Source organism: Streptomyces sp. NPDC023481 (genome assembly GCF_055560195.1).
Window position 1 is genome coordinate 110,987 of sequence record NZ_JBVHJE010000001.1, and the last position, 54,592, is coordinate 165,578.

Sequence of the window (54,592 nt, forward strand, 5' to 3'; positions counted from 1 at the left end):
CGTGATCCCCCCGCTCGGGCAGCAGAGAGGCGAACCGGGGCGAGAACACGTACACACCGGCGTTGATCTCGAACGTCGACGGCGGCGCCTCGATGAAGTCGGTGATGTGCCCGAACCCGTCGGTCTTCACCGCGCCCCACGGGATGCGCGGCCGGGCCAGCGCCAGGGTGGCCACCGCGTCCCGCTCGGTGTGGAAGTCGGCCATGTCACGCAGCGAGAACCGGGTCCAGATGTCCCCGTTGGTGGCGTACCAGGGCCGGTCGGGGTGCGGCAGACGCGCCGCTGCGTACCGCAGACCACCACCGCGGCCGAGCGGCTCGCTCTCCACGACGGTGGTGACGGACACGGGCAGGTCGGCCGAGTCCAGCCACTTCTGCAGGACGTCGGCGAGGTGGCCGCAGGAGACCACCACGTCCGTCACGCCCTCCTCGGCGAGCCAGGTGAGCTGGTGGCCGATGATCGGAGTGCCCGTGCCGGGGATCTCGACCATCGGCTTGGGCCGGTCGTCGGTGTACGGACGCAACCGTGAGCCCTGGCCACCGGCCAGGACCACGGCTTGAGTGGGGCGCGACGCGGCGTTCGGATGGGTCATGCCCGCACTGTACGTGGCCCCCCACGGCCACGCGGAGACGGCAACGCGCTCCTTGACCGGCCGTTACCTACTCAAGGAGCGCCGTTGCCGAAGTGAGGGAGGCCGCGTCGCCGGGTTCCCACCGGGACTCAGCTGTGCGCGGCCAGGACGCCCGAGGCGAAGGCCGTGTCGCACACCGGGCGGGCGTACGACTGGGCGCGCGAGGCGCCGTAGATGCGCACCGCCGCCTGGCCGAGGGCGCGGGCGATGGAGGAGCAGTGCCGGGCCAGCGACGGACGGCCGTTGACGGCCTGCTGGAGGTGGGTGAGGACCACCCCCGGGTTCTTGTTCTGCAGCTCGGTCATCAACTGGTCGCGGAGCACGTCCTGCGGGGCGCGGGAGACCGTCCTGGCGGAGATCGCCGCCGCCGAGACGTCGGAGGCGGCCAGCACCGAGCTGGAGGGACTCCCCGTCCAGTTGACCCGGGTGACCGCGAGGGTCCCGGAGAGCACCAGGACGACGGGCAGGACGAGGGCGAGAGTGCGGCCGATCCGGCGGGCAGGGCCGCCCCGGTGGCCGCTTCGCGTCTGAGGGGTGGTGGAGTGCTTCACGCGTGTGAGGGTAGCGCCCGGTAATGACGCGCGGACATTCCGTCACTCTTACGGGGGATGAGAACGCGCCCCTTTCTGGGTAACGGATTGACGTCCGCCGCCCTGGAGGGCCACGGCACCGCGACCGTGCGGGGCCGCACGGGAAGGGCCCCGCACGCAGAGCGCGCGGGGCCCTTGCCGATGCCGGGGACCGTCAGTCGGACAGCCGCTCGCCGGTGGAGGTGGAGAAGACGTGGGTCTCGCCCGGCCGCGGCACGACGTGCAGCGTGGCGCCCTTCTCCGGCACGGCACGGCTGTTGACGCGGACGACCAGGTCCTTCGTCTCGCCGCCGACCTCGACGGTGCCGTAGACGTAACCGTCGGCGCCGGTCTCCTCGACCACGTTCACCGAGACGGCGAGACCGGCCGGGGCGTCCGCGCTGTCCTTCGACAGGGTCGCGGCGGCACCGCCGCCCAGCTCGACCACGTCGAAGTGCTCGGGACGCACGCCGACGGTCACCGTACGGTCACCCTTGTCGGCGGCTGCCTTCAGGGCCTCCCGGTTGACGGGGACGACGCTGTTGCCGAACTTCACGCCGCCGTCGGCGATCGGCACCTCGATCAGGTTCATGGCGGGGGAGCCGATGAAGCCGGCGACGAAGAGGTTCGCGGGCTTGTCGTACATGTTCCGCGGCGAGTCCACCTGCTGGAGGAGACCGTCCTTGAGCACGGCCACCCGGTCGCCCATCGTCATGGCCTCGACCTGGTCGTGGGTGACGTAGACGGTGGTGATGCCGAGCCGGCGCTGGAGCGAGGCGATCTGGGTCCGCGTGGACACACGGAGCTTGGCGTCCAGGTTGGACAGCGGCTCGTCCATCAGGAACACCTGCGGCTCACGCACGATCGCGCGGCCCATGGCGACACGCTGGCGCTGACCGCCGGAGAGCGCCTTCGGCTTGCGGTCCAGGTACTCGGTGAGGTCGAGGATCTTCGCGGCCTCCTCGACCTTCTGCCGGATCTCCGCCTTGTTGACGCCGGCGATCTTGAGCGCGAAGCCCATGTTGTCGGCGACCGTCATGTGCGGGTAGAGGGCGTAGTTCTGGAACACCATGGCGATGTCCCGGTCCTTGGGCGGCAGGTGCGTGACGTCGCGGTCACCGATGCGGATCGCGCCGCCGTTGACGTCTTCCAGGCCCGCGAGCATCCGCAGCGAGGTGGACTTGCCGCAACCCGACGGTCCGACCAGGACGAGGAACTCGCCGTCCTCGATCGCGATGTCGAGAGCGTCGACGGCGGGCTTGGTGGAACCCGGGTAGATCCGGGTCGCCTTGTCGAACGTGACTGTGGCCATGGTGATGGGCCCCCTTCTACCGGCAGGAACGTGCCGGACGATCCGTTGTAGGAAGGTGGTTGGTGTAGTCCACCGCGGTGGACTGGGTCAGGACGGTACCCGGCCCCCACCGGCCGTGTCAGCACTTCGGCCCCGGTGAACTTCGCGGAAGTTCTCGAGCGGGGCGGAGCACCGCACGGATGACGGTGCTCGAGGGCTTCCCGTCGGGGACCTTCCGTAGGGTGAACGGATGACGCACTGGAGCCTCGACCGGTATGGCGACGCGATCCTCGACGAGACCGAACGGTTGCGCACGCTCCTGAGGGGCGCCGACCTCGCCGCGCCCGTCCCCACCTGCCCCGCCTGGAACCTCGGCTCGTTGGTGCGGCACGTCGGCGGCGTGTTCCGGTGGGTGGAGACCGTCGTGCGGACCCGGGCCACGGCCGAGGTGCCGCACGATCTCGTCGACGACGTCTTCCGCTACGACGACCGCGACCCTGAAATCCTCGGCGGCTGGCTGGCCGACGGGGCACGGGAGCTGACGGAGGCGTTCGCGGACGCCGGCGAGGACGTGCGCGTATGGACGCCGATGCCGGACCAGCCGGTGGCGTTCTGGGCGCGGCACGCGCTGTTCGAGACCGTGGTGCACCGCGCCGACGCCGCCTGGACCGTCGGCGCGGCCCGCACCCTGGACCCGGCCGTCGCCCGGCACGGACTCGACGTGTGGATGGGCTTCGGGCTGCTGCCCGAGGCGTACGAGGGCGGTGACGGGGACGTCCCGCTGCTCGGCGAGGGGCGCAGTCTGTGTTTCACACCGACCGACCGCTCCGGGCCGGGCTGGTTCGTCGGCCTCGGCCCCGAGGGGCCCCGCTGGGAGCACGGCGACGGGCCGGCGGCGGTGAACGTGCGCGGCCCGCTCGCCGACCTGCTGCTGCTCATGTACGGCCGGCCCGTCCACGACCGTCTGGAGATCCGGGGGGAGCGCCCCCTGCTCGACCTGTGGCTGCGGCGGACCGGGTTCTGGCTGAACTGACCGGTTCGTCGCGCTCGGCCCGCAGAGTGTTCCGGTCGCGGGGAGTGCGGAACTTCGTGGCTTGGGGAATCCGGCTCTGTGTACAGTGGTGCCGCCCCGCGTACGGCGTCGTGGTACGCGGTGCCTCCTTAGCTCAGCTGGTAGAGCGCCGCTCTTGTAAAGCGAAGGTCGTCGGTTCGAATCCGACAGGGGGCTCTGACGCTGAACAGCGTGAACGCCCCGGCCGAAGATCGGTCCGGGGCGTTCGGCATCCACGGGTGACATCAACCGGGGCGGTCACTCACGATCGACCGGTCGGCGCCGGCGTGGAGTCCGGAGCAGAGCAGGTCGAATGCCTGGGCTGCCGCTGTGGTGATGCTGTCGCGGACGTCGGCGGGTGGTTCGCCGGACAGGATGCGTCGCCGCAGTTCGCGCAGGACGGCCCGGTGTGTGCCGGCGAGGGCCCCTGCGAGGAGCGTGAGCATCGGGTGGTCGCCCTGGCCCCGTCCGGCGGAGGTGTGCGGCGGGTGTTCGGTTAGGGCGGTGGCCAGCAGGGCCTCGGCGCGTTCGCTGATCTCGCGTTCGCGTGCCCGCAGTGCGGCGCTGTCGTGGACGACCTGCCAGAACCGGGGCGCGTCGGAGTGGAACCCGAGTGCGGGGTCTTCGCGCCGCAGGGCGGTCAGCAGGTCGTCGCGGATGGTCTCCACCGGGCAGGCGCCGGGTACACGGTCGCGTACCAGTGTGGCGAGGTGGCCCTCTACTTCTGCCTGGCGATCGAAGAAGAGGTCTTCCTTGGTGGGGAAGTAGTTGAACACGGTGTTGGTGGAGACGCCTGCGTGTCGTGCCACCTCGGCGACCGTGACCTGGTCGAAGCCGTGCTCAAGGAAGAGGGGCAGGGCCGCGTCGGCGATCGCCGTACGGGTCTGCTGCTTCTTGGTCTCTCGAAGGCCCATGCCCAGATGATAGTGTCACCACAAATTTGCAGTGACTCCAAGATTTCTGGGGTGGGGTACGGCATGACCTTGCACTTCGGTATCTATCCCGGCGGCATCCTGGGCGGCGACCAGGGCATCGTCCACCCGGTCCGCCCGGACGTGCCGGACCGCATCACCGAGGCGCTCGACACGCTCCAGGGCGAGACGGCCGGCCTGTCGGTGCGGGCCTACCGCTCGTTCGCCGCGACCGTGACGCCGCTGGAGCCGCCCACGCCCGCGGATCCCGCGAGGTATCTCCAGCGGGGCCGCAAGCTGGACCTTGTACTGCAGTTCCGTGAGCCGTCCGGCGAGTTGGAGGGGTGGCCGGAGTTCGTTCGCGACGCCGTCCGCGCCGGTGGGCCGCATCTGGCATCCGTCCAGATCTGCGAAGAGCCCAACGCCGACCTGCCCGTGGTCGACGGCAGCATTCCCAACGTGGTGAACGCGCTCGTCGCGGGGGTGGTCGCGGCCAAGCAGGAGGCGCGGACCCTGGGCCGCGGTGTGGCGGTCGGTTTCAACGCCGTGCCGACCTTCGATCCGGCCGACACCTTCTGGTCCAGGCTCGGTGCCCTGGCCGACGACCGCTTCCGGCAGAGCCTGGACTACGTCGGTCTGGATTTCTTCCCGGACGTGTTCCGTCCCCTCGCCGCCGAGCAGTTGGCCGAAGCGGTCACCGCGGTCCTCACCGCGTTCCGGCGCACCGATCTGCAGAGGGCCGGCATCCCCGGCAGCGTCGCGATCCGCGTCTGCGAGAACGGCTGGCCCACCGGCCCGGGCCGCAGCGAGCAACGACAGGCGGCGGTCCTCGAAACGGTCGTACGGACCGTGGCGGCCCTCTCGGCCCCACTGAACATCGACGGATACTCGTTCTTCGCCCTGCGAGACGCCGACAGCACCGCCGAGGGGCTCTTCCACCGCTTCGGCCTGCTGCACGACGACTACACCCCCAAGCCGGCCTTCGACACGTACCGACGCCTCATCAACGAACTGGGCGGTCCACCGGTCGCGCCGCACTGATCACCAGTCCCGCCGGTCGGTGGGGCCGGTGGTGAGCCGGTGGAGGGTCGGCGAGGAGTCGCAGTGTTCAGCTCATCTCTGCTCGGGCTGATCGTGGAACGAGACCAGGAGATCGCGCCCGCAGACTCCCCTGTCATGCTGGGGAGGCGACTTCGTCGGCCCGGTGTCAGTGCTGCCTGCTCTACTGGAGCCCAGGACCCGGTGAACGACGGAGACCGACATGGGTGTGCTGTACGACTACTTTCACGCGATCGACCACACCACGGCGGTGAACCAGGCCGTCGGACCTGACGGCGACTGGCTCCGCGGGACGTCGCTGGAGGAGACGGGCGCGGACTGGATCGACGCGAAGGGCCTGGACCCGAACGTCGTCCTGGGCCGGCTGGTCGCCTACGCCGAGGGCATACCCTTCGCCGATCAGCGGGACACGCCGGAACTGGTCTGGCCCGAACCGCCGTACCCTCAGGGCGGTCCCACCGCCCCCGACTCCCCCTGGGACACAGGCCTGGTCCTCCAGCAACTCCCCGATCGCTGGCGGGACGTCCTCGCCGCCCTCCCCGAGGACGCCGTCCCGATGGTGGCGGCACAGTGGTACGAGATCGAGGAGGCCGACTTCGCGGACTACCTCGACGCCAAGGACACGGTCGCCACGTTCAAAGCCCTGGCGTTCCGGGCGCGGACGGTAGGCGCCCACCTCTACTGCCGATGCTGCCTGTGAACCCGCACGTCGGATGGAATGTCCCACCTGGGCTTTTCATCTCAGTAGGTGGGCGATCTCCAGGTGGTGCGGGGGCGGCAGCCGGCCGGCCCGGGTGGTCCAGAGGGCGTTCTGGAGCAGGCGGGCCAGGGTCCAGGCGCGGGCTCGGGCGCGGTCCAGGGTGAGGACGTCCGTCATCGCGTCGAAGCGCCAGCGGGTCTCGGCGGGGTCGTGGCGGTTGGCCAGGGCGGGCCAGAGTTCGAAGCCGGGGTCGCCGGCCAGGGGCTTGGGGTCGATGGCGAGCCAGTCGGCGCGGTCGGCGGCGAGGACGTTCTCGGCGTGCAGGTCCCAGTGGAGCAGCCGGTCGCCGGGCTCGGCGACGACCTCGCGGAGGGCGGACGCGCAGTCGGCGACGGTCCGGCGGACCTCGGGGTCCGGGATGCGGGTCAGGGCCCAGGGCGTCCGTTCCAGCATGGCCTCGGCGATGTCGCCCAGGCGGCGCAGCCCGGGCGGGGCGGGGACGGAGGTGAGGCGGGCCAGCAGCCGGGCGATGACCAGGACGGCCTCGCGGGTGTCGGCGTGGGCCGGCATTCTGGACTCGGCCAGGCGTTCCAGGAGCAGGGTGCCGGTGGCCGGGTCGTGGTCCAGCAGCCGTACCGCCCCCTGGCCGTCCCAGACCCGCAGCGCGACCGGTTCGCCCTCGTTCTCCTCGTCCGGGAGCTGGAGCTTGAGGACCGCGCGGTGGCCGTCGGCGCGGACCACCGGCAGGACCAGGGCGCTGACGCCGTGCATCGACGGCCCGTCGAGGGTGAGCCGCCAGCGGTGCAGGAAGTGGGCGGCGAGGTCCGGCAGCGCGGCGACGAACGCCCGCCCCGCCGCGCCGTTGTACGTCTCCTGTGCCTCGGCCAGCGCCCCGGGAATGTCGATCACGCGGCGGACGATACCGACGTGCGTGAATCGGGTCATGCGAATCGTCCGGGGTCTGCGCGCGGTGTGGGCGTACGTCCGCGCTGCTCCCGGCACGTATGTGTGGCTGACCGTCCTGTTCGTCACGACGGTGGCGTTGCACCACATGTCGCCGGGGTTCGAGGAGCACTTCCTGCGGCGCCGGTCCACGAACATCCACGAGCTGTCCCGCAATCCGGTGCGGGCGCTGGTGGCCAGCGCGATGTGGATCGAGAGCGGGTACTGGATGCCGTACGCCTTCCTGTACACGGTGTTCCACGCGTCGGCCGAGCGCTGGCTGGGTACGGTCCGTTGGCTGGTGGTGTGCGTGCTGGCGCACGTGCTGGCCTCGCTGATCAGCGAGGGGGTGCTGCTGGAGGCGATCCGCCGGGGCGTGGCCCCGCACTCGGCGGTGAACACTTTGGACATCGGGGTGAGTTACGCGTTGGCCGGGGTGGTGGCGGTGTTCACCTACCGGCTCGCGGCGCCCTGGCGGTACGGGTACCTGCTGGCGGTGCTGGTCGTGTTCGGGCTGCCGCTGGCCGCCGGGCCGACCTTCACCGAGTTCGGTCACGCCGTCGCGGTGCTGATCGGTCTCGCCTGCTATCCGCTGGTCAGGGGGCGGGGAAAAGCACGGAATCCGAAGGAGACAGTGGCCGGGCTCAGGGGTTAACGTCCCGGCCATGAGCAGCTCGGTGAGCAGTGTCGTGAACGGCGGCGTCTCCTTCTGGTACGCGGACGACGGTCTTCCGGTGGTGCGGGAGCCGCTGTCCGGGGACGCGTCCGCCGACGTCGTGATCGTGGGCGGCGGGTACACGGGCCTGTGGACGGCGTACTACCTGAAGAAGGCCGCGCCCTTCCTGCGCATCACCGTGCTGGAGCAGAAGTTCTGCGGGTACGGAGCCTCGGGCCGCAACGGCGGCTGGCTGTACAACGGGATCGCGGGCCGGGACCGGTACGCGAGGCTGCACGGCCACGAGGCCGCCGTACGGCTCCAGCGGGCGATGAACGACACCGTGGCCGAGGTGGTCGCGGTCGCCGAGGCGGAGGGCATCGACGCCGACGTGCACCGGGGCGGTGTCCTGGAGGTGGCCACCACCCCGGCGCAGCTGGCCCGGCTGAAGGCGTTCCACGCGCACGAGCTGTCGTACGGCGAGAAGGACCGGGAGCTGTTCGGCGCGCGGGAGACCGCCGAGCGGATCCGGATCGCGGACGCGGTCGGCTCGGCCTGGACCCCGCACGGGGCCCGGCTGCACCCGGTGAAGCTGGTCAAGGGGCTCGCGGCGGCCGTGGAGGCGCTGGGCGTCACGATCCACGAGTCGACGCCGGTGACGGAGATCCGCCCCCGGCACGCGGTGACCCCCTACGGGACGGTCCGGGCGTCGTACGTGCTGCGCTGCACCGAGGGCTTCACGGCCTCGCTCAGGGGGCAGCGGCGGACCTGGCTGCCGATGAACTCCTCGATGATCGCGACCGAGCCGCTGACCGAGGAGCAGTGGGCGGCGATCGGCTGGGCGGGCCGGGAGACGCTGGGGGACATGGCGCACGCGTACATGTACGCCCAGCGCACGGCGGACGGGCGGATCGCGCTGGGCGGGCGCGGGGTGCCGTACCGGTTCGGTTCGCGTACCGACAACGACGGCCGGACGCAGGCGGCGACCGTGGAGGCGCTGCGGGAGATCCTGACCCGGTTCTTCCCGTCGCTGGCCGGGGTGCGGGTGGCGCACGCCTGGTCGGGGGTGCTGGGTGTGCCGCGCGACTGGTGTGCCACGGTGACGCTCGACCGGGCCACGGGGCTCGGCTGGGCCGGCGGCTATGTCGGCTCCGGTGTGGCCACCGCCAACCTGGCCGCCCGGACCCTGCGGGACCTGGTCCAGCAGGACTCCGGGCAGGGCGGCCGGACGGAGCTGACGGATCTGCCCTGGGTGAACCACAAGGTCCGCAAGTGGGAGCCGGAGCCGTTGCGCTGGCTGGGCGTGCAGGGCATGTACGCCACCTATCGCGCCGCCGACCGGCGCGAGCGCCTGCGGCCCGGCGCGGAGTCGTCACGGCTGGCGAAGGCGGCCGACCGGGTGGCGGGACGGCACTGAGGCCGGGCCCGGGGGCCGGTTACCCTCGCCGCATGATTCGTGCCGCGACCCCTGACGACGTCCCTGTCATCCACACCCTGATCCGTGAGCTGGCCGAGTACGAGAAGGCGGCCGAGGAGGCCCGGGCGAGCGAGGAGCAGCTGCGGGAGGCGCTGTTCGGCCGGCGGCCGGCCGCGTTCGCGCACCTGGCGGTGGACGAGGAGAGCGGGGAGCCGGTCGGGTTCGCGCTGTGGTTCCTCAGCTTCTCCACGTGGCGCGGGGTGCACGGCATCTATCTGGAGGACCTGTATGTGCGGCCGGAGGCGCGCGGCGGCGGACACGGGCGGGCGCTGCTGGCCGAGCTGGCGCGGATCTGCGGGGAGCGGGGGTACGAGCGGCTGGAGTGGTCGGTGCTGAACTGGAACCGGCCGGCGATCGGCTTCTACGAGGCGCTGGGTGCCCGCCCGCAGGACGAGTGGACGGTGTACCGCCTCACGGACACCGCTCTGGCGGCGCTGGGTTCGGCCGGCTGACACCCGGCTGTCGCCGGCGTCGGACCAGGTCGGGGCGATTGTCAGTGGTGGGGTGCAGCATGGGGGCATGGCGAGGCGAGCGACGGGAAGCCGGCCGGCGGGCCGGGGGGCGGTGCGGGGCGCGCGGCGGCCGGAGGTGCGGCTGCCGCCGCTGGAGCCCTGGGCGCAGGGGGAGTTGGAGCCGGACGGCGACTATGACGGGCTGGAGTTCCGGGAGCTGGACCTGGGCGGGCAGGACGGGTCGGGGGCCCGGTTCATGGACTGCGCCCTGACGGGCTGCGCGGTGGACGGTACGGCGCTGGGCCGGGCCAGAGTGCTGGACTCGGTGCTGACGGGGCTGCGCGGTGTGGGCACGCGGTTCGCCGAGTCCACGTTCCGCGATGTGGAGCTGGTCGACGCGCGCCTGGGCGGCACGCAGTTGCACGGCGCGGTGCTGGAGCGGGTGGTGATCCGCGGCGGCAAGATCGACTACCTGAATCTGCGCGAGGCCCGCCTCAAGGACGTCGTCTTCGACTCGTGTGTCCTGGTCGAGCCGGACTTCGCGGGTGCGCACCTGGAGCGGGTGGAGTTCACCGGCTGCACGCTGAGGCAGGCCGACTTCGGCGGCGCCACCCTGACGGACGTGGACCTGCGCGGGGCCGCCCCGCTGGAGATCACCCGGGGTCTGGACCGGCTGTCCGGCGCGGTGATCAGCACCGGTCAGCTGCTGGACCTGGCGCCGGCGCTGGCGGCGGCGCTGGGGATCCGGGTCGAGGGCTGAGACCGAGGGGGTTACGGCAGTGAGGCCGAGGGGGGTTACGGCATGCGGGGGAAGCGGGCCTGGAGGGTCCAGACGGCCGGGTTCTCCGCCAGGTCCTCGTGCAGGTCGGTGAGGTCGGCGAGCAGGTCGTGCAGGAAGTCGCGGGCCTCGCGGCGCAGCTCGGTGTGGGAGAAGGTCAGCGGGGACTCCTCGGCCGGCACCCAGTCGGCGGTGATGTCGACCCAGCCGAAGCGGCGCTCGAAGAGCATCCGGTCGGTGGACTCGGTGAAGTCCAGCTCGGCGCGCTGCGGCCGGGCGGCGCGGGAGCCCATCGGGTCCCGGTCCAGCCGTTCCGCGATGTCGCACAGCGCCCACGCGAAGTCCAGCACCGGCACCCATCCCCAGGCTGTGGACAGTTCCCGGTCGGTCCTGGTGTCCGCGAGATAGACGTCCCCGCAGAACAGGTCGTGGCGCAGCGCGCGGACGTCCGCGCGGCGGTAGTCGGTCTGCGGTGGGTCCGGGAACCGGTTGGAGAGGGCGTAGCCGATGTCGAGCACGGGGGAGATGGTGTCACGCCGGTCCGGCGGCCCTGTCCGCGGTGCGTCCGGCCCGCCTAAGATCACTGACATGTCCAGATCCGTACGCCTTGTCCCGGCCCTCGCCTGCCTGCTCGCCCTCGCGCTCACGGGCACCGCGTGCGACGGCGGCGTGCGGGGGACACCGGGCGGCTCCGGCGTCCGCGACCCGTACTTCCCGAAGGCCGGCAACGGTGGTTACGACGTCGGGCACTACGACCTCACCCTGGACTACACCCCGGCCACCCACCGGCTCACCGGCACGGCGGTCGTCACCGCCCGGGCCACCCGGGACCTGTCGGCGTTCGACCTGGACCTCGCCGGGCTGCGCGTGGACTCGGTCAGCGTCGAGGGCAGGGACGCCCGCTGGAGCCGGGCCGGCCAGGAACTCACCGTCCGCCCGCACGACGATCTCGACGCGGGCGAGACGTTCCGCACGACCGTCCGCTACTCGGGCACCCCGCGGACCCTCACCGACCCCGACGGCTCCAAGGAGGGCTGGCTGCCCACCGCCGACGGCGCCCTGGCCCTCGGCGAACCCGTCGGCTCCATGGCCTGGTTCCCCGGCAACGACCACCCCTCCGACAAGGCGGCCTACGACATCACGGTCACCGTCCCGAAGGGCCTCCAGGCCGTCTCCAACGGTGAGTTGACGGACCAGCGCACGAAGGGCGGCCGTACCAGCTACCACTGGCACACCGCCCAGCCCATGGCGAGCTATGTCGCCACCGTCGCCATCGGGCACTACGACATCGCGCGCACCACCGGCCCGCACGGCCTGCCCGTCGTCACCGCGGTCGACCCGACCCAGGCGGCGGCGAGCAGGAAGGTCCTCGCGAAGATCCCGGAGATCCTCGACTGGGAGGAGTACAACTTCGGGCCGTACCCCTTCTCCTCGGCCGGTGCGATCGTCGACCGGCCGGGCGACGCCGGCTACGCGCTGGAGACCCAGAACCGGCCCGTCTTCCCCGCCGACCAGCTGGACACCTCGACCCTCGTGCACGAACTCGCCCACCAGTGGTACGGCGACTCGGTCACCCCCGCGAGCTGGCGGGACATGTGGCTCAACGAGGGCTTCGCGACCTACGCGGAGTGGCTGTACCAGGAGGACCACGGCGGCAAGAGCGCCCAGGAGAGGTTCACCGAGGTGTACGACGAGGACGACGAGGCCGTCTGGGCCTTCCCGCCCGCGAAGCCCTCCGGCGCCGCGCACATCTCCGACAGCCCCGTCTACCAGCGGGGTGCGATGGTCCTGCAGAAGATCCGGCAGAAGGTCGGCGACGCCACCTTCTACGACATCATCCAGGGCTGGGCCGCCGCTCACCGCCACGGCACGGTGAGCACCGCCGACTTCACCGCGTACGTCGAGAAGAAGGCCCCGCACCAGGATTTCGGTGCCATCTGGAGGGACTGGCTGTACGGCGACGGCCGCCCGGGCCGGCCGTGAGGACGGCCGGGCGGCGCAGGCGGGCGGGGCGGGTGCCGGCCGGAGGCGTCCGCACAGGGCGAAGGCCCCCCGGGGGACACCGGGAGGCCTTCGGGCCCGGGCCGGCTGTCAGACGTTGACGCCGAAGTCCTGGGCGATGCCGACCAGGCCCGAGGCGTAGCCCTGGCCGACGGCGCGGAACTTCCACTCCGCGCCGTTGCGGTACAGCTCGCCGAAGACCATGGCCGTCTCGGTGGCCGCGTCCTCCGACAGGTCGTAGCGCGCGATCTCGGCGCCGCCGGCCTGGTTGACGATGCGGATGTAGGCGTTGCGGACCTGGCCGAAGTTCTGGCCGCGGTTCTCCGCGTCGTAGATGGAGACCGGGAAGACGATCTTGTCGATGTCGGCCGGGAGCGCGGCCAGGTTGACGTTGATCGCCTCGTCGTCGCCGGCGCCCTCGCCCGTGCGGTTGTCGCCCGTGTGGACGATCGAGTTGTCCGGGGTCTGCTTGTTGTTGAAGAAGACGAAGTGGGCGTCGGAGTAGACCTTGCCCTGTCCGTTCACCGCGATGGCGGAGGCGTCCAGGTCGAAGTCCGTGCCGGTGGTGGTGCGGACGTCCCAGCCGAGGCCCACGGTGACGGCGGTCAGGCCCGGAGCCTCCTTGGTGAGCGAGACGTTGCCACCCTTGGACAGGCTTACAGCCATGTTGGGAGTCCCTTCCTTGGATACCCGTGCATATCAGTGCACTCTGTGCGGACGAAGCTACCGTTACCCGGGACAACGTCGAGGGGGGTCCCCGTGGTTCCGGATCCCTTTACCTTTTTTACCGAATCGGAAATCCGGGTGACGTGGGGCGGGCCGGGCCGGGAACATGGAGGGCATGTCCGGGCCCTATCTCATCCGTGGCTCCGTCTCGCTTCCCGAGGCCGAGCTGATGTGGCGTTTCTCCAGGTCGTCGGGGCCCGGCGGGCAGCACGTCAACACCAGTGACTCGCAGGTCGAGCTGCGCTTCGACCTCGCCCGCACCGAGGCGCTGCCGCCGGTGTGGAAGGAGCGGGCGCTGCTGCGGCTGGCCGGCCGCCTCGTCGACGGGGTGGTGTCGGTACGGGCCTCGGAGCACCGCTCCCAGTGGCGCAACCGGGAGGCCGCCGCCGTACGCCTCGCCGCGCTCCTCGCGGAGGCCAGCGCGCCGCCGCCGAAGCCCCGCAAGCCGACCCGCATCCCGCGCGGCATCAACGAACGCCGGCTGCGGGAGAAGAAGCAGCGCGCGGACACCAAGCGCGGCCGCTCGGGACGCGACTGGGGCTAACTGGGGCTAGCCGGGCGCGGCGCTCTGCCATGTCCTCCCGGCCTGGGTCGCCCGGGCGCCCCCGCCTCACCCCACGTGCCGGTACCGCCCCCGGAAGTACAGCAGTGGGCCGCCCTCCGCGCTCGGTACCCCGGCGGTGAGGACGCGGCCGATGACCAGGGTGTGGTCGCCGGCGGTGACGCGTTGTTCGGTGCGGCACTCCAGGGTGGCCAGCGCGCCGCCGACCAGGGGGGCGCCGGTGGCCTCGCCGCGGACGTAGGGGATGTCCTCGAAGAGCAGTCGGTCGCTGATGCGGCCCTTCATGGCGAAGCGGCCCGCGATGTGCCGCTGGCTCTCGGTGAGGACGGACACCGCCCACAGCGGCTGCTCGTCCAGCAGGTCGTCCATGCGGGCGCCCGTGCGCAGGCTGACCAGGACCAGCGGCGGGTCGAGGGAGACCGACATGAAGGCGGTGGCGGTCATGCCGACGTCCTCCACGCCCGGCGCCTCGGGGTCGTCCGGGTCGAGCGGCGGTTCCTGCGCGGTGACCAGCACCACGCCCGCGGCCAGCCGGGACATCGCGGCCCGGAACTCGTCGTTGCTCACCCCCTCAGCATGCCCGGAAGGCAGGGGGGTGGTGGGTGAGGGAGTCTTCAGCACGCCGGAAACGCTAGTCTCCGCCCCGCGCGGCCCGCATCGGCCCTCCGCCCGAGCCGGGTCCTAGGACCAGCGGCGCACGCGGGTGTGCGGCAGCCGTGCGGTATGTGTGCACATCCGCACGCGCTGTGTTCAGAAACCGCACAGGCAAAACGCAGAAACTCTACTCAATTGTTCACGTTCCTCTGTGACTTGAGTCACAAGGGGCAGGAATTGTTGACCCTGTGTACCGAGTGGGCAGCGCGCTGTGATTCAGTGGCGGGACAACCCTTCATTCGCTGCGAGATCTCGGGGGGAGGGCGAGCATGGAGACCGAGTCGGAGCCGTACGTCCGCCTTGCGTCCCTGCGGCAGCTGCACCAGGTCATGGCCGACATGAACACGGCACGCAGCCTGGCGGACACCCTGCAGACGGTCGCCGACGGCGCCGTACAAGCCCTCGGGTACGAGATGGCGGCCGTCAACCTGGTCCGCCAGGACGGCGATCTCGTGGTCGCCGCCTTCTCCGGCAACTCCGCCGCGGAGGCCCTGATCACCGGCCGGGTCGGCTCCCGCGACTCCTGGGACCGCCGGCTGGACATGGGCGAACGCTGGGGCGACCTCGTCTTCATACCGCACACCGAGGGCTGGGTTCTCGACGACGACGACGTCCCGCAGTGGTACACCGACGGCCCCGCCCCCCGCTTCGAGGACGAGTGGCACCCCTCCGACCGGCTCTTCGCGCCCATGTACACGCCCGGCGTGCAGGGCGGCAACCGCGGCGAGCTGCTCGGCGTCATATCCGTCGACCGGCCGCGCAACGGCCGCCGCCCCGGCGCCTGGGGCCGCGAGGCCCTCCAGATGTACGCCTTCCAGGCCGCCATCGCGATCAGCAACGCCCGCCTGCGTGCCAACATGCAGCGCGCCCTCGTCCGCCTGGAGCGCGAGCAGCAGGCGCTGCGCGCCAGCGAGGAATCCTTCCGGCAGGCCTTCGAGTACGCCCCCTCCGGCATGGCCATCGCCGAGATGGGCGGCGACCAGCACGGCCGCATCCTGCGCACCAACGACGCCCTGTGCCGGCTGCTCGGCCGCCCCGCCTCCGCGATGCGCCGCTACTCCTTCGCCGACCTCGTCCACCCCGAGGACGTCGGCACCCTGCTGCGCACCTCGGCGGAGGGCGGCCGCGCGGAACTGCGGCTCGGCCGCCGGGACGGCACGTACGTGTGGGTGTCGCTGCGCAACAGCGTCGTCGCGGACGCCGCCGACGGGCCCCGCTTCCTGCTCACCCACGTCGAGGACATAGAGGAGCGCAAGCGGCGCGAGCTCCAGCTCGCCCACCGCGCCTCCCACGACTCGCTGACCGGCCTGCCCAACTCCGCCGAGCTGCGCTCGCGGCTGTCGGCCCGGCTCTGTCAACGCCCGGCGCACGCCGGCGCGCTCGAATCCCTGGACGCGGCCTACGGCCACCCGGCCTTCGACCTCCCGGCCGGCCACGGCTTCGACTTCACGGCGGGCACGGACGGCTTCGACGCCTACGACCACCATGTGCACACCGCCGCCCCGGAGGAGGGCCGCGACGACGGCACCAAGGGCCTCGCGGTGCTCTTCTGCGACCTCGACGGCTTCAAGTCGATCAACGACCGGTTCGGGCACAACGCGGGCGACGCCGTCCTGATCGAGGTCGCCCGGCGGCTGAGCAACGGCGTCCGGGACGGCGACACGGTCGCCCGGCTCGGCGGCGACGAGTTCGTGATCCTCGCCGACGGCCTCGGCCGGGCCGACGCCCAGGACCTCGCCGTACGGCTGCGCAACGAGATCATCCAGCCGATCCGCGCCGAGGGCCGGGCGGTCCGGGTGGGCGCGAGCTTCGGCATCGGCTGGGCCCACTGCGGGATGACGGCGGACGAGGTGCTGAAGTCCGCTGACGAGCGGATGTACGTAGAGAAACGATCTCGTCCCAAACAGCATCGCCGCGCTGGATGATCCGCAGGTCAGCGGGGTGAAGCGGTCCGGGGCCCCCGTTTGGGCCAGTGAGAGCGGGTAGGCTCGCCATTCCAACCCGTACCGCATCCGCCCGCACCTGTTGAGGAGTACCAAGGGATGACGCCCGGCGACAACGGCGCGAGCACGCCCGAGGACGACGACCCGTTCGGCTACCTGTACGCAGACGGCCAGGCACGGGGAGCCCAGCCGCCGTCCGGTGGTTACGGCTACCCGAACTCGGTCAGCAGAGTGCGTGCGGTCGGCCAGCGTTCCTACGGCGCACAGCAGGCACCGCCGCAGGCCACGTACGGCCAGGGCGTGCCCCAGCAGGGTGCCTACAACCAGCCGAACGCGCACTACCAGGCCCCCGAGACCGTTCCCGGCGCCACCCCGCCCGGCCACCGCACCCCGCCCCCCGCGCCCGGCCGCCGCGGCCCCAACACCAAGGGCCTGCTGATCGGCGCCATCGCGGTGGTCGCCGCGGTGGTCATCGGCATCGGCGTGGCGATGCTCAACGGCGACGACGACAAGAACACCGCCAACCAGCCGGGCACCACCCCGACGCAGTCGCAGAACCACTCGCCGAGCCCGTCCGGCAGCAGTGCGGCGGCCAACGGCGAGCTGCCGAAGGTCGACGCGGCGGACAGCTCCGTACAGCTGGCGGGCGGCGCCACGGCGTCCTCGGGTGTCAAGGGCGCCAGGAGCCACGGCGGTACCTATGTCTCCAACCTCAACCAGACCGGGGCCTCGCTCACCTGGACCGTCGACGGCATCCCCAAGGCCGGCAAGTACAGCGTGTACGTCGGGTACAGCGTCCCCGGCAAGGACGCCACCGCCACGATCTCGGTCAACGGCACGGCTTCCGACCGGCCCGTCGACCTGAGGAACTGGCGGTCCGCCGCCCAGGGCGACTACGCGAACGGCTGGACGAAGACCTACAACTGGCTCCAGCTCGACAAGGGCAGGAACACCATCAAGATCTCGTGCGAGCAGGGCAACCAGTGCGACGCCCTCATCGACCAGTTGTGGCTGGTCAAGGGCTGGGTCAACTCCAGCGGCTGAGTGCCGCCACCGGTCCCCGCCGCGCGGCCCCCACACACCTCACGCCGCCGTCACCGACACCCGCGGCAGGAGTGTCCCGTAGGCCGCGAGGTCGAGGTCGCCCGCTGTGGGGGAGCGTACGGTCGCCGCGGACAGGGCGGTCGCACGGGTCAGGCGGGCCGGCCAGGGGAGGTTCTCCACGTAGCCGGACAGCAGACCCGCCACCGCCGAGTCGCCCGCGCCGGTGGGGTTGCCCGGTTCACGGGCGGGCGGGGTGGCGCGCCAGCGGCCCTCGGGGGTGGCGGCCAGCAGCCCGGCCGGGCCGAGGGAGGCGACGACCGCGTGGGCGCCGCGCCGGCGGGCGTCCTGGGTGGCGCGCAACGGCTCGTGCGAGCCGGTGAGTTCGGCCAGCTCGTCGGCGTTCGGCTTGATGATGTCCGGGCGGGCGGCGACCCCCCGCCGCAGCGGCTCCCCGCTGGTGTCCAGCAGCACCGGTACGCCGGCCGACCGGGCCGCGCGGACCAGGTTGGCGTACGCCCCCACCGGCACCCCCGGCGGCAGGCTGCCGCACAGGGCCACCACCGAGGCGCCGGGCAGCAGGTGCGCGTACCGGTCCAGGAAGGCGCCCCACTCGCCCGGGGTGATCTGCGGGCCGGGCTCGTTCAGCTGGGTGGTGTCGCCGGTCGACTCGTCCACGACCGCGATGGTGCGCCGGGTCGCCCCGCTCACCCGCACCAGCGCGTCCACCGCGCCCGGCGTGTCCGCGAGCCGCTCGCGCAGCACCTCGCCGGTCCGGCCGCCCGCGAACCCGGTGAGGGTCACCTCGTGTCCGAGGGCGGCCAGCACCCGGGCCACGTTCACGCCCTTGCCGCCGGGCCGCTCGGCGACCTCGGAGACGCGGTGCGAGGCGTGCGGGCGCAGTGACCGTACGCGATACGTGATGTCGAGAGCGGTGTTCAGCGTGACCGTGAGGATCACCCGGGCCGACCTCCCTCGAAGTCCCTGTGCCTGTACCGGTTTCCGGGGCCTCGATCATGCCAAAGAGACGGCGGCCGGCCCAGTGCGCGGGTCGGCCGCCGTCTCCCCGACAGCGGTACGGATCAGGGCAGTTGGGGCGCTACCACCCATTCGCCCTGCCGCATCACGCCCTTGAGCGCGAAGTCCGCGTCCAGCAGGACCAGGTCGGCGTCCTTGCCGGGCTCCAGGGAGCCGACGCGGTCGGCCAGGCCCAGCAGTCGGGCCGGGTTGGCCGACAGGGCGGTCACGGTGTCCTCCACCGACAGTCCGTCGACGGTCACCGCCCGCTGGAACGCGCGGTCCAGGGTGAGCGTGGACCCCGCGATCGAACCGCCCTCGACCAGCCGGGCCACGCCCCCGCTGACCTCGACCTCCAGTGGTCCGAGCAGATAGCGGCCGTCGCCGCCGCCGGCCGCGTCCATCGCGTCGGTGATGAACGCGACCCGGTCCGCGCCCGCGTGACGGAACGCCAGCCGCAGCGCGGCCGGGTGCAGATGGACGCCGTCGTTGATCAGCTCGACGGTGACCCGCTCGTCCTCCAGCAGGGCGGCGATCGGGCCGGGCGCGCGGTGGTTGAGGGCGGGCATGGCGTTGAAGAGGTGGGTGGCGACCGTGGCGCCCGCGTCGATCGCCTGGGCCGTCTGCTCGTAGCCGGCGTCCGTGTGCCCGATCGCCGCGATGACGCCGTGCTCGACGAGCAGCCGTACGGAGTCCAGGCCGCCGGGCAGTTCGGTGGCGAGGGTGACCATCGCGGCCCTGCCGCGCGCCGCGTCGACCAGCTTGCGGACCTCGGCCGGGTCCGGGTCGCGCAGCAGGCTCTCGGAGTGGGCGCCCTTGCGGCACGGGGAGATGAACGGCCCCTCGAAGTGGATGCCGGCGATCTCCCCCTGCTCGGCCAGCTCGCTCAGCAGTCCGGCCTGGCGGACCAGCACGTCCATCTCGTCGGTGACGGTGGAGGCGACGAGGGTGGTGGTGCCGTGGGCGCGGTGCGTGCGGACGGCGGTGAGGACGTCCTCGGCGGTGCCCGAGAAGGAGGCCCCGCCCCCGCCGTGGTTGTGGAGGTCCACGAAGCCGGGCACCAGCCAGTGGCCGCTGACGTCGAGGACCTTGGCGTCGGCCGGCGGGGTGGCGGTGATGCGCCCGGCCGCCACGGCCAGCCGGCCGCCCTTCACCGTTCCGGTGGGGAGCACCACGTCCGCGCCGGTGAGCAGCAGGGTTTCCCGCTCGGTTGCCATCAGGTGCTTACCTCCGAAGTCGTTGAAGTGGCTGTCAGCAGGTCCTGTGCGAGCAGCCCCGCCCCCAGGCAGCCGGCCGTGTCGCCCAGCGCCGCCGGGACGATCGCGGGCGGCTTCTGGAAGGTGACCCGCCGCCGGACGGCGTCCCGCAGGGGCCGGAACAGCACGTCCCCCGCCTCGGCCAGCCCGCCACCGATGATCAGCGCCCGCGGGTCGAGCAGGGTGAGGGCGGTGACCAGACCGTCGGCGAGCGCGTCGACCGCCTCCTGCCAGACCCGGACGGCGCTGGGGTCGCCGGACGCGACGGCCTTCGCGCAGTCGACGGCGTCCGCGTCCGGGTCGCCGCAGGCCGCGGCCCAGGCCTCGCCGACGGCGGACGCGGAGGCGTACCGCTCCAGGCAGCCGCGCTGCCCGCACGGGCAGGGGGCCCCGCCGGGGCGTACGACGATGTGGCCGATCTCGCCCGCGCAGCCGTGTGCGCCGGACTCCACCCGCCCGTCGATGCCGATGGCGCCGGCGATCCCGGTACCCAGCGGCACGAACAGGAACCGGTCCGCGCCCCGGCCGGCGCCGATCCGGCCCTCGGCGAGGCCGCCGGTGCGCACGTCGTGGCCGAGGGCGACGGGCATCCGGAGCCGCTCGGCGAGCAGCGCGCGCAGGGGTACGTCCCGCCAGCCGAGGTTGGCCGCGTAGACGGCGGTGCCGGTCCGCTCGTCGACGATGCCGGGGACCGCGAGGCCGGCCGCGCCGGCGGGTTCGCCGTACCGCTCGATGCCGTGGGCGCGCAGTTCGTCGGCGAAGTCCAGGATGCCCGCGAGTACGGCCTCGGGGCCGCGCTCACGGCCGGTGGCGCGGCGGGCGCGGTGCAGCAGCGCGCCGTCGTCGCCGACGAGGGCGGCCTTGATCCCGGTACCGCCCACGTCGAGGGCGATGACATGTCTCACCACGTGGCCCAGTGTGACGCCCCTACCCGGGAGAGGTCTAGTCCACTCACGTGGTGTAGACCTTATGTGTCCATATGTTGAACGGTCAGACAGCAGGGTTGGGGTTCGTGAGGGTGCGTCGGCGTACAGCAGGAACGATCGCGGTGGTGTCCGCACTGGGCATGACGGCGGTTCTCGGCGGCTGCGGGAGCACGGGTTCCTCCGACGTCACGCTCAGACTCGTCGCCGCGGACTACGGCGACTCCGCCGCCAACAGCTCCAGGAAGTACTGGGACGCCCTGGTCAAGGAGTACGAGAAGCAGCACAACGGGGTGCGGGTCGAGGTCAGCGTCTACTCCTGGAAGGACGTCGACCGCAAGGTCAAGGAGATGACCGCCGCCGGCCACGCCCCCGACCTGGCCCAGATCGGCGCCTACGCCGACTACGCCGCCGCGGGCAAGCTCTACCCGGTCTCGGACCTGCTCTCCATCCGCACCCAGGCCGACCTCCTCTCCCAGCTCGCCGACGCCGGCCAGTGGAAGCACACCCAGTACGGCATCCCGTTCGCCGCGTCCACGCGCGTGCTCTTCTACAACAAGACCCTGTTCGACGAGGCCCACCTCACCCCGCCCACCACCTGGGCCGAACTGGCCGCCGACGCCAAGGCGCTCAAGGCGCAGGGCGTGAAGTACCCGTACGCGTTGCCGCTCGGGCCCGAGGAGGCCCAGGCCGAGACCATGCAGTGGCTGCTGAGCGGCGGCAACGGCGGCAGCGGCTACACCGACGACATCGGCACCTACACCATCGACTCCGCCGCGAACGTCGGCACCTTCACCTGGCTCAAGGACGAGCTGGTCGGCAAGGGCCTGACGGGCCCGGTCGCGCCCGGCAAGCTCAACCGGGCGGACGCCTTCGCCGCGTTCGCCGACGGCCAGGTCGGCATGCTCAACGGGCACCCCACGCTGATCCAGCAGGCCGAGAAGAAAGGCGTGAAGTTCGGCATGGTGCCGATGCCGGGCCGCACCGGCAAGGCCAGGGCCTCCATGGGCGTCGCCGACTGGATGATGGCCTTCAAGCAGAACGGGCACGCCGACCAGATCGGCGACTTCCTCGACTTCGTCTACAGCGAGAAGAACGTCCTCGACTTCTCCCGCACGTACGGCCTGCTGCCGGTCACCGGGTCCGCCTCCAACGCCATGGACGCCTCGGACGCGCCCACCGACAGGGCTTTGCACCCCTTCCTGGAGCAGCTGCCCACCTCCGAGCTGTACCCCGTCGGCAAGACCTCCTGGGCGGCGGTCAGCGCGGCCGTGAAGCAGAACATCGGTCAGGCCGTCGCCCCCGGCGGAAGCCCCTCCGCCGTCCTGACCCGCCTGCAGTCCGCGGCCACGGCGGCCGACAGCAGCAACGCGGGCTGAGCCCGTTGTCCGTGCCCGCCGCTACGGTGGCGGACATGGAACTGGGCACCCGTGAGAAAGCCGTCCTCGCCCTGGAACGCCGAGCCTTCCCCGGCCCCGGCGCCAAGGAGCGCGCGATACGCGAGGAACTCGGCCTGTCCCCGGTCCGCTACTACCAGCTGCTCAACGCCCTGCTGGACGACGAGCGGGCCCTGGCCCACGACCCGGTCACGGTCAACCGCCTGCGCCGGGTCCGCGAGGCCCGCCGCGCGGAGCGCTGAGCCGGAAGCAGGGGCCGGCGCGCGGGATCCGGTGCGGGGTGCCGGTGCGGGGTGCCGGTGCGCTGAATCCGGTGCGGGGTGCCGGCGCGCCCGGGCCGGTGCGTTGGGCTGGTGCGCCGAATCCGGTGCGCCGGGCCGATGCCCTGAGCCGGCGCGCTGAGGGGGTGCGCTGAGGCCGGTGTGTCGGGCCGGTGTGCTGCGGCCAGGCGTGAGGCGGCCGGGGGCGGATACTGTCGCGGTATGGATCCTCTGCCCCTCCCGCAGACCCAGCCCGGCCGGGACGGCCTCGCGGCCCTGCTCGCGCGCCCCCGCACCGCGCTCATCGGCCTGGACTTCGACGGCACCCTGGCCCCCATCGTCGCCGACCCCGAACAGGCCCGCGCCCACCCCGGCGCCGTACCCGCGCTGGCCGCGCTCGCCCCGAAGGTGGCCTCCGTCGCCGTGGTCACCGGCCGCCCGCCCGAGGTCGCGGTCCGCCACGGCGGCTTCGCGGGCGTCCCCGGCCTGGAGCACCTCACCGTCCTCGGCCACTACGGCGCCGAACGCTGGGACGCGGCCACCGGCACGGTCACCGCACCGCCCCCGCACCCCGGCGTGGCCGCCGTCCGCACCGAGCTGCCCGGCCTGCTGGAGCGCGCCGGCACCGGCGAGGGCGTCCGGATCGAGGAGAAGGGCCGGGCCATCGCGGTGCACACCCGCCGCGCCGCCGACCCGCGGGGCGCGTTCGAGGCCCTGCGCGGCCCCCTCGCGGACCTCGCCGCCCGGCACGGCCTGATCGTCGAACCCGGCCGCCTGGTCCTGGAGCTGCGCCCTCCGGGCATGGACAAGGGCGTGGCCCTCCTGGACCACGCCCGCGCCGTCGGCGCCGGATGCGTCGTCTACGCCGGCGACGACCTCGGCGACCTGCCCGCCTTCGCCGCCGTCGACAAGCTCCGCACCGACGGCACCCCCGGCCTGCTGGTCTGCAGCGGCAGCACCGAGGTCGGCGAACTGGCCGAACGCGCCGACCTGGTGGTGGACGGCCCGGAGGGCGTCGTGCACCTGCTCGGCGCGCTCGCCGCTCAGCTCGGCTGACCGGTCAGCGCCTCCAGCTGGTCCAGGAACCACCGGGCCGGCGGCAGCGCGGTCGCGGCGGCCGCCAGCCGCTTCGAGCGTTCCGCGCGCTCCGCCGCCGGCAGCGTCAGCGCCTCGTGCAGGGCCCGGGCCGTGCCCGTGATGTCGTACGGGTTCACCACGAACGCGTCCTCGCCCAGCTCCTCGTACGCCCCGGCCTCCCGCGACAGCACCAGCGCGCAGCCCTGGTCGGAGACGACCGGGACCTCCTTGGCGACGAGGTTCATGCCGTCCCGGATGGGGTTCACCAGGGCCACGTCGGCCAGCCGGTACGCGGCCAGGGAGCGCGCGAAGTCGTCCTTCACGTGCAGCACCACGGGGGTCCAGCCCTCCGTGCCGTACCGCTCGTTGATCTCGTCCGCGACCCGCTGCACCTCGGCCGTGTACTCCCGGTACACGGCCAGGTCCTGCCGGGACGGGTAGGCGAACGCCACGTGGACGACCTTCTCCCGCCACTCGGGGTGGTCCGCCAGCAGCTGCTCGTACGCCAGCAGCCCGCGCACGATGTTCTTGGACAGCTCGGTGCGGTCCACCCGGACGATCGCCTTGCGGTCCGGCCCGATCTCCTCGCGCAGCGCGGCCATCCGCTCGTCCACGTCCGGCTCGTGCGCCCGCTTGCGCAGGAAGTCGGCGTCCGCGCCCAGCCCGTGCACCCCGATCCGGGTGCCGGACGGGATGCCGGGCCCGAGCACCGCGTGACAGCAGTCGCTGAACGCGTCCGCCCACCGCCGGGTGAGGAACGCCGCCCGGTCCGCGCCCAGGATGCCGCCGAGCAGCTCGGCCGCGATGTCGTCGGGAAGCAGCCGGAAGTAGTCCGGCGGCGCCCACGGGGTGTGCGAGAAGTGGCCGATGCGCAGGTCGGGGCGGAGCCGGCGGAGCATGCGGGGGGCGAGGGCCAGGTGGTAGTCCTGGATCAGCACCGCCGCGCCCTCGGCGGCCTCCTCGGCCAGCGCCTCGGCGAACGCCCGGTTGTAGGTCTCGTACGACGCCCAGTGCCGCCGGAACTCCGCGTCGAAGACCGGCTCCAGCGGCGTCTGGTACAGCATGTGGTGGACGAACCAGAGCACCGAGTTGGCGATGCCGTTGTACGCCTCGGCGTGGACGTCCGCGTCGATGTCGAGCATCCGCACCCGCTGGCCGCCGGTCTCCTCGGCCGGCAGCAGTCCGCCGTCCGCGCGCCGCACGGCCGCCCGGTCGCCGTCGCCGAGCGCGGCGCACACCCACACCGAGCCCGCGTCCGAGCCGATGGCGGACAGCCCCGAGACCAGCCCGCCGCCGCCCCGTCTGGCGCGCAGCGAGCCGTCCTCGCCCATCTGGTAGGAGACCGGGCCGCGATTGGACGCGACCAGCACCTGAGCCTTTTCAGCAGCACGCGTGGAAGCCATACGCCTCAACCTAGCCCGGCCCGGAAACACTCAAACGTACGTCCCGCCCGGTGGGGGCCGGGGTGGGCGACCGTATACGGCGCCTTCACGCCACCTTCCGTTCGGCGTACTCCGCGATCTCCACCATCGGCGGCCGCTCCTCGGTGTCCACCGAGTAGGTGCGCGGCTCGAAGCCGGCCTCGCCCCGCTCGAACTGGGTGAGCGCGGGCCGCACGAGGTGTCCGCGCGCGAGCCGCAGCTGGGCCGTGCGGTAGATCGCCGCCGCCATCCGGCCGAGGGCCTGCCCGTCCTGGTGCCGGTGCCTGCGCACCCCCAGGTCGACCTGGGCCAGCGCGTCCAGGCCGACCAGGTGCAGCGCGTCGACCAGCATGCCCAGCTCCACGCCGTAGCCCACGGGGAACGGCAGCTGTTCCAGCAGGGAGCGGCGGGCCGCGTACTCGCCGCCCAGCGGCTGCACGAACCCGGCCAGCTGCGGCCAGTGCATGTTCAGCAGCGGACGGGCCATGAGTTCGGTGACCCGGCCGCCCTGTCCGGCGGCACCGGCGAGCGGGCGGTCGTACATGCCCTTGACCAGGTCGACGCCCGGCTCGGTGAGCAGCGGGCCGACGGTCCCGGTGACGAAGTCGGAGGAGAACTCGCGCAGGTCCGCGTCGACGAAGCAGACGATGTCCCCGCCGGTCACCAGCAGCGAGCGCCACAGCACCTCGCCCTTGCCGGGCACGGCGGGGATGCGGGGCAGGATGTCGTCGCGGTGGACGACCCTGGCGCCGGCGCGCGCGGCGACCTGGGAGGTGCGGTCGGTGGAGCCGGAGTCGACCACCACGATCTCGTCCACGAGCGGCACCTGCTCCACGAGGTCGTGCCGGATCACGGCGACGATGTCGCCGACCGTCTCCTCCTCGTTGAGCGCGGGCAGGACGACGCTGACCGTCCGGCCCGTGCGCTGTTTGGCCGCCAGCACCTGGTGCAGCGGTCGGTCGGCCACGGACCAGGAGCGGGTGCTCAGCCAGCGTTCGACTTCTTCCAGCACGGTCGGCGGCTCCTCGGTGTCACGACCACACGTCACCGTGTGATCCATCTCGCGGTTCGGACGGCTATCTCAACTGTCCTGGCCTTCGGTTACAGTCTTGAACAACGCCGGTGACCATCGCATGTCGGGGGTCACGAGCGTCCACAACCGAATACCGCTCATCCAGAGGGGCAGAGGGACACGGCCCGATGAAGCCCCGGCAACCCTCCAGCCGGCTCTCGTTGTCACAGCGAGGCTCCCGGCTAGGGAAGGTGCCAAATCCGTCTCACGGCGAGATGCGTCGTGAGGAAGATGAGGAGAAAGGGCCTCGCCTCCATGGCTGTGCAGACAGTTGCCACCTCCAGCGAAACCACCGTCGACCTCGGCCCCGCCGCCGCCCTGAGCTGTCGCGAGTGCGGTCACCGCGTCCCGCTCGGCCCGGTCTTCGCCTGCGAGGAGTGCTTCGGCCCGCTGGAGATCGCCTACGACTTCTCCGCCTACGACACCGAGGAACTGCGCCGGCGGATCGAGGCGGGCCCCGCGAACATCTGGCGGTACGCGCCGCTGCTGCCCGTCCCCGCGGACGTCGCCGGCAAGCCCAACCTGAACCCCGGCTGGACCAAGCTCGTCCAGGCCGACAACCTGGCCCGCGAGCTGGGCGTGACCGGCGGCCTGTACGTGAAGGACGACTCCGGGAACCCGACCCACTCCTTCAAGGACCGGGTCGTCGCCCAGGCCCTGGAGGCCGCCCGCGCCTTCGGCTTCACCACGCTCTCCTGCTCCTCCACCGGCAACCTGGCCGGCGCCGTCGGCGCCGCCGCCGCCCGGGCGGGCTTCCGCTCCTGCGTGTTCATCCCGCACGACCTGGAGCAGGGCAAGGTCGTCATGGCCGCGGTCTACGGCGGCGAGCTGGTCGGCATCGAGGGCAACTACGACGACGTGAACCGCTTCTGCTCGGAGCTGATCGGCGACCCGGCCGGCGAGGGCTGGGGCTTCGTCAACGTCAACCTGCGCCCGTACTACGCGGAGGGCTCCAAGACCCTGGCGTACGAGATCTGCGAGCAGCTCGGCTGGCGGCTGCCCGACCAGATCGTGGTCCCGATCGCCTCGGGCTCCCAGCTCACGAAGATCGACAAGGGGCTCCAGGAGCTGATCAGGCTGGGGCTGGTCGAGGACCGGCCGTACAAGGTCTTCGGCGCGCAGGCCGAGGGCTGCTCGCCGGTGTCCGCCGCCTTCAAGGCCGGCCACGACGTGGTCCGCCCGCAGAAGCCGAACACCATCGCCAAGTCCCTGGCCATCGGCAACCCGGCCGACGGGCCCTACGTCCTGGACATCGCGCGCCGCACCGGCGGTGCCGTGGAGGACGTGACGGACGCGGAGGTCGTGGACGCGATCAAGCAGCTGGCCCGCACGGAGGGCATCTTCGCGGAGACCGCCGGCGGGGTGACCCTGGGCGTGACGCGCAAGCTGATCGAGAGCGGTCGGCTGGACCCGAGCCTCACGACCGTCGTGCTCAACACCGGCGACGGCCTCAAGACCCTGGACGCGGTGGCCGGGACCGGCCTCACCGCCACCATCCGCCCGAACCTGGACTCCTTCCGAGAGGCTGGCCTCGCATGAGCGTCACCGTCCGCATCCCCACCATCCTGCGCACCTACACGGGCGGCCGGGCCGAGGTCGCCGCCGAGGGGGCGACGCTCGGCGAGGTCATCGCCGACCTGGAGAAGAACCACACCGGGATCGCCGCCCGGGTCCTGGACGACCAGGGGAAGCTGCGCCGGTTCGTCAACGTGTACGTCAACGACGACGACGTCCGTTTCGAGCAGGGCCTTCAGACGGCGACCCCCGAGGGCGCGGGTGTCTCCATCATCCCGGCGGTGGCCGGAGGCTGACCGGCCCGCCCATTACCTTCGGTAACATCGGTTACCGGCTGTTCATCGGATTGCCCCCTCCGTAAGAGAAGCGGAGGGGGCAATTCTATGTGATTGAGCGCGGTAGAGTTGGGGAACACGGCCCCGGTCTTCCGGCCGTGAGCCCGTGAATCATGCCCGGTGACCCGACAAGAAGTAGCCAAAGTGTGCGGGTTTTCTGTGGCTTTTACGGCTTTTGCGGGGCCCGACTTGCCCTGAATTCGGGCGAATCCTCACCATTTTCCGGACCTTTCGCGTCCAGAATTCTCGTCCGATTGACCTGTTGCAGACGGCAGTTGGACAGATACATTCAGCCGCGGTCGACGCGTTCCGGCGCACGCCCCCCGGGCAATAGGGGGCGAGGTCTGACCCGGGTCCGCGAAGTGTGGATCTGTGCAAGGGCCAGTAATAGGGGAGTTAGGCATGGCTCAGGGCACCGTCAAGTGGTTCAACGCGGAGAAGGGGTACGGCTTCATCGCGGTCGACGGTGGTGCGGACGTCTTCGTCCACTACAGCGCGATTCAGATGGACGGCTACCGCACCCTGGAAGAGGGCCAGCGGGTCGAGTTCGAGATCTCGCAGGGCCAGAAGGGCCCGCAGGCCGACATGGTTCGCGTCACCGCCTGAACGTTTCTTGTCCGAAGGGCCCGCACCTCGCACGGGGTGCGGGCCCTTCGCCGTGCCCGGGCCGCGCTGTTCGCGGGCGGCTGACGCGGGGCCCGTACCCGCGCAGGCGCTTGCACTCGACCATGCCGAGTGCTAATCATTGCGTTAGCACTCTGAAGGTGAGAGTGACAGTGAAGGACCGGGTCGGTGAGGCCCGCAGGCCGTGTGGGGCAAGGAACCACGAGGCCGGCGAGCCGTCCGTCGCGGGCGCGGGCGCGGTCCGAAGGAATCACCCCCAGTCCTGGAGGGACCACTTCACATGGCCAAGATCATCGCGTTCGACGAGGAGGCGCGGCGCGGCCTCGAGCGCGGCATGAACCAGCTCGCGGACGCCGTCAAGGTGACGCTCGGCCCCAAGGGCCGCAACGTCGTCCTCGAGAAGAAGTGGGGCGCCCCCACGATCACCAACGATGGTGTCTCCATCGCCAAGGAGATCGAGCTCGAGGACCCGTACGAGAAGATCGGCGCCGAGCTGGTCAAGGAAGTCGCCAAGAAGACGGACGACGTCGCCGGTGACGGTACGACCACCGCGACCGTGCTCGCCCAGGCCCTGGTCAAGGAAGGCCTGCGCAACGTCGCCGCCGGCGCCAACCCGATGGCTCTGAAGCGCGGTATCGAGAAGGCCGTCGAGGCCGTCTCCGCCGCCCTGCTGGAGCAGGCGAAGGACGTCGAGACCAAGGAGCAGATCGCCTCCACCGCGTCCATCTCCGCCGCCGACACCCAGATCGGCGAGCTGATCGCCGAGGCCATGGACAAGGTCGGCAAGGAAGGCGTCATCACCGTCGAGGAGAGCAACACCTTCGGTCTGGAGCTGGAGCTCACCGAGGGCATGCGCTTCGACAAGGGCTACATCTCCGCCTACTTCGCGACCGACATGGAGCGCATGGAGGCGGTGCTGGAGGACCCGTACATCCTCATCGCCAACTCCAAGATCTCCTCGGTCAAGGACCTGCTCCCGCTGCTGGAGAAGGTCATGCAGTCGGGCAAGCCGCTGCTGATCATCGCCGAGGACGTCGAGGGCGAGGCCCTGTCGACCCTGGTCGTCAACAAGATCCGCGGCACCTTCAAGTCCGTCGCCGTGAAGGCCCCGGGCTTCGGCGACCGCCGCAAGGCCATGCTCGGCGACATCGCCATCCTCACCGGCGGCGAGGTGATCTCCGAGGAGGTCGGCCTCAAGCTGGAGAACGCCACGCTGGACCTGCTGGGCAAGGCCCGCAAGGTCGTCATCACCAAGGACGAGACCACCATCGTCGACGGTGCCGGCTCCTCGGAGCAGGTGGGCGGCCGGGTCAACCAGATCCGCGCCGAGATCGAGAACAGCGACTCCGACTACGACCGCGAGAAGCTCCAGGAGCGCCTGGCGAAGCTCGCGGGCGGCGTGGCCGTCATCAAGGCCGGTGCCGCCACCGAGGTGGAGCTGAAGGAGCGCAAGCACCGCATCGAGGACGCCGTCCGCAACGCGAAGGCGGCCGTCGAGGAGGGCATCGTCGCCGGTGGTGGCGTGGCCCTGCTCCAGGCCTCCCAGGTCTTCGAGAAGCTGGAGCTCGAGGGTGACGAGGCGACCGGCGCCAACGCCGTGCGCATCGCGCTGGAGGCCCCGCTGAAGCAGATCGCCGTCAACGCCGGCCTCGAGGGCGGTGTCGTGGTGGAGAAGGTGCGCAACCTGACCCCGGGCCACGGCCTGAACGCCGCGACCGGCGAGTACGTCGACCTGGTCGCCGAGGGCATCATCGACCCGGCGAAGGTGACCCGTTCCGCGCTGCAGAACGCCGCCTCCATCGCCGCGCTGTTCCTCACCACCGAGGCCGTCATCGCCGACAAGCCGGAGAAGGCCGCCGCGCCGGCCGGCGGCGGCATGCCGGGCGGTGACATGGACTTCTGATCGCCCCCCGGGTCGGTCGACTGTCCTTCGTACCGAGGGCGGTGCCCCCAGCTTCGGCTGGGGGCACCGCCCTCGGGCGTTTCCCGGCCCCGGCGGGGTGTCCGGTATCACGCGGGGGTCGGGCCCCGGAGCGGAACACGGGACCCGCGCCGGGTGTTTACTTAAGATGCTGCAACAATGCGCATGCACATACCACCTGGTACCGGTAGTCCAGGTCCCGCCGCACGAGGAGTCCCCCACGTGACCGACACGACCACCCCCCTCTCCCGCGCCGCCCGCGTCCTGTCCCGTCCGATCACCCTGAACGGCCTCACCGTGCCGAACCGGATCGTGATGGCGCCCATGACCCGCATGTTCTCCCCGGGCGGCATCCCCGGCGACGACGTCCGCTCGTACTACGCCCGCCGCGCCGCCGCGGGCGTCGGCCTCATCGTCACCGAGGGCACCTACGTCGGCCACGAGTCGGCCGGCCAGAGCGACCGCGTCCCGCGGTTCCACGGCGAGGAGCAGCTGGCGGGCTGGGCGAAGGTCGCCGAGGACGTGCACGCGGCCGGCGGCCGGATCGTCCCGCAGCTGTGGCACATCGGCATGGTCCGCAAGCAGGGCGACGCCCCCTTCCCGGACGCCCCCGCCGTCGGCCCCTCCGGCCTGGAGACCGCCGGTGCCGAGCCCACCGGCAGGGCGATGACCCGGCAGGACGTGGACGACGTCATCGCCGCGTTCGCCGAGGCCGCCGCCGCGGCCGAGCGCATCGGCTTCGACGGCGTGGAGCTCCACGGCGCCCACGGCTACCTCCTCGACCAGTTCCTGTGGGCCGGCACCAACCGCCGTACCGACGCCTACGGCGGCGACCTGGTGGCCCGCACCCGGTTCTCCGCCGAGATCGTCGCCGCCGTGCGCGCGGCGGTCTCGCCCACGTTCCCCATCCTGTTCCGCTACTCGCAGTGGAAGCAGCAGGACTACACCGCCCGGCTCGCCGAGACCCCCGAGGAGCTGGAGGCCCTGCTGACCCCGCTCGCCGCGGCCGGTGTCGACGTCTTCCACGCCTCCACCCGCCGCTACTGGCTGCCCGAGTTCGACGGCTCCGACCTGAACCTGGCCGGCTGGACGAAGAAGCTCACCGGCAAGCCGGTCGTCACCGTCGGCTCGGTCGGCCTCGACGGCGACTTCATCAACGCGTTCCAGGGCGAGGGCTCCCCGGTCAAGGGCATCGACAACCTCCTGGACCGCCTGGAGTCCGAGGAGTTCGACATGGTGGCCGTCGGCCGCGCGCTGCTCCAGGACCCCGAGTGGGCGGCCAAGGTGCTCGCCGACCGCTTCGACGAGCTGGAGCCGTACGACGCGGCGGCGGTGAAGACGCTCAGCTGACCCGCGCGCGGAGGTCGCGGCGGGCCGGGGCCCTCGGAGGCCGCCGTGGGCCCTCAGGACGTGCCGGGGGCCCTCAGAGGTTGCCCATCGGCTCGATGTCGACCCGTAGCGGCGTCCCCCACACCCGCAGCACCTCGTAGTCGGTGAACTCGTGCACGAGCCGGTAGGCCATCGCGGGCCGCGACCCGCGCCGCTGGGCCGCGAGATAGGCCTCCGCCTCGTGCCGGTCCCGCCTCGGTGTGCCGCACAGCTGCCACTCCTGCCCGGTCCACAGCTCGCACAGCCACCGCTGCTGCGGCTGCGGGCGGTCGCCGCGCACGCCGTACCGGGAGGGCGCGGTGCGCACCGGCTCGCCCGGCCGGGGCCTGCTGCCCTGGAACTCCGAACGGCGGGCGGCCCGGCGCCGGGTCTCGCACAGCAGGCACAGGTCGGGCGCGCTCTCGTCCACCGGGCCCTGCGGGTGCTCGGGGCACCGGGTGGCGGGCGGTCCGGCGGTGACGGTGTCGTCCAGCAGGTCCAGGGCCCGCCGCAGATCGTCCTTGATCTCGTGCAGCCGGGCGTCCGGCGTGTCGGCGGTCAGGGCCTCCCCGTGCTCTCCGAGCAGCCGGAGAGCCCGTCCGAGGGCGGTGAGCTGGGCGTGGTTCATAGCGGTGGGTGCCTCCTTGCCTCCATGGTGCCTGGCCCGGCGCCGGGTCAGCGGGGGGCCTGGGGCAGCGCGGCCCGCAGATGGCCGCCGGACTCCTCCAGCAGCCGGGCCGCCGTCGGGCCGTCGACGCCGGCGAGCAGGACGAGGATCGCGTGCTTGACCTCGCCGCCGGTCTCGGAGAGGGCCTTGTCGATCTCGGCGTCGCCCGCGCCCGTGGCCAGGGAGACGATCCGGTGCGAGCGGGCCCGGAGCTTGTCGTTGGAGGCGCGCACGTCGACCATCAGGTTCCCGTACGTCTTGCCGAGCCGGATCATCGTGATCGTCGACAGCATGTTCAGCACCAGCTTCTGGGCCGTGCCCGCCTTCAGCCGGGTGGAGCCGGTGATCAGTTCCGGGCCCACGACGACCTCGATGCCGTGCTCGGCGGCGGCGGCCAGCGCGCTGTGCTCGTTGCAGGCCAGGCCCACCGTGAGCGCGCCGAGCGCCCGGGCGTGCTCGACGGCCCCGACCGCGTACGGCGTACGACCGGACGCCGAGACGCCGACCACGCTGTCGTCCGGGGTGAGCCCCAGCGCGTCCAGGTCCCGGCGGGCCAGTTCGGCGGAGTCCTCGGCGCCCTCCACGGAGGTGACCATGGCCGCGGGGCCGCCCGCGATCAGCCCGACGACCTGGCCGGGGCCGGTGTTGAAGGTGGGCGGGCACTCGGAGGCGTCCAGGACGCCCAGCCGGCCGGCGGTGCCCGCGCCGGCGTAGACGAGCCGCCCGCCGCGGCCCATGCGTGCGGCGACGGCGTCGACGGCGGCGGCGATCCGCGGCAACTGCCGGGCCACGGCGCCGGGTACGCCGGCGTCCTCGCCGTTCATCAGCCGGGCGATGTCGAGGGTGGGCAGCCGGTCGATCCCGGCCAGCTCGGGCCGGAAGGCCTCCGTGGTCAGGGAAGCCAGCTCACTGCGCAGGTCATGAGAGGTCATGGGGGGTGGCCTTCTCCAGTACGGGGACGTGCTCTTCCCTACGGTTTATCGCGAAGCGCTGCGGTGCCGGTGGGCCAACGCCTCGTACGACGCGGCGAGCGCCGGCGCCGCGGTCTCGTACGTCCGCTGCGCCACCCCCACGAACAGGCAGTCCACCACCAGCAGCTGACTGGTCCGGGAGGACATCGCGGCGGGCCGCAGCTCGGTCTCCCGCGAGGTGGACGTGGTCAGCACGAGGTCGGCGTACTGGGTGACCGCGGAGTCGGGCCGCCCGGTGACGGCCACCGTCGTCGCCCCGCGCTCGAAGGCGGTCCGGAGCGGCTCGATGACGTCCCCGGTGGACCCGGAGTGCGTGATCGCGATCGCCACGTCACCCGAACGGAGCTGCACGGCGTTGGTCACCGCGAGGTGCGGGTCGGTGTGCGCGTGGGCTATGAGCCCTATGCGCAGCAGCTTCTGGGTGAGGTCCTGGGCGACGAGCCCGGAGGCCCCGATGCCGTACACATCGGTGCGGCGGGCGCCCGCGAGCGCGGTGACGGCGGCGTCGAGCTGGGCGGTGTCGAGTCCGGCGGCGGTGTCGGCGAGGGTCTGCTGCTCCTCGTAGGCCAGTTTGGCGACGACGTCGGCGATGGGGTCGTCCACCGCGATGTCCGTGGTGATCGCGGGGGCGCGGCCGGACTGCTGCTGGGCGGCGAGTCCGGCGAGGGCGAGCCGCAGGTCGCGGTAGCCCGGATAGCCGAGCAGCCGGGCGGTGCGGACGACCGTCGCCTCACTGGTGCCGGTGAGTTCGGCGAGGCCGGTGACCGTCAGGGCGGCGCAGCCGGCCGGGTCGCCGGCGACGGCCTCGGCGACGCGCTGCATGGACCGGGTCATGGACGGGGCGAGCGTCCGCACCTTGGCTGCGAGGGAGCCGACCGGACTGCCGAAACTTTCCTTCACGTCCTGGGTCACGTGATGAAAGATATTTTCGGTTCGGTGTCGCGGTCAAGAGTGCGCACAATGGGGGGCATGGACCCCATCAGCCCCCTGGAGCAGGCCCTGCACACGGCCCGCGCCCTGGTCCTCGCGGACCTGGTCGCCGGCCAGGTCGCGGAGGCGGACGTCGTCTCCCTGGTGGAGGAGTCCATCACACAGCGCCGCTGGTGGGTCGAGCAGTGGCCGGACGGCGTGACCTTCGTCGCCGGCCTGGTCGCCCAGGACGTGCAGGACGCGCTGCTGGAGCGGCACGGCCGCTGGCCGCTGTGCCCGGTGTGCGGCTCCGGGGACCCGCACGCGCTGGACGTGGAGCCGGAACTGGGCCCCGACCCGCACTGGGTGTGCCACAAGGCCGGTGTGAAGGTCGCCTCGGTGGGCTCGCTGGGCGCGGCCACCGGCGGGACGACGTCCTCGTGAGGCGCCGGTGACCCTCTACATCGACCCTCCCACCTGGCCCGGCCACGGACGCCTGTGGTCGCACCTGGTCAGCGACGTCTCGTACGACGAACTGCACCGCTTCGCCGCCCGGTTGGACCTGCCCCGCCGCGCCTTCGACGGCGACCACTACGACATCCCGTCCGACCGGTACGCGGACGCGGTGACGGCGGGGGCGGTGGAGGTCGGTTCCAAGGAACTGGTCCGCAGGCTCACCCAGGCGGGACTGCGCCGCCCGAAGGGGCGGCCGGCGCGCCCGCCCCGTCACTGAACCAGCCCTCCGCCAAGGGAGGTTGTGGCGACCTCTCACGGTCGGCGCACGTAGAGCAGGAGGCCGGTGTCTTCGTCGGGGGTGGGCTCGGTGGGGGCTTGCCCGTCGAGGGTGGCCCGGGTGAAGCCCGCGCGGGTCACCACGTGCCGGGAGGGGAGGTTGTCCGGTTCGATCGTGGCGATGACCGTGTCGACGTCGTCGCGGGCCAGGACCCACTCGGTCAGGGCGCGCAGGGCCTCGGTCGCGTAGCCGTGGCCGCGGGCGCCGGTGACGAGGTCGTAGCCGATCTCCACGCGGTGCTCCTCGTCCGGGGCGCCGTGGAAGCCGATGCCGCCGACCGCGCGGCCGTCCTCGGGGCGTACGAGGGCGAAGACGCCGAACTCGGGGCGGTGGACGCCGGTTTCGTACGCCTTCAGCAGGTGGGTGCAGGCCTCCCGGGTGCCCTCGTACGGGCCGTCGTCCAGCCAGTCGAAGCCGCCGTCGCCGCCGAGGGCGAGATCGCGGGCGGCGGCCGGGTGGATGCCGGTGAGGGTGACGGGGCCGGCGGGGATGACCAGGTTGTTGTACCAGGTCCAGTCGGTGACCGGGGCGCGGCCGGGCAGCTCGCCGCGGCCGGTCGCCCACAGCAGGGTCGGCCAGGGCTCGGGGCCGGGCTGGACGTGCGGGAAGAGCCAGGTGAGGACGGATTCGGCGAGGTCGGCGGGCGGCTCGTAGGCGATGCCGAGGCCGCGGGCGATGTCGTGGGTGTGCAGCAGGGCCTCGGCGACGCCCATCGCGGCGAAGCCCTCGCGGTCGGCGCTGCCGAACGGGGAGGGGTGGAAGGCGCGCACGCCCGGCGGCGCGGCGCGGACCGTCGCGGCCAGCAGGGCGCCGGTCGCCTCGATCACCTGGAGCAGTCCGGTGTTGTCGGTGCTCTCGGGGAGGGTGATCTGCAGCGGGAGGCGGTGCGGGGCGCGGGCGGCGAGCCGGCTGGCGTAGGCGATGAAGTCCTCGGCGATGTGGAACGCGGTGGTGCGGCAACTCCAGTCGAGGCCGGCCGCGTTCACCGTCTCCCAGTCGCGGTCCGCCGCCGTGCGCAGAGCCGTCGTGCAGCTCGCCGCGGCCGCCTCCACCTGGTCCCCGCTCATGGTCCGCATGCGGGCACAGTACGGCGGCCGCGTCCTTCAGGTCGACAGCATTTCCAGCTCGGCCGTGAGGTTGTAGCGCGCGGTGGCCTCCCAGTGCTCCCTGCCGTACGGGGTGCGGAACAGGCGGGGCAGGCCGAGCAGGTGCCGCAGGACCGCAGAACGTCCCTCGCGGAACGCCTCGTTGGGCACGAAGTGGTACTCCTCGCGGACCTCGGCGGTGTAGGCGGCGTACGCCGACGGGGGTGCGGCCAGGATCGCGAGGTCGGCGTCGCACAGCACCTGGCCGTCGCGGTCGTCGTCGGCCGGGTCGTGGGTGACGGTGAGCCTCACCAGCCGGGCCACCTCGGCCGTCTTGGCGTCCGGCAGGCCGGCCTCCGGCAGGGCGCGCTCGGCCAGCCGGGCGGACCGCTCCTCGTTCTCGGACCGCTCGGGGTGGTAGACGGCGTCGTGGAACCAGGCGGCCAGCCGGACCACGTCCGCGTCGGCCGCGTACGCCTGAAGGGTGTCGACGTGGTCGAGTACGGCGGTGAGATGGGCCACCGTGTGGTACCGGCGCTGCGGCTCCCGCCAGCGGGCGAGCAGGTTGTCCGCGTAGGGGGCGGGGTCGGGTCCGCCGCCGGGGGCGCGGGCTGCTTCCAGGGCGCGGACGAAGCGGGGGCGCAGGGCGTCGAGGTCGGCCATGCGGCCATTCTCCCGTGACACCGCGGGCCCTGTCGGCGCGGGGCGCCCGGGTACCCTTGAATTGGACTAGACCTGTAGGACGCCGACGAATGGGGTGCCATGAGCAAGCGTGCAGTCCTGGAGGTGATCGCCCTCGACGTCGAGGACGCGGTCGCCGCCCAGGCCGGAGGCGCGGACCGGCTGGAGCTGGTCACCGACATGGCGGCCGACGGGCTCACCCCCGCGCCCGCCACCGTCGCCGCGATCCGCGCCGCCGTCGACATCGACCTGCGCGTGATGCTCCGCCTCACGGACGGCTTCGCCGCCGGTGACGTGGACCGGCTGGTCGGCGTGGCCGGCGAGCTGCGGCAGGCCGGTGCGGACCAGTTCGTGCTCGGGTTCCTCGGCGCGGACGGCGGGGTCGACCTGGCCGCCGTGGAACGGGTCGCCGACGCGCTCGCCGGCTGCCGGTGGACCTTCCACCGGGCGATCGACCGGGCCGCCGACCGCGACGCCCTGCGCAAGCAGCTCGCCGACCTGCCCGGCCTGGACACCTACCTCACCGCCGGCTCCGCCTCCGGCGTGGACGACGGCCTGGACACCCTGCTCGCCGAGGCGGCCCACGACGGCGAACCCGGGTACGAGCAGCAGATCCTCGTCGGCGGCGGGCTCCGCCTCGACCACGTGCCCCGCCTCAGGACCGCCGGCATCCAGGCCTTCCACATCGGCGGCGCGGCCCGCCCCGACGGCTGGCGGGGCCCGGTCTCGGCGCCCGCGGTCGCGCAGTGGCGCACGACGCTGGACGGCGCCGCCGACTGACCCCAGCCGGGGCACGCCGGGCCGGCGGGGCGGCTGTGCGGCGGGGGTGTGGCGGGGGTGTGGCGGGGTGCACGGCGCCGGCCGGCACCGACCGGCCGGAGAGCCGCGGCGGCCGCGGTCGCCGTGTGCCGCGCGCCGCTGGAACGACCCCCCCCCGGCGGACCGAGCCGGCCGGGCTGCCCCGGCCTGGGCTGTGCCACGGGCCGGCGCAGGCTGTCGTTACCCCGCCAGCTGCTGCGGCAGGGGTGCCGTGTGGGTGATCGTCAGGCCCGATACCGCTCGGGTCAGGGCGACGTACAGGCGGCGCAGGCCGGTGCGTTCGTCCGGTTCGCCGTCCACCACCGCCTGCGGTTCGTCGAGGACCACGTAGTCGTACTCCAGGCCCTTGGCGAGGGAGGCCGGGACCAGGGTCAGGCGGGTCTCGCGGGTGGTCTCCTCGCCGGGGGCCAGGTAGGGGAGGCCGGCCGCCGTCAGGGCCTCGGCCAGTGCCGGGACGCGGGCGTCGGCGGCGATCAGGCCCGTCGAGCCCTCGTTGCGCAGCAGCTCCGCGCACGCGGCGACGACGTCGGCCGCCCCCGTGGCCGTACGCACCTCGAAGAACCCGGGGTTCTCCCGGACCGAGGCGACCGGGGTGAGGCCGGGCGCGATGTGCGGCAGCAGCCGGGAGGCGTACGCGATGACGTCCGTGGGGACGCGGAACCCGGCCGTCAGCTCCTCGACCACGCCCTGCTTGCCGAGGTGGGCCAGCGCCTCGTCCCAGCTCCGGGTCGCCCACGGGGTCGTCCCCTGCGCGAGGTCGCCCAGGACGGTCGCGCTGCCGGTGGTGCAGCGGCGGCCCACGGCCCGGTACTGCATGGGGGACAGGTCCTGCGCCTCGTCCAGCACGACATGGCCGAGCGAGTGCGTGCGCTGGACCAGGTCGGCCGCCTCGTCGATCAGCACGGCGTCCGCCGCCGACCACCTGGCCGACTTCACACCGCGCACCGGCCTGGCCCACAGGATCGTCTTCTGCTCGTCCTCGTCCAGGATCCCGTCCGCGTGCTCGGCGAGGAACTCCGCGTCGGTGAGCAGCCGCAGCACCAGCCTGGCCGGGTCGACGGCCGGCCAGCACGCCTTCACGGCCGCCTTCACCGCGCTGTTGCGGGCCACCGCGTCCTGCACCCGGTCGTCCGGCGCCTCCCCGGCCCGCTCCATCTGCACCAGCACCGCGTGCGCGACGCGCTGCGGAAGGGCCTCGCGGGCGGCGCCGTAGCGGATGTCCCGGGCCAGCAACTCCCGGACGATCTCCTCCAGTTCGTACGCCGGCACCCGCCAGCGCCGGGAGCCGCGCACGACCACGACCGGTTCGCTCGGCATGCTGACGTGGGAGTACAGGGCGCGCCTGAGGACCTCGGCCATCCGGGCGTCGCCCTTGACGATCGCGGCGGCGGCCTCGTCCGTGCCGCGCACCTCGACCTGCCCGACCAGGTCGTCCACGGTGGCCTGCTGCACGCTCAGCTCGCCGAGCGCGGGCAGCACCTGCTCGATGTAGTGCAGGAACGACCGGTTCGGCCCGATGACCAGGGTGCCGGTGCGGGCCAGCCGCTCCCGGTGGGCATAGAGGAGGTACGCGACCCGGTGCAGGCCGACGGCGGTCTTCCCGGTGCCCGGGCCGCCCTGCACGCAGACCGTGCCGCCGAGCCCGCTGCGGACGATCTCGTCCTGCTCGGGCTGGATGGTGGCGACGATGTCCCGCATCGGGCCGACGCGGGGCCGCTCGATCTCCTGCTGGAGCAGCTTGCTGGTGGCGGCCGTCTCCGCCGGGTCGGACAGGTGCTCGTCCTCGTACGCCGTGAGGTCGCCGCCGGTGTAGCCGAAGCGGCGGCGCAGCCCGATGTCCATGGGGTTCTTCCGGGACGCCCGGTAGAACGGCTGCGAGACCGGCGCGCGCCAGTCGATGACCATCGGGTCGCCGTCCGCGTCGTGCACGTGGCGCCGCCCGATGTAGAACCGCTCCCCGTCGGCCCCTTCGGCCTGCTCCGCGCCCGGCGCGCGCAGGTAGTCGAGCCGGCCGAAGAACAGCGGGGTGTCGCTCAGGTCGGCCAGCGCCCTGACGCGCTGCTCGATCTGGCGGGCGAGCACCTCGGCGTTGACCCAGTTCGCGGAGACGTCCCGGATGTCCAGCGCCTCCACGTCCTCCCGCATGGCCCGCAGGGCGGCCCGGGAGGCGGCGAGATGGGCTTGCTCCCGGGCGAGCGGATCCCCTGGCGGGGCGTCGAGCGGGCCGGGCCGGTCACCGAGCGGACTCCCGGCCCGGGCGTCGACGGGTTCTCCGAGTGGGGTGTGGGCGGGGCTGGGCAAGGGAGTGCCTCCGGTGGGCCTGCTGCGTGGGCGACGACGATGCCGCCCGGTTTCCGGCCGGACGACGGCACTCCGTGAGGGAGGCGGGCAAGGGCGGAGATTTTAGGGCGGCCCCACGGCCCCGGTCCAATGGATTTCCGCCCCCGTGTCGTTCCACCATGGAGACATGAGCGCAGCAGCCATCACCCCGGCGCCGATGCGGTCACCCTGCGGCGCCACCGCCGTCCAGGGCACCCACCACCACCGCCTGGGCAACGCACTGCGGGCCGTGCGGGTGTTCGCGGAGGCGGCCTTCCGCGTCCTGATCCTCGGCGAGTACGGCGAGGAAGCGGGCGTACGCCGCAAGTAGCGACATAGGGTCACGTGCGTGCGCAAACGGACGGTGACGCCCTGCCTGCCTGCCCTGCTCCTGCTCGTCCTCTCCCTCGCCGCGTTCACCGCGCTGTGCGCCCTGCGCGGCGCCCCCATGGCCGACCTCCTCGTCTACCGGGCGGAGGGCGCGGCCGTCGCCCACGGCACCGACCTGTACGGCTTCACCGTCACCCGGTGGCGGCTCCCGGCCACCTACCCGCCCTTCGCCGCGCTCCTGTTCGTCCCGGCCGCCTGGCTCCCCCTGCCGGCCCTGAAGGCGGCCGTCCTCGCGGCCAACGTCCTCCTGCTCGCCACCCTCGTCGCCCTCTCCGCCCGCCTGGCGGGCCGCCCGCTGTCCCCGGCCCCGTTCTGCACGGCCACCGCCCTCGCCCTCTGGCTCGAACCGGTCTTCCAGACGCTGCTGTACGGCCAGGTCAACCTGGCCGTCACCTGCCTGACCCTGTGGGACCTGACCCGGCCCCCGGGCGCCCGCGCCAGGGGGTTCGCCCTCGGGATCGCGGCCGGCGTCAAGCTCACCCCGGCCGTGTTCGTGGTCTACCTGCTCCTGCGGGGCCGCAACCGGCAGGCGGCGACGGCCGCCGCCGCCTGCGCCGCGACGGCCGCGCTCGGGGCCGTGCTGCTCCCGGCGGCGAGCGCCGACTTCTGGACCCGGCGGCTGTGGGAGATCGGCCGGGTGGGCAAGGCGTGGATCGTGGACAACCAGTCCCTGCGGGGGCTGGTCGCCCGGGTCCTGGGCGACCCCGCGCCGGGCCTCGCCTGGGCGCTGCCGGCGGCGGTGGTCGCGGTGGCGGGCCTGTCGCTGGCGGTCCGCGCCCGGCGGGAGAGCCACGGCGTCCTGCTGACCGCGTTCACCGCCCTGCTGGTCTGCCCGATCAGCTGGACCCACCACTGGGTGTGGTGCGTACCGCTGCTCGCCGTGCTGCTGGCGGAGGGGCGCACCCGTACGGCCGCGCTGGTGGCGCTCGTCTTCACCGCCCGCACGATGTGGCTGGTGCCCCACGAGGGCCCCCTGGACCTGGAACTGCCGTGGTGGCAGCAACCGTTGGCGGCCGCCTACCCCCTGCTGACGCTGGGGCTGCTCCTGGCGTACGACAGCGGGGTCAGCCGTTCTCCGGCCCTTGCGGCCGGTCCCGTCCCCGGTCCCCGGCGTCCTGCCGGGCCGAACCCGCGATGACGACGACCTCGTCCTCGGCGGTCCAGTGCCGGCGCTCGGACTTGGGCGGGTTGACGCGCAGCCCATGGCCGGGAGCGCACCCGGCCCCGGAGTGACCGGTCCCGCCGGGGCCGGTCCCGGCGTGCCCGCGGTACCCGATCGCGCACTCGCCCCGGTCGCGTGCCGCCGCGACGACCGTGGCGAAGGACGCCTCGTGGCCGGTCAGGACGTAGTCGGCGGCCGGCCGCAGATGGACCTGGGTGCCGCCGGCCGAGAACAGCTCGTCGAACACCGCCGCCAGGTGGCGGTTCTGGGAGATCTGGGCCAGCAGCAGCCCGATGAGCTTGCCACTGATGATCACGTCGGCTCCGGGGCCGAGCGGCGCGAGGGGCCGGTTGCCGTCGTCGGTCAGCTCGGTGACCACCGGCAGCTCCCGGCCGATCCGCTGTTCGAGGTGGCGCAGCACGAGCAGGGTGACGAGCGTGCGGGTGTCCGGCTCCTCCGGGGGCTCGCCGGGCCGTGGCTCCTGGCCGAGCACGATGACGCTGTCGTAGGAGGCGAGGTCGAGGCCGGACAGGGTCTCCGGCAGTGTGGTGTCGCCCCGGCGGGGCAGACAGGCCCAGTCGGCGCCGGTGTCGCACGCGGCCCGCACGGTGGCCTCGTCCTCGTCCGCCACCACGTCGGCGACGGAACCGGGAGGAGCGTTGCGGCCCCATTCCCGCAGGACGAGCGGCGCCCGGCGGTTCCAGCCCAGCAGCAGCACCCGCTCGGGCCGGGTGACCGGCGGCCGGGGGCCCGCCATGAGCCGCTCCTCGACGAACCCCGCGCAGTCGGCGAGTTCGGCGGTGTCGTCGTCGGCGGTGATGACGATGATCCGGTCGTCCGGTTCGATCACGGTCCGCGCCGGGGGGTTCAGCCAGGGCACATCGTCCCGGATCAGCCCGACCGCGCTGGCGTTGCCGTAGGCGAGCAGCACGGCACCGAAGTCCCGGCCGACCAGCGACGGGTGCGAGGTGGGGTAGAACTCGTCGCCGGCGAAGTCGAGGAGTTCGCGGTGGACGAGGGACAGTCCCGGGCGGCGCGCGGCCTGGGCGATGAGCCGGGCGGTGACCGTTTCGCTCTCCACGACGATGCCGCGGTCCCCGGCGGCCAGCCGGGCCGCCAGCAGGTAGCGGCTGTCGCGGACCGCGGCCACGACGGGCGGGGTCACGTCGTCCCCGGCCGCCGTCGCCCGCAGCGCCAGCAGGGCCTTGACCACGTCCGCGTCGCCGCGTGACTCGTCGGGCGGCAGCACGATCACCGAGTCGGCCGTCGCCGGACTGGCCAGGGCCAGTACGGCCGGATCGGCGGACGGGCCGCTGCGGCAGATCAGCCGGGTACGGCCGGTGGGGCCCACCTTGCTGTACAGGGCCTCCTCCATGGCCGTCTTGTCCCGGTCGGCCAGGACCGCCACGGCCGAACTCCGCTGGTTGGAGTTGGCCGCGACCAGCTCGCTCACCACCGTGAACACCTGCTCCGACCAGCCCAGGACCACCACGTGGCCGCGCTCCAGGAGCGTGGAGCGGCCGCGCCGCAGGGCGATGAGCCGCTCGGTCAGCCCGGTGGTGATGAGACCGACGAGGGTCGAGACGTACACCAGGGCGACCAGGGCCAGCAGCACCGACAGCACCACCCGCACCGGGGTGCCGGTGGTGCCGCCGAGGCGCAGGGTCTCCCCGGTCAGGTGCCAGACGGCCGCCAGCTTCCCGGCGAGGGTGGCGGGGGCGTGCCCGCTCGTCCACACCAGGACCGCGCTCGCGGGGACGACGACGGCCAGGCAGACCGCCACCAGCCAGCCGACCAGGGCCGAGGTGCCGCGCGCCAGGGTCGTGTCGAACCAGTACCGCGCTCGGGCACCCACCCCGGGGCGCCGCTGTTCCACCACCTTGTTCCCCCTCCGCACGCAGGTCCTGTAGGGGGCAGTGTCCTGACCCGGCACCCCGCTCCGGGCGGCGGGGAGCGCGGTTCACCCCTTCGCCGTAACCGGAGGCAACGCACCACACCGGCGTGCTTCCGCGCACCCCTCGTTACGGGTTTGAACTGCGGCTTTCCCCCGTCCGTGGCAATTCGCCGCAACCCCGCGCGCACCGGGCCGACGGGCCCGTAGAAGTGCGTCATGACCGAAGATCACCAGGCGGGCGCCGGCAACGGCGGCCTGACCAGGCGCACGCTCACGGCCGCCGCCGGTACCACCGCCGCGGCCACTGTCCTCGCCAGCGCCGCCGGCACCGGCCCCGCCGGCGCGGCCGCCCCGCCCGTCCAGGCACCCCCTCGGGCCCCCGCCCCGGCGGCCCCCGCCGCCCGGGGCGCCGACCACGCCCGCTGTCTCGCCGTCGCCCGCGCCCTGCTCGTCGTGGACTCCGGCGACCGGCCCCTCGTCCCCGGCTACCGGCAGGTGCTCAAGGACGGCCTGCCCCGGGGACGGGCGAGCCGGCCCAAGAGCGTCCTCGTCATCGGGGCGGGCCCGGCCGGCCTCGTCACGACGTGGCTGCTGCGGCGGGCCGGACACCGCGTGACCCTCCTGGAGGCCAACGGCAACCGGGCGGGCGGCCGCATCAAGACGTTCCGCACCGGCGGCCACGAGCAGGCCCCGCAGCCCTTCACCGACCCCCACCAGTACGCCGAGGCCGGCGCGATGCGGCTGCCCGGCAGCTACCCGCTGGTGATGGACCTCATCAGCCAACTCGGACTGAAGAAACGGCCGTTCTACTACGTCGACGTCGACGCGGGCGGACGTCCCGTCGCCCACACCTGGATCCACGTCAACGGCATCCGCATGCGCCGCGCCGACTACGCCCGCGCGCCCCGGCGCATCAACCGCTCCTTCGGCGTCCCGCGCGCCCACTGGGACACACCGGCCGCGACCATCCTGCGCTCGGTGCTCGACCCGGTGCGCGACGAGTTCAGCACGGTCGGCCCCGACGGCAGGCGGACCGACAAGCCGCTGCCCGAGCGGGTGCGCGGCTGGGCCCGGGTGATCCAGCGCTTCGGCGACTGGTCGATGTTCCGCTTCCTGACCGAGCACGCGGGCCTGGACGAGCGGACCGTCGATCTCGTCGGCACCGTCGAGAACCTCACCTCACGGCTGCCGCTGTCCTTCATCCACAGCTTCATCGACGCCTCCCTGATCAGCCCGGACACCGCGTTCTGGGAGCTGGAGGGCGGCACCGCCGTCCTGCCGGACGCCCTGCTGGCCAAGGTCCGCGACAGCGTGCGGTTCGACCGGCGGGTCACGCGGATCGAGTACTACGACCACGGCCGCGCCGGCGGCGACACACCGCACGTCCACGCCCGGGGGCCCCACGTGTGGGTGGACACCGTCTCCGAGGGGCGCGGGGGACCGGTCGTACGGGAGCAGTTCACCGCCGACGCGGCCGTGGTGACCGTGCCCTTCTCCGGCCTGCGCCATGTGCAGGTCAGCCCGCCGATGTCGTACGGCAAGCGCCGGGCGGTCACCGAACTGCACTACGACAGCGCGACCAAGGTGCTGCTGGAGTTCAGCCGCCGCTGGTGGGAGTTCGACGAGGCCGACTGGAAGCGGGAGCTGCACCGCATCGACCCCGGCCTGTACGACGCCTACCGCACCGGCCGCACCCCCGGCGACGGCCGCCTGCTCGGCGCTCACCCCTCGGTCCCGCCCGGCCACATCACCCCCGGCCAGCGCGTGCACTATGCGGCCAACCGGGCCGTCGCCCGCGACCAGCCGGAAGCGGCCGGTGTCGTCGGCGGCGGCTCGGTGTCGGACAACGCCAACCGGTTCATGTACCAGCCGTCCCACCCGGTGCCGGGCAGCGACGGCGGGGTGGTCCTCGCCTCCTACAGCTGGGCGGACGACGCCACGCGCTGGGACTCCCTGGACGACGACGCCCGCTATCCGCACGCCCTGTGCGGCCTCCAGGAGGTCTACGGCCAGCGGATCGAGGTCTTCTACACCGGCGCCGGCCGCACCCAGAGCTGGCTGCGCGACCCCTACGCCTACGGCGAGGCGCCCGTCCTCCTGCCCGGCCAGCACACGGAACTGCTCCCGTCCATCCCGACCCCCGAGGGCCCGTTGCACTTCGCGGGCGACCACACCTCGGTGAAACCGGCGTGGATCGAGGGCGCGGTGGAGTCCGCCGTGCGCGCCGCCCTGGAGGTCCACACGAGGTGAGCCGCGCCGGGGGCGCTCAGCTCTCGGCCAGGATGTCGTCCGCGTCCACGATCCGGTAGGCGTACCCCTGCTCGGCCAGGAAGCGCTGCCGGTGGGCGGCGAAGTCCTGGTCGAGGGTGTCGCGGGCGACGACCGAGTAGAAGTGGGCCTGGTGGCCGTCGGCCTTGGGGCGCAGCACCCGGCCGAGCCGCTGGGCCTCCTCCTGCCGGGAGCCGAAGGTGCCGGAGACCTGCACGGCGACCGTGGCTTCGGGCAGGTCGATGGAGAAGTTCGCGACCTTCGACACCACCAGCACGCTGATCTCGCCCTCGCGGAACGCGTCGAAGAGCTTCTCGCGCTGCGCGTTGGAGGTCTCGCCCTTGATCACCGGGGCGTTCAGGTGCTCGCCCAGCTCGTCCAGCTGGTCGATGTACTGGCCGATGACGAGGATCTGCTGCCCGGCGAACCGGCGCACGATCGCCTCGGTGACCTTCCGCTTGGTCGCGGTGGTCGCGCAGAACCGGTACTTCTCCTCCGTCTCGGCGGTGGCGTACGCCAGCCGCTCGGCGTCGGTGAGGTTCACCCGGACCTCGACGCAGTCGGCGGGCGCGATGTAGCCCTGCGCCTCGATCTCCTTCCAGGGCGCGTCGAACCGCTTCGGCCCGATGAGCGAGAACACGTCCGACTCGCGCCCGTCCTCGCGCACCAGCGTCGCCGTCAGCCCCAGCCGCCGCCGCGCCTGGAGGTCGGCGGTGAACTTGAACACCGGCGCGGGCAGCAGGTGCACCTCGTCGTAGAGGATCAGCCCCCAGTCCCGGGAGTCGAACAGCTCCAGGTGCGGGTAGACGCCCTTCCGCCGGGTCGTCAGCACCTGGTAGGTGGCGATGGTGACCGGCCGGATCTCCTTCCTGGTGCCGCTGTACTCGCCGATCTCGTCCTCGGTCAGCGAGGTCCGCTTCACCAGCTCGTGCTTCCACTGCCGGGCGGAGACGGTGTTGGTGACGAGGATCAGCGTGGTCGACTTCGCCTGGGCCATGGCCCCGGCCCCGACCAGTGTCTTCCCGGCGCCGCAGGGCAGGACGACGACCCCGCTGCCGCCGTGCCAGAAGTTCTCCACGGCCTGCCTCTGGTACGGCCGGAGCGCCCAGCCGTCCTCCAGCAGGTCGATCGGGTGCGCCTCACCGTCGACGTACCCGGCGAGGTCCTCGGCCGGCCAGCCCAGCTTCAGCAGCGTCTGCTTGATCTGCCCGCGCTCGGAGGGGTGCACGACGACGGTGTCCGGGTCGATCCGGGCGCCGACCAGCGGGGCGATCCGCTTGGACTTCAGCACCTCCTCCAGCACCGGCCGGTCGGTGGTGGTGAGGACGAGGCCGTGCGCGGGGTGCTTGGAGAGGGTGAGGCGGCCGTAGCGGTCCATCGTCTCGGCGATGTCCACGAGCAGCGCGTGCGGCACCGGGTACCGGCTGTACTGCACCAGCGCGTCCACGACCTGCTCGGCGTCGTGGCCGGCGGCCCGCGCGTTCCACAGGCCGAGCGGGGTGACGCGGTAGGTGTGGATGTGCTCGGGTGCCCGCTCCAGCTCGGCGAAGGGCGCGATGGCCCGCCGGCAGTCGTCGGCCCGCTCGTGGTCGACTTCGAGGAGCAGGGTCTTGTCGGACTGGACGATCAGCGGACCATTCACGCGCGGCACACCCTTCCATAACGGCCAAACGTCCAGTGTGCCTCATTCGCCCGGGGCGCTCCACGGTCACGAGAGGCCGCGCGGCCCCGGGAGGCCGGGGGACGGCCGGGGGCCCCGGAGCGGGTGTCAGTCGTCCGTCAGCTCCGCGACCCCGGTGATCCGGTGCAGCGGGTAGGTGCGCACCTCGTCCGCCGTGTGGTCGTACGCCGTCACGAAGCCGCCCTCCACCCGGACCGGGGCGATGACCCGCTGGCTGGCGGCGCCGTCGGCGTTGACGTAGCCGATCCACACCGAGTCGCCGGTCAGGACGGCGGCCTGCATGGTGGCCAGGGTGTCGGCGGCGGAGGTACGGGGCAGCTCGCCGCCCGCCAGGGGGTCGCCGACGGGCTTGCGCGGGGCGGTGGCGGCCAGGTCACCGGCCCGGATCGCGCGGATCGCCGCCGCGAGCAGCGTGGCGTCGGGCGGCGGCGGGCCGTCCGGCACCGGCTCGGGCGCGGTGCGCGGCGGGCTGCGGTGGGCGTGCGCCCGGGTGATCAGGACATCTCCCTCGGCGGACTCGGCGGCGGGCGCGTACCCCATCGCGCGCAGCCCCTCCAGCAGCGTCGCCGGGTCGGTCTGCGTCGCCAGCACGGTCGGTGCGAGGCGGCGCAGGCGCAGGGCGGCGGCCCGCTTGTCGGCGAGGATCTCGTTCAGCAGCGCGTCGTCGTCGCACCGGACGTACGCCGAGGCCGCGCCGACCCGCAGCCGGCCGTGCCGGCGGGCCACGTCGTCGATCAGGTAGGCGAGCGGCTGCGGGACCGGGGTGCGGGAGTGCTCGGCGAGGAAGGCGTGCAGGTCGGTGGCGGTGCGCCCGGCGTCCAGGGCGCGGCGGACGGAGGCCGGTGTGAACCGGTACACGGTCGCGCCGCCCTTGGACTCCACGTCCGCGAGCACCCCGAGCATGTCCGCGAGCGGCCGTCGCAGCGGGCCGGGCGCGACCGCCGTCAGGTCCGCCTGGAGCAGGACGTGGTCCAGCGGCTCCGGCAGCAGCGGCGCGAGCAGCCGCGCCGCGGCGGCCCCGGCGACGGCCTGCTCGGCGGCGGAGAGGGGTACGAGCCGCTCGGGCGCCCGGTGATGATGCACCGGAAGCTTGTCCCCGGGCCCGGCGGGCGGCTCGGAGGGCTCGCCCCCCGGCCCGGCGTGCCCGGACGCGCCGCTTGCCGGCGCGGGAACGCCGGCCGGCGTGGGGTGGCCGGGCTGAGCGGTCGCGCCCGCCGGAGTACGGCCGCCTGTCCCCTCCGCGCCGCCGGTCTGCACGTGACCGCCGCCCGCGGCGGGCCCCCCGGGCTTCCCGGCCGGCGGTGCTTCCAGCAGCGCGCGGCCGTGGGCCGACAGTGCGCCCCGCCCTGTGACGCCCAGCAGTTCCGCCTCCGACAGGGTCCAGCGGGCCAGTCGGGAGCGCAGGTCGTCGTCGCCGCCTTGCTGGGCACCGCGCAGCGGGTGTTCCCAGCGGAGCCGGGCCAGCACCGACGCGGCGTCCGGGGCCGCGCCCCGCGGCAGCCCGGCCAGCAGGGACAGCACCCGGTGCCGTACCTCGGGTGCGGCGGACCGGTCCAGGCCCGGGCCGAGCGCCGACAGGCTCCGGTCCTTCGCGTCCCGCCCGCCGACCAGCCCCGGCGTCCGGGTGGCCGCCAGCCACGCCTGGGCGAGCCGGGACCAGCGCTCGGCGGGCGGCAGCTCCAGCCACTCGTCGTAGCCGGGGGTGGCCGCGTACCGCTCGTCGGCCTCGCCGTCGGAGGCGATGAGACCGGCCGCGTAGGCCAGCTCGGTCCAGAAGGCGGCGACCGGCTCGGAGACGTCCAGGGCCACGGCGGTCCGCTTCAGGTCGCGGACGCTCAGCCCGCCCGCCCGCAGCACCGCCGGGCCGCCCTCGTCCCAGTCCTTCAGCAGCTCCTCCACGGTGGCCAGCGCGGTGTACGCCTGTCCGGCCGCGGTGGCGTCCACCACCTGGGGGCTGTGCGTCGCGGCCGGCGCCACGGCGGGCGGCAGCGGCTCCGGCGCCCGGTGGGCGCGGCCCTCCCGCAGGTGCAGGGCGACCTCGCGGGGCAGCACGACCGTGCCGGGCGCGGTCGGCAGCAGCAGGCCGCGGTCCAGCAGCCAGCGCAGGTGCGCCGCCGGGTCCGCCGTGACCTGCCCGTACGGCGGCCCCCACACCAGCCGGGACAGCACCTCGCGGGACGCCTCCGGGGCCCCGGCGAGCAGCTTCGCCATCTTCCCGCGGTGGGTGAACAGCCCGGTCAGCGCGGTCACGGCGGACACCGTGTCGTGTGTCGACGGCAGCCCGGCCGCCGTCACGATGTCCTGGATCCGCCCCGGCGACATGCCCGAGGCGGCCTCCTGCACGGTCGGTCCGAGACCGGTCGGCGACGGGTGCTGCGGCGACGGCGCGAGCAGCTCGCGGGCGGTCCGCACCAGCCGTAGCCGGTCGTCTCCGCCCCACACCAGCGCCTGGGCGCGCAGGGTGCCGAGGGCCCGGGGCAGCGCGCCGGCCACCGTCTCGTCCCCGGCGTCCCCGGCCATCAGCCCGAGCAGGGTGTCGTACGACGCCGGGTCCGGGGCCACGGCCAGCGCCTCCGCCGTCTGCAACGCGAACCGGTCCAGCCGCTCCAGCGCCCGCAGCACCGAGGCCCGGGTGCCGGCGCGGGTGGCGAGCTGGGTGAGGTCGGTGGGGACGGGGGTGATGAGGTCGGGGCGGCTGCGCAGCAGCGCGGCCAGGGACGCGTCGTCCCGCGCGCGGAGCGCCTCCGCGAGGGACCGAGGGGCTGAGGGGGCCTCGGGGCTCATCCGGCCAACGTTAGCGGACTTCCCCTCGCCGGGGGCGGGCGCGGAAAGCGGTACCGTCCTCACCGGGGTATCAGTCGGCGCACCCCGGAGGGGTTCCGTGGGGATCGAGAGCGACCAGGTCGTCTACGAGTATCTGAGCCGCGTCGGGGACATCGCTCAGCAGCGGCAGCTGCCGTCCGCGACCCGGATGCGGCTCGTGTCGGAACTGCGCAACGAGATCGACCGGCACCGGGCGCAGACGACGGTGGACTCGCCAGCCGCCGTCCGCCGCATCCTGGACCGCCTGGGCAGCCCGGACGAGGTGGTCACGGCGGCCGGCGGCACCGGGGGCGGCCCGCAGCCGCCCCCCACCGCTGTGCCCGCCCAGCCCTCCCCGAGGGAGCGCGCGCCGGAGCCCGCTGAGCGGCAGCGGGCCAGGGGACTGCGCCGGGTCGTACCGCGCCCGCGCCCCGCCGAGCCGGAACCGGCCGCCCCGCGCGACACCGCGGCGCCGCCGCACCTGGCGCCCGCCCACGAACTCGGGGACGGCACGGCACCGCCCGACTGGTGGCGGACCGGCGGCCCGCTGGGCGACACCGACCCGGTGCCGGGGTTCGTCGGCGGGGTGGAGATCCCGGAACTGCTCAGGCGCCCGCCGCGGGAGGCCACCGAGAAGGCCGGGCAGGCCGAGAAGGCGGAGCCGGCGGCCGAGGCCGTGGAGGCCGTGCCGGAAGCCGTGCCCGTCCGGCGCCGCCGCCTGCTGCCCGCTCCCGCCGCCGGCTGGTCCAACCCCCTCCTGCTGCTGGCCGCCGCCGCCCTGGTCGCCGGTGCCGTGCTCGGCAACTGGTTCGCGCTGCTGCTGGGCTGGGCGATCGCCTACGGGTCCCGGCGGCTGACGGCCGCGGAGACCAAGTGGGCCGTGATGGTCCTGCCCGGCACCGCGGTCGCGGCCGGTCTGCTCTGGCTGTGGGGCCGCGACACCGGCCGCTGGGGCGAACCGATCGCCCAGGGCCACCTGAACGCCGCGGTCGGCGAGACCTGGCCGTGGGTGGTCAGGGGCGCGGCCCTGGCCTCGGCGACGTACCTGGTCTGGCGCTCGCAGAGGAGGGCCGGCTAGGTCCTTTCTTTCGGATCAGGTCGGCCGGGGTCAGGGGCGCGGGGAACTGCGCGACCGGCCGACCAGGCGTCCAGCCGTCCAGCCGACCAATCGGCCAGGCGCCCGCACCCGCGATGCCACCGTCACCTCCACGACGCGATCCGGCCGGACCCCCGGAGGGACCCGGCACAATGTCCCCCATGGCCTCCTCCACCCTCACCGTCGGTTTCGACCTGGACATGACCCTCATCGACTCCCGCCCCGGCATCCACGCGTGCTACACGGCGCTGGCCGAGCGGACGGGCACGTTCATCGACGCCGACCTGGCGGTGACCCGGCTGGGCCCCCCGCTCGCCCAGGAGCTGGTCCACTGGTTCCCGGCCGAGGAGGTGCCGGCGATGGCCGGTCTGTACCGGGAGATGTACCCCTCCATAGCCATCGCCGCGACGCCGGCGATGACCGGCGCCCGGGAGGCGATCGACGCCGTGCGCGCGGCCGGCGGCCGGACGATGGTGGTGACGGCGAAGTACGAGCCGAACGCCCGGCTGCACCTGGAACACCTCGGCATCGAGCCGGACGTGGTCGTCGGTGACCTGTGGGCCGAGCAGAAGGCGGCGGCGCTGCGCGAGCACGGCGCCGGCGTGTACGTCGGCGATCACGTCGGGGACGTCCGCGGGGCCCGGGCGGCAGGTGCGTTTTCGGTCGCGGTGGCGACCGGCCCGTGCCCGCCGGAGGAGCTGCGGGAGGCCGGCGCGGACGTCGTGCTGACCGCCCTGTCCGACTTCCCGGGGTGGCTCACCGGCTACCGCGGGGCACCCGGCGCCGCCTTCCTCGCCTGACGCCGTCCGGCGGCGACGGACCGCAGGACACCGGCCCCGGCCACCAGGAATCCGACGGCCATGAGCATGCTCAGGCCGTACATGTAGGTCGGAAAAGGCCGCGTTCCGAAGAACAGCGGGGTCACGGTGACGAGGGTGGCCACGGCACCGATGAAGAACACGACCGCACCGGCGCGGATCAGCCGATCACCGGGCGCGGCGGAATTCGTTTGGGTTTTGTCACGCACCGGACCAGGGTAGTTCCCTGCCCGAGAGAACAACCGGCGGACGTCTTGTCACCCGCCCCAAGACCATTAGCCTTGGCTGAGCAGTTTTCCCGACGAGTACGAGGACGAGGACAGACGTGCCTACCGGCAAAGTCAAGTGGTTCAACAGCGAGAAGGGCTTCGGCTTTCTCTCCCGCGACGACGGCGGTGACGTCTTCGTCCATTCCTCGGTTCTCCCCGACGGCGTCGACGCGCTGAAGCCGGGACAGCGCGTGGAGTTCGGTGTGGTCGCCGGTCAGCGCGGTGACCAGGCCCTTTCGGTGGTCGTGCTCGATCCGACCCCGTCGGTCGCCGCCGCCCAGCGCAAGAAGCCGGACGAGCTGGCCTCGATCGTGCAGGATTTGACGACTCTTCTCGAAAACATCACGCCGTCGCTGGAGAAGGGCCGTTACCCGGAGAAGGCGTCCGGCAAGAAGATCGCCGGCCTGCTCCGCGCGGTCGCCGACCAGCTGGACGTCTAGGGCCGGCGGAACCCGCCGAAGCCGTCACGCCGGACCCGTCAGGGAAACGCGAGCGCGTCCGGGCCGAGGGGTGGTACGAGCCCCTCGGCCGCCGCACGCGTGAGCAGCCCGCGCACGGCCGCGTAGCCGTCCTCGCCGAGGTCGGCGGTGAACTCGTTGACGTACAGCCCGATGTGCTGGTCGGCGACGGCCGGGTCCATCTCCTGGGCGTGCGCCATGACGTACGGCCGGGAGGCCTCGGGGTCGTCCCAGGCGGCCCGTACGGAGGCCCGGACGGCGTCGGCGAGCCGGTGGAGGGTCTCGGCGCCCAGCGACCGCCTGGCGATGATCGCGCCGAGCGGGATCGGCAGCCCGGTGGTCCGCTCCCAGTGCTCGCCCATGTCGGCGAGCTTGTGCAGCCCGTAGTCCCGGTAGGTGAACCGGGCCTCGTGGATGACCAGGCCCGCGTCCACCTTGCCGTCCCGCACGGCCGGCATGATCTCGTGGAAGGGCATGACGACGATCTCGCCGACCCCTCGGCCGGGCAGCACGTCCGCGGCCCAGAGGCGGAACAGCAGGTAGGCGGTCGACGTCTCGCTGGGGACCGCGACCGTGCGGCCCGTCAGGTCGGCGTCCGGCTCCCGGGTCAGCACCAGCGGCCCGCAGCCCCGCCCCAGCGCACCGCCGCAGGGCAGCAGCGCGTACGTGTCGAGGACGTACGGCAGGACGGCGTACGACACCTTCAGCACGTCGGACTCGCCGCGCTCGGCCATGCCGTTGGTGACGTCGATGTCGGCGAAGGTCACGTCCAGCGCGGGGGCGCCGGGCACGCGGCCGTGCGCGAGGGCGTCGAAGACGAAGGTGTCGTTCGGGCAGGGGGAGTACGCGATCTGCAGGGGCTCAGTGCTCATGGGGGTTCCAACTCTCCAGTGCGGGCGCGAGCTTCCCGAAGCCGTCGGTGAGGGCGGCGAGGGCGTCCCCGATGCGCCAGGCGGCGCGGTCCCGGGGGCCCACCGGGTTGGAGACCGCGCGGATCTCCAGCACGGGCACACCGTGCGCGGCGGCCGCCTCCGCGACCCCGAAGCCCTCCATGCCCTCGGCGAGCGCGCCGGGGTGCCGGGCGCGCAGGGCGGCGGCGCGGGCGGCGGTGCCGGTCACGGTGGAGACGGTCAGGATCGTGCCGGTACGGGCGCCGGTGGCCTCGGACACGACTCGTACGAGCGATTCCGGCGGGCGGTGGGTGACGGTGCCGAAGCCGAGCGCGGTGACCGGGAGGAAACCGTCGGCGGTCTCCGCGCCCAGGTCGGCCACGGTGATCGCGTCGGCGACGACGAGGGAGCCCAGGGGCGCCCCGGGCGGGAAGCCGCCGCCGATGCCGGCCGAGACGACCAGCCGGTAGGGGCGGCCGGCCAGCGCGGCGGCGGTGAGGGCGCTCGCGGTGCCGGCGGCGGCGAGCGCCGGGCCGACACCGGCGGCGAGCAGGTCCAGGCCGGCGGCCGTACGCAGCAGCGAGCCGCCGGGCAGGCGTACCTCCACGGGGGCCGCGTCCTCGGGCGGTGCGGGCAGCGCCCGCGCCACCGCGTCCCGCTCGGCGGGGACGGCGGTGGCGACGAGGACCGGGAAGGGGGTCGTGGTGCTCAGGCCTTCTTCAGCTTGAAGGTCCACAGGCCCTTCTTCGCCTTGTCGTCGCCCATCTGGATCGCGAGCGTGTTGGTCTCGCCCTGCGTGCCGTACTGGACGTTGAAGAACACGCTGCTCGGGATCGTGCGGTACGTCTCCTTGCTGAGGTCGCTGGCCGGGCGGCCGTTGACCAGCACCACCCAGCCCGCGTCAGCGATCTTCGGGTCGACGCCGATGCGGACGGTCTGGTCCTGGCCGACCTTGATCGACTTGGCGTCGGCGGCCTTCTTGACGCACTTC

The 54,592-nt window shown here is 73.1% G+C and carries 54 protein-coding genes, 1 tRNA gene and 1 riboswitch (2 of these 56 cut by a window edge); of the genes, 29 read left to right on the forward strand and 26 right to left on the reverse strand.

All coding sequences use genetic code 11. The features are described from left to right. The 3 genes from ACZ3ZD_RS00555 to msiK all read right to left on the reverse strand — a co-directional run. Positions 1-592, reverse strand: partial view of a nucleotidyltransferase family protein gene (locus ACZ3ZD_RS00555; protein ID WP_467391997.1) — the 5' portion only. 140 nt of this gene lie to the left of the window's left edge; the window shows 592 of its 732 coding nt (coding positions 1-592); it begins with the start codon at positions 590-592; its stop codon lies off the left edge, out of view. Between the two features lie 128 nt (positions 593-720). Beyond that, a complete protein-coding gene (locus ACZ3ZD_RS00560) occupies positions 721-1,182 on the reverse strand; it encodes a hypothetical protein (RefSeq protein ID WP_467391999.1) in 462 nt (153 codons plus the stop codon). 193 nt (positions 1,183-1,375) lie between these two features. Then, on the reverse strand, positions 1,376-2,512 hold the full coding sequence (msiK, locus tag ACZ3ZD_RS00565; protein WP_467392001.1) for a diacetylchitobiose ABC transporter ATP-binding protein MsiK: 1,137 nt from the start codon (positions 2,510-2,512) through the stop codon (positions 1,376-1,378). 229 nt (positions 2,513-2,741) lie between these two features. Between msiK and ACZ3ZD_RS00570 the strand changes: the two genes are divergently transcribed. Both ACZ3ZD_RS00570 and ACZ3ZD_RS00575 read left to right on the forward strand, forming a co-directional pair. Further along, positions 2,742-3,524: a maleylpyruvate isomerase family mycothiol-dependent enzyme gene (locus ACZ3ZD_RS00570; protein WP_467392003.1), complete on the forward strand. Its 783-nt coding sequence runs from the start codon at positions 2,742-2,744 to the stop codon at positions 3,522-3,524. A gap of 122 nt (positions 3,525-3,646) precedes the next feature. Further along, positions 3,647-3,719 (forward strand) — tRNA-Thr (locus ACZ3ZD_RS00575). A gap of 68 nt (positions 3,720-3,787) precedes the next feature. Here the strand turns inward: ACZ3ZD_RS00575 and ACZ3ZD_RS00580 are convergent. After that, positions 3,788-4,456 carry a TetR/AcrR family transcriptional regulator gene (locus ACZ3ZD_RS00580; protein WP_467392005.1) on the reverse strand — a complete coding sequence of 223 codons (669 nt, stop codon included), beginning with the start codon at positions 4,454-4,456 and terminating at the stop codon, positions 3,788-3,790. 63 nt (positions 4,457-4,519) lie between these two features. Here ACZ3ZD_RS00580 and ACZ3ZD_RS00585 point away from each other — a divergent pair, with 63 nt between their 5' ends. Further along, complete coding sequence (locus ACZ3ZD_RS00585; RefSeq protein WP_467392007.1) at positions 4,520-5,494, forward strand: hypothetical protein; 975 nt, start codon at positions 4,520-4,522, stop codon at positions 5,492-5,494. A gap of 220 nt (positions 5,495-5,714) precedes the next feature. Further along, positions 5,715-6,212 carry a hypothetical protein gene (locus ACZ3ZD_RS00590; RefSeq protein ID WP_467392009.1) on the forward strand — a complete coding sequence of 166 codons (498 nt, stop codon included), beginning with the start codon at positions 5,715-5,717 and terminating at the stop codon, positions 6,210-6,212. A 36-nt stretch (positions 6,213-6,248) separates the two neighbouring features. On the opposite strand, the gene ACZ3ZD_RS00595 is transcribed toward ACZ3ZD_RS00590, so the two are convergent. Then, entirely contained in the window at positions 6,249-7,157 is a 909-nt protein-coding gene (locus ACZ3ZD_RS00595) for an aminoglycoside phosphotransferase family protein (RefSeq protein WP_467392011.1), read from the reverse strand. Between ACZ3ZD_RS00595 and ACZ3ZD_RS00600 the strand changes: the two genes are divergently transcribed. The 4 genes from ACZ3ZD_RS00600 (at position 7,156) to ACZ3ZD_RS00615 (ending at position 10,498) form a co-directional block, all read left to right on the forward strand. Beyond that, a complete protein-coding gene (locus ACZ3ZD_RS00600; RefSeq protein WP_467392013.1) occupies positions 7,156-7,809 on the forward strand; it encodes a rhomboid-like protein in 654 nt (217 codons plus the stop codon). The genes ACZ3ZD_RS00595 and ACZ3ZD_RS00600 overlap by 2 nt on opposite strands. 10 nt (positions 7,810-7,819) lie before the next feature. Then, a complete protein-coding gene (locus ACZ3ZD_RS00605) occupies positions 7,820-9,226 on the forward strand; it encodes an NAD(P)/FAD-dependent oxidoreductase (protein WP_467392015.1) in 1,407 nt (468 codons plus the stop codon). Positions 9,227-9,258: 32 nt separating this feature from the next. Continuing rightward, positions 9,259-9,738, forward strand: a complete 480-nt coding sequence (locus ACZ3ZD_RS00610; RefSeq protein WP_467392017.1) for a GNAT family N-acetyltransferase — start codon at positions 9,259-9,261, stop codon at positions 9,736-9,738. A gap of 67 nt (positions 9,739-9,805) precedes the next feature. Next, positions 9,806-10,498 carry a pentapeptide repeat-containing protein gene (locus ACZ3ZD_RS00615; protein ID WP_467392019.1) on the forward strand — a complete coding sequence of 231 codons (693 nt, stop codon included), beginning with the start codon at positions 9,806-9,808 and terminating at the stop codon, positions 10,496-10,498. Positions 10,499-10,533: 35 nt separating this feature from the next. On the opposite strand, the gene ACZ3ZD_RS00620 is transcribed toward ACZ3ZD_RS00615, so the two are convergent. Further along, entirely contained in the window at positions 10,534-11,034 is a 501-nt protein-coding gene (locus tag ACZ3ZD_RS00620) for a hypothetical protein (RefSeq protein ID WP_467393233.1), read from the reverse strand. 70 nt (positions 11,035-11,104) lie between these two features. Here ACZ3ZD_RS00620 and ACZ3ZD_RS00625 point away from each other — a divergent pair, with 70 nt between their 5' ends. After that, entirely contained in the window at positions 11,105-12,499 is a 1,395-nt protein-coding gene (locus ACZ3ZD_RS00625) for a M1 family metallopeptidase (RefSeq protein ID WP_467392021.1), read from the forward strand. Positions 12,500-12,607: 108 nt separating this feature from the next. Here the strand turns inward: ACZ3ZD_RS00625 and ACZ3ZD_RS00630 are convergent, their stop codons facing one another. Further along, entirely contained in the window at positions 12,608-13,183 is a 576-nt protein-coding gene (locus ACZ3ZD_RS00630) for a TerD family protein (protein ID WP_031170907.1), read from the reverse strand. Positions 13,184-13,349: 166 nt separating this feature from the next. On the opposite strand from ACZ3ZD_RS00630, the gene arfB reads away from it, so the two are divergent. After that, positions 13,350-13,787: an alternative ribosome rescue aminoacyl-tRNA hydrolase ArfB gene (arfB, locus tag ACZ3ZD_RS00635; protein WP_467392024.1), complete on the forward strand. Its 438-nt coding sequence runs from the start codon at positions 13,350-13,352 to the stop codon at positions 13,785-13,787. 66 nt (positions 13,788-13,853) lie between these two features. Here the strand turns inward: arfB and ACZ3ZD_RS00640 are convergent, their stop codons facing one another. After that, complete coding sequence (locus ACZ3ZD_RS00640) at positions 13,854-14,426, reverse strand: flavin reductase family protein (protein ID WP_467392026.1); 573 nt, start codon at positions 14,424-14,426, stop codon at positions 13,854-13,856. A gap of 302 nt (positions 14,427-14,728) precedes the next feature. On the opposite strand from ACZ3ZD_RS00640, the gene cdgB reads away from it, so the two are divergent. Next, on the forward strand, positions 14,729-16,384 hold the full coding sequence (cdgB, locus tag ACZ3ZD_RS00645; RefSeq protein WP_467392028.1) for a diguanylate cyclase CdgB: 1,656 nt from the start codon (positions 14,729-14,731) through the stop codon (positions 16,382-16,384). 117 nt (positions 16,385-16,501) lie between these two features. Further along, on the forward strand, positions 16,502-17,446 hold the full coding sequence (locus tag ACZ3ZD_RS00650; RefSeq protein WP_467392030.1) for a CBM35 domain-containing protein: 945 nt from the start codon (positions 16,502-16,504) through the stop codon (positions 17,444-17,446). A 39-nt stretch (positions 17,447-17,485) separates the two neighbouring features. Here the strand turns inward: ACZ3ZD_RS00650 and ACZ3ZD_RS00655 are convergent, their stop codons facing one another. The 3 genes from ACZ3ZD_RS00655 to ACZ3ZD_RS00665 form a co-directional block, all read right to left on the reverse strand. Next, positions 17,486-18,403 carry a 1-phosphofructokinase family hexose kinase gene (locus ACZ3ZD_RS00655; protein ID WP_467392032.1) on the reverse strand — a complete coding sequence of 306 codons (918 nt, stop codon included), beginning with the start codon at positions 18,401-18,403 and terminating at the stop codon, positions 17,486-17,488. Positions 18,404-18,525: 122 nt separating this feature from the next. Next, on the reverse strand, positions 18,526-19,677 hold the full coding sequence (nagA, locus tag ACZ3ZD_RS00660) for an N-acetylglucosamine-6-phosphate deacetylase (protein WP_467392033.1): 1,152 nt from the start codon (positions 19,675-19,677) through the stop codon (positions 18,526-18,528). Further along, positions 19,677-20,621 (reverse strand): ROK family protein, encoded by a 945-nt coding sequence (locus ACZ3ZD_RS00665; protein ID WP_467393235.1) that lies wholly within the window; start codon positions 20,619-20,621, stop codon positions 19,677-19,679. Before ACZ3ZD_RS00665 ends, nagA begins: the two co-directional genes overlap by 1 nt. A 74-nt stretch (positions 20,622-20,695) precedes the next feature. Here ACZ3ZD_RS00665 and ACZ3ZD_RS00670 point away from each other — a divergent pair, with 74 nt between their 5' ends. The 3 genes from ACZ3ZD_RS00670 (at position 20,696) to otsB (ending at position 23,352) form a co-directional block, all read left to right on the forward strand. Continuing rightward, positions 20,696-22,018, forward strand: a complete 1,323-nt coding sequence (locus ACZ3ZD_RS00670; RefSeq protein WP_467392035.1) for an ABC transporter substrate-binding protein — start codon at positions 20,696-20,698, stop codon at positions 22,016-22,018. A 35-nt stretch (positions 22,019-22,053) separates the two neighbouring features. After that, on the forward strand, positions 22,054-22,278 hold the full coding sequence (locus ACZ3ZD_RS00675) for a DUF3263 domain-containing protein (RefSeq protein WP_467392037.1): 225 nt from the start codon (positions 22,054-22,056) through the stop codon (positions 22,276-22,278). A gap of 240 nt (positions 22,279-22,518) precedes the next feature. Then, entirely contained in the window at positions 22,519-23,352 is an 834-nt protein-coding gene (gene otsB / locus ACZ3ZD_RS00680; RefSeq protein ID WP_467392039.1) for a trehalose-phosphatase, read from the forward strand. Here otsB and ACZ3ZD_RS00685 read toward each other — a convergent pair. Both ACZ3ZD_RS00685 and ACZ3ZD_RS00690 read right to left on the reverse strand, forming a co-directional pair. Further along, on the reverse strand, positions 23,340-24,776 hold the full coding sequence (locus ACZ3ZD_RS00685) for an alpha,alpha-trehalose-phosphate synthase (UDP-forming) (RefSeq protein ID WP_467392041.1): 1,437 nt from the start codon (positions 24,774-24,776) through the stop codon (positions 23,340-23,342). The two genes, otsB and ACZ3ZD_RS00685, sit on opposite strands and share 13 nt — an antisense overlap. Before the next feature lie 85 nt (positions 24,777-24,861). After that, positions 24,862-25,806, reverse strand: coding sequence for a glucosyl-3-phosphoglycerate synthase (locus tag ACZ3ZD_RS00690; protein ID WP_467393237.1), 945 nt, complete (start codon positions 25,804-25,806; stop codon positions 24,862-24,864). 155 nt (positions 25,807-25,961) lie between these two features. Next, a riboswitch (SAM riboswitch) is annotated at positions 25,962-26,104 on the forward strand. A 17-nt stretch (positions 26,105-26,121) separates the two neighbouring features. On the opposite strand from ACZ3ZD_RS00690, the gene thrC reads away from it, so the two are divergent. The 5 genes from thrC (at position 26,122) to ACZ3ZD_RS00715 (ending at position 31,611) form a co-directional block, all read left to right on the forward strand. Continuing rightward, positions 26,122-27,405: a threonine synthase gene (thrC, locus tag ACZ3ZD_RS00695; protein WP_467392043.1), complete on the forward strand. Its 1,284-nt coding sequence runs from the start codon at positions 26,122-26,124 to the stop codon at positions 27,403-27,405. Continuing rightward, entirely contained in the window at positions 27,402-27,677 is a 276-nt protein-coding gene (locus tag ACZ3ZD_RS00700) for a MoaD/ThiS family protein (RefSeq protein WP_467392045.1), read from the forward strand. The genes thrC and ACZ3ZD_RS00700 overlap by 4 nt, the downstream gene beginning before the upstream one ends. A gap of 441 nt (positions 27,678-28,118) precedes the next feature. Further along, positions 28,119-28,322: a cold-shock protein gene (locus ACZ3ZD_RS00705; RefSeq protein WP_004986573.1), complete on the forward strand. Its 204-nt coding sequence runs from the start codon at positions 28,119-28,121 to the stop codon at positions 28,320-28,322. A gap of 298 nt (positions 28,323-28,620) precedes the next feature. Next, positions 28,621-30,243: a chaperonin GroEL gene (gene groL / locus ACZ3ZD_RS00710; protein WP_467392047.1), complete on the forward strand. Its 1,623-nt coding sequence runs from the start codon at positions 28,621-28,623 to the stop codon at positions 30,241-30,243. A 240-nt stretch (positions 30,244-30,483) separates the two neighbouring features. Beyond that, a complete protein-coding gene (locus tag ACZ3ZD_RS00715; protein ID WP_467392049.1) occupies positions 30,484-31,611 on the forward strand; it encodes an NADH:flavin oxidoreductase in 1,128 nt (375 codons plus the stop codon). A gap of 73 nt (positions 31,612-31,684) precedes the next feature. Here the strand turns inward: ACZ3ZD_RS00715 and ACZ3ZD_RS00720 are convergent, their stop codons facing one another. Genes ACZ3ZD_RS00720 through ACZ3ZD_RS00730 form a run of 3 tightly spaced genes read right to left on the reverse strand, consistent with a single transcriptional unit; the run spans position 31,685 to position 34,179 of the window. After that, entirely contained in the window at positions 31,685-32,257 is a 573-nt protein-coding gene (locus ACZ3ZD_RS00720) for a hypothetical protein (RefSeq protein WP_467392051.1), read from the reverse strand. Between the two features lie 47 nt (positions 32,258-32,304). Continuing rightward, the gene (gene murQ / locus ACZ3ZD_RS00725; protein ID WP_467392052.1) at positions 32,305-33,228 is read right to left on the reverse strand and encodes an N-acetylmuramic acid 6-phosphate etherase; all 924 of its coding nucleotides are present in this window, start codon (positions 33,226-33,228) and stop codon (positions 32,305-32,307) included. Between the two features lie 45 nt (positions 33,229-33,273). Beyond that, a complete protein-coding gene (locus tag ACZ3ZD_RS00730; RefSeq protein ID WP_467392054.1) occupies positions 33,274-34,179 on the reverse strand; it encodes a MurR/RpiR family transcriptional regulator in 906 nt (301 codons plus the stop codon). 57 nt (positions 34,180-34,236) lie between these two features. Here ACZ3ZD_RS00730 and ACZ3ZD_RS00735 point away from each other — a divergent pair, with 57 nt between their 5' ends. Both ACZ3ZD_RS00735 and ACZ3ZD_RS00740 read left to right on the forward strand, forming a co-directional pair. Next, the gene (locus ACZ3ZD_RS00735; RefSeq protein ID WP_467392056.1) at positions 34,237-34,620 is read left to right on the forward strand and encodes a hypothetical protein; all 384 of its coding nucleotides are present in this window, start codon (positions 34,237-34,239) and stop codon (positions 34,618-34,620) included. Between the two features lie 7 nt (positions 34,621-34,627). Continuing rightward, entirely contained in the window at positions 34,628-34,909 is a 282-nt protein-coding gene (locus ACZ3ZD_RS00740) for a DUF4031 domain-containing protein (RefSeq protein WP_467392058.1), read from the forward strand. A gap of 35 nt (positions 34,910-34,944) precedes the next feature. On the opposite strand, the gene ACZ3ZD_RS00745 is transcribed toward ACZ3ZD_RS00740, so the two are convergent. Together ACZ3ZD_RS00745 and ACZ3ZD_RS00750 are read right to left on the reverse strand one after the other, a co-directional pair. Next, positions 34,945-36,036: a GNAT family N-acetyltransferase gene (locus ACZ3ZD_RS00745; RefSeq protein WP_467393239.1), complete on the reverse strand. Its 1,092-nt coding sequence runs from the start codon at positions 36,034-36,036 to the stop codon at positions 34,945-34,947. Between the two features lie 36 nt (positions 36,037-36,072). Next, positions 36,073-36,717 carry an HD domain-containing protein gene (locus tag ACZ3ZD_RS00750; RefSeq protein ID WP_467392060.1) on the reverse strand — a complete coding sequence of 215 codons (645 nt, stop codon included), beginning with the start codon at positions 36,715-36,717 and terminating at the stop codon, positions 36,073-36,075. A 99-nt stretch (positions 36,718-36,816) separates the two neighbouring features. On the opposite strand from ACZ3ZD_RS00750, the gene ACZ3ZD_RS00755 reads away from it, so the two are divergent. Beyond that, complete coding sequence (locus tag ACZ3ZD_RS00755) at positions 36,817-37,515, forward strand: copper homeostasis protein CutC (RefSeq protein ID WP_467392062.1); 699 nt, start codon at positions 36,817-36,819, stop codon at positions 37,513-37,515. A gap of 219 nt (positions 37,516-37,734) precedes the next feature. On the opposite strand, the gene ACZ3ZD_RS00760 is transcribed toward ACZ3ZD_RS00755, so the two are convergent. Then, complete coding sequence (locus ACZ3ZD_RS00760; protein WP_467393241.1) at positions 37,735-39,699, reverse strand: HelD family protein; 1,965 nt, start codon at positions 39,697-39,699, stop codon at positions 37,735-37,737. Between the two features lie 322 nt (positions 39,700-40,021). On the opposite strand from ACZ3ZD_RS00760, the gene ACZ3ZD_RS00765 reads away from it, so the two are divergent. After that, positions 40,022-40,204: a hypothetical protein gene (locus tag ACZ3ZD_RS00765; protein WP_467392064.1), complete on the forward strand. Its 183-nt coding sequence runs from the start codon at positions 40,022-40,024 to the stop codon at positions 40,202-40,204. Positions 40,205-40,222: 18 nt separating this feature from the next. After that, positions 40,223-41,401 carry a glycosyltransferase 87 family protein gene (locus ACZ3ZD_RS00770; protein WP_467392065.1) on the forward strand — a complete coding sequence of 393 codons (1,179 nt, stop codon included), beginning with the start codon at positions 40,223-40,225 and terminating at the stop codon, positions 41,399-41,401. Here ACZ3ZD_RS00770 and ACZ3ZD_RS00775 read toward each other — a convergent pair. Next, on the reverse strand, positions 41,328-43,301 hold the full coding sequence (locus ACZ3ZD_RS00775) for a CASTOR/POLLUX-related putative ion channel (protein ID WP_467393243.1): 1,974 nt from the start codon (positions 43,299-43,301) through the stop codon (positions 41,328-41,330). The two genes, ACZ3ZD_RS00770 and ACZ3ZD_RS00775, sit on opposite strands and share 74 nt — an antisense overlap. Positions 43,302-43,535: 234 nt before the next feature. Here ACZ3ZD_RS00775 and ACZ3ZD_RS00780 point away from each other — a divergent pair, with 234 nt between their 5' ends. Then, positions 43,536-45,569, forward strand: coding sequence for a flavin monoamine oxidase family protein (locus ACZ3ZD_RS00780; RefSeq protein WP_467392066.1), 2,034 nt, complete (start codon positions 43,536-43,538; stop codon positions 45,567-45,569). 16 nt (positions 45,570-45,585) lie between these two features. On the opposite strand, the gene ACZ3ZD_RS00785 is transcribed toward ACZ3ZD_RS00780, so the two are convergent. Then, entirely contained in the window at positions 45,586-47,229 is a 1,644-nt protein-coding gene (locus ACZ3ZD_RS00785) for a DNA repair helicase XPB (protein WP_467392068.1), read from the reverse strand. A 126-nt stretch (positions 47,230-47,355) separates the two neighbouring features. Beyond that, on the reverse strand, positions 47,356-50,052 hold the full coding sequence (locus tag ACZ3ZD_RS00790; RefSeq protein WP_467392070.1) for a helicase-associated domain-containing protein: 2,697 nt from the start codon (positions 50,050-50,052) through the stop codon (positions 47,356-47,358). Positions 50,053-50,149: 97 nt separating this feature from the next. Here ACZ3ZD_RS00790 and ACZ3ZD_RS00795 point away from each other — a divergent pair, with 97 nt between their 5' ends. Beyond that, a complete protein-coding gene (locus tag ACZ3ZD_RS00795) occupies positions 50,150-51,148 on the forward strand; it encodes a hypothetical protein (RefSeq protein WP_467392072.1) in 999 nt (332 codons plus the stop codon). A 170-nt stretch (positions 51,149-51,318) separates the two neighbouring features. Then, positions 51,319-51,966, forward strand: coding sequence for an HAD family hydrolase (locus ACZ3ZD_RS00800; protein ID WP_467392074.1), 648 nt, complete (start codon positions 51,319-51,321; stop codon positions 51,964-51,966). Here the strand turns inward: ACZ3ZD_RS00800 and ACZ3ZD_RS00805 are convergent. Continuing rightward, on the reverse strand, positions 51,930-52,193 hold the full coding sequence (locus tag ACZ3ZD_RS00805) for a hypothetical protein (protein ID WP_467392076.1): 264 nt from the start codon (positions 52,191-52,193) through the stop codon (positions 51,930-51,932). The two genes, ACZ3ZD_RS00800 and ACZ3ZD_RS00805, sit on opposite strands and share 37 nt — an antisense overlap. A gap of 116 nt (positions 52,194-52,309) precedes the next feature. On the opposite strand from ACZ3ZD_RS00805, the gene ACZ3ZD_RS00810 reads away from it, so the two are divergent. Next, a complete protein-coding gene (locus ACZ3ZD_RS00810; RefSeq protein WP_467392078.1) occupies positions 52,310-52,693 on the forward strand; it encodes a cold-shock protein in 384 nt (127 codons plus the stop codon). Positions 52,694-52,731: 38 nt separating this feature from the next. Here ACZ3ZD_RS00810 and ACZ3ZD_RS00815 read toward each other — a convergent pair whose 3' ends face one another. The 3 genes in view from ACZ3ZD_RS00815 to ACZ3ZD_RS00825 are tightly spaced (each overlapping or abutting the next) and all read right to left on the reverse strand, a layout consistent with a single transcriptional unit that may run on beyond the window. Beyond that, positions 52,732-53,583 (reverse strand): 1,4-dihydroxy-6-naphthoate synthase, encoded by an 852-nt coding sequence (locus ACZ3ZD_RS00815; RefSeq protein WP_467392080.1) that lies wholly within the window; start codon positions 53,581-53,583, stop codon positions 52,732-52,734. Then, entirely contained in the window at positions 53,573-54,337 is a 765-nt protein-coding gene (locus tag ACZ3ZD_RS00820) for a futalosine hydrolase (RefSeq protein ID WP_467392082.1), read from the reverse strand. The genes ACZ3ZD_RS00815 and ACZ3ZD_RS00820 overlap by 11 nt, the downstream gene beginning before the upstream one ends. Then, a protein-coding gene (locus ACZ3ZD_RS00825) for a DUF2771 domain-containing protein (RefSeq protein WP_467392084.1) crosses the window boundary here: on the reverse strand, positions 54,310-54,592 show its 3' portion. It continues 191 nt past the right edge of the window; only the last 283 of its 474 coding nucleotides appear in the window; its start codon lies beyond the right edge, outside the window; its stop codon occupies positions 54,310-54,312. Before ACZ3ZD_RS00825 ends, ACZ3ZD_RS00820 begins: the two co-directional genes overlap by 28 nt.

Coding starts and splice junctions, on each gene's coding strand:
- ACZ3ZD_RS00650 (WP_467392030.1), top strand. CDS start 16,502: ATGACGCCCGGCGACAACGGCGCGAGCACGCCCGAGGACGACGACCCG.
- ACZ3ZD_RS00625 (WP_467392021.1), top strand. CDS start 11,105: ATGTCCAGATCCGTACGCCTTGTCCCGGCCCTCGCCTGCCTGCTCGCC.
- ACZ3ZD_RS00815 (WP_467392080.1), bottom strand. CDS start 53,583: ATGAGCACTGAGCCCCTGCAGATCGCGTACTCCCCCTGCCCGAACGAC.
- ACZ3ZD_RS00745 (WP_467393239.1), bottom strand. CDS start 36,036: ATGAGCGGGGACCAGGTGGAGGCGGCCGCGGCGAGCTGCACGACGGCT.
- ACZ3ZD_RS00735 (WP_467392056.1), top strand. CDS start 34,237: ATGGACCCCATCAGCCCCCTGGAGCAGGCCCTGCACACGGCCCGCGCC.
- groL (WP_467392047.1), top strand. CDS start 28,621: ATGGCCAAGATCATCGCGTTCGACGAGGAGGCGCGGCGCGGCCTCGAG.
- ACZ3ZD_RS00750 (WP_467392060.1), bottom strand. CDS start 36,717: ATGGCCGACCTCGACGCCCTGCGCCCCCGCTTCGTCCGCGCCCTGGAA.
- ACZ3ZD_RS00580 (WP_467392005.1), bottom strand. CDS start 4,456: ATGGGCCTTCGAGAGACCAAGAAGCAGCAGACCCGTACGGCGATCGCC.
- ACZ3ZD_RS00570 (WP_467392003.1), top strand. CDS start 2,742: ATGACGCACTGGAGCCTCGACCGGTATGGCGACGCGATCCTCGACGAG.
- nagA (WP_467392033.1), bottom strand. CDS start 19,677: ATGGCAACCGAGCGGGAAACCCTGCTGCTCACCGGCGCGGACGTGGTG.
- ACZ3ZD_RS00615 (WP_467392019.1), top strand. CDS start 9,806: ATGGCGAGGCGAGCGACGGGAAGCCGGCCGGCGGGCCGGGGGGCGGTG.
- ACZ3ZD_RS00780 (WP_467392066.1), top strand. CDS start 43,536: ATGACCGAAGATCACCAGGCGGGCGCCGGCAACGGCGGCCTGACCAGG.
- otsB (WP_467392039.1), top strand. CDS start 22,519: ATGGATCCTCTGCCCCTCCCGCAGACCCAGCCCGGCCGGGACGGCCTC.
- thrC (WP_467392043.1), top strand. CDS start 26,122: ATGGCTGTGCAGACAGTTGCCACCTCCAGCGAAACCACCGTCGACCTC.
- ACZ3ZD_RS00755 (WP_467392062.1), top strand. CDS start 36,817: ATGAGCAAGCGTGCAGTCCTGGAGGTGATCGCCCTCGACGTCGAGGAC.
- cdgB (WP_467392028.1), top strand. CDS start 14,729: ATGGAGACCGAGTCGGAGCCGTACGTCCGCCTTGCGTCCCTGCGGCAG.
- ACZ3ZD_RS00765 (WP_467392064.1), top strand. CDS start 40,022: ATGAGCGCAGCAGCCATCACCCCGGCGCCGATGCGGTCACCCTGCGGC.
- ACZ3ZD_RS00585 (WP_467392007.1), top strand. CDS start 4,520: ATGACCTTGCACTTCGGTATCTATCCCGGCGGCATCCTGGGCGGCGAC.
- ACZ3ZD_RS00705 (WP_004986573.1), top strand. CDS start 28,119: ATGGCTCAGGGCACCGTCAAGTGGTTCAACGCGGAGAAGGGGTACGGC.
- ACZ3ZD_RS00800 (WP_467392074.1), top strand. CDS start 51,319: ATGTCCCCCATGGCCTCCTCCACCCTCACCGTCGGTTTCGACCTGGAC.
- ACZ3ZD_RS00630 (WP_031170907.1), bottom strand. CDS start 13,183: ATGGCTGTAAGCCTGTCCAAGGGTGGCAACGTCTCGCTCACCAAGGAG.
- arfB (WP_467392024.1), top strand. CDS start 13,350: ATGGAGGGCATGTCCGGGCCCTATCTCATCCGTGGCTCCGTCTCGCTT.
- ACZ3ZD_RS00595 (WP_467392011.1), bottom strand. CDS start 7,157: ATGACCCGATTCACGCACGTCGGTATCGTCCGCCGCGTGATCGACATT.
- ACZ3ZD_RS00720 (WP_467392051.1), bottom strand. CDS start 32,257: ATGAACCACGCCCAGCTCACCGCCCTCGGACGGGCTCTCCGGCTGCTC.
- ACZ3ZD_RS00790 (WP_467392070.1), bottom strand. CDS start 50,052: ATGAGCCCCGAGGCCCCCTCAGCCCCTCGGTCCCTCGCGGAGGCGCTC.
- ACZ3ZD_RS00600 (WP_467392013.1), top strand. CDS start 7,156: ATGCGAATCGTCCGGGGTCTGCGCGCGGTGTGGGCGTACGTCCGCGCT.
- ACZ3ZD_RS00605 (WP_467392015.1), top strand. CDS start 7,820: ATGAGCAGCTCGGTGAGCAGTGTCGTGAACGGCGGCGTCTCCTTCTGG.
- murQ (WP_467392052.1), bottom strand. CDS start 33,228: ATGACCTCTCATGACCTGCGCAGTGAGCTGGCTTCCCTGACCACGGAG.
- msiK (WP_467392001.1), bottom strand. CDS start 2,512: ATGGCCACAGTCACGTTCGACAAGGCGACCCGGATCTACCCGGGTTCC.
- ACZ3ZD_RS00590 (WP_467392009.1), top strand. CDS start 5,715: ATGGGTGTGCTGTACGACTACTTTCACGCGATCGACCACACCACGGCG.
- ACZ3ZD_RS00760 (WP_467393241.1), bottom strand. CDS start 39,699: ATGCGGGAGGACGTGGAGGCGCTGGACATCCGGGACGTCTCCGCGAAC.
- ACZ3ZD_RS00675 (WP_467392037.1), top strand. CDS start 22,054: ATGGAACTGGGCACCCGTGAGAAAGCCGTCCTCGCCCTGGAACGCCGA.
- ACZ3ZD_RS00670 (WP_467392035.1), top strand. CDS start 20,696: ATGTTGAACGGTCAGACAGCAGGGTTGGGGTTCGTGAGGGTGCGTCGG.
- ACZ3ZD_RS00700 (WP_467392045.1), top strand. CDS start 27,402: ATGAGCGTCACCGTCCGCATCCCCACCATCCTGCGCACCTACACGGGC.
- ACZ3ZD_RS00685 (WP_467392041.1), bottom strand. CDS start 24,776: ATGGCTTCCACGCGTGCTGCTGAAAAGGCTCAGGTGCTGGTCGCGTCC.
- ACZ3ZD_RS00610 (WP_467392017.1), top strand. CDS start 9,259: ATGATTCGTGCCGCGACCCCTGACGACGTCCCTGTCATCCACACCCTG.